The sequence below is a fragment of the Klebsiella sp. X1-16S-Nf21 genome (assembly GCF_002837615.1).
Classification (GTDB): domain Bacteria; phylum Pseudomonadota; class Gammaproteobacteria; order Enterobacterales; family Enterobacteriaceae; genus Klebsiella; species Klebsiella variicola.
This window is the reverse complement of sequence record NZ_PJDK01000017.1, coordinates 1-57,531: the sequence shown is the minus strand read 5'-3', so window position 1 is coordinate 57,531 and position 57,531 is coordinate 1. Positions and strand designations below refer to the sequence as shown.

The 57,531-nt window shown below is 57.7% G+C and carries 54 protein-coding genes and 4 tRNA genes (1 of these 58 only partly in view); 44 read left to right on the top strand and 14 right to left on the bottom strand.

The window, feature by feature from the left end; all coding sequences use genetic code 11:
* The 13 genes from rffG to CW267_RS10250 all read left to right on the top strand — a co-directional run.
* Positions 1-427: the end of a dTDP-glucose 4,6-dehydratase gene (gene rffG, locus CW267_RS10310; protein ID WP_023296867.1), read on the top strand. Its footprint begins 641 nt before the window's first position; only the last 427 of its 1,068 coding nucleotides appear in the window; its start codon lies beyond the left edge, outside the window; its stop codon occupies positions 425-427.
* An 18-nt stretch (positions 428-445) separates the two neighbouring features.
* Positions 446-1,327, top strand: coding sequence for a glucose-1-phosphate thymidylyltransferase RfbA (rfbA, locus tag CW267_RS10305; RefSeq protein WP_002883307.1), 882 nt, complete (start codon positions 446-448; stop codon positions 1,325-1,327).
* Positions 1,305-1,979 carry a dTDP-4-amino-4,6-dideoxy-D-galactose acyltransferase gene (gene rffC / locus CW267_RS10300; protein ID WP_008807963.1) on the top strand — a complete coding sequence of 225 codons (675 nt, stop codon included), beginning with the start codon at positions 1,305-1,307 and terminating at the stop codon, positions 1,977-1,979. Before rfbA ends, rffC begins: the two co-directional genes overlap by 23 nt.
* 4 nt (positions 1,980-1,983) lie before the next feature.
* Positions 1,984-3,114 carry a dTDP-4-amino-4,6-dideoxygalactose transaminase gene (rffA, locus tag CW267_RS10295; protein WP_012543244.1) on the top strand — a complete coding sequence of 377 codons (1,131 nt, stop codon included), beginning with the start codon at positions 1,984-1,986 and terminating at the stop codon, positions 3,112-3,114.
* 1 nt (position 3,115) lies between these two features.
* Positions 3,116-4,366: a lipid III flippase WzxE gene (gene wzxE, locus CW267_RS10290; RefSeq protein WP_008807961.1), complete on the top strand. Its 1,251-nt coding sequence runs from the start codon at positions 3,116-3,118 to the stop codon at positions 4,364-4,366.
* A complete protein-coding gene (locus tag CW267_RS10285; RefSeq protein ID WP_100781524.1) occupies positions 4,363-5,439 on the top strand; it encodes a TDP-N-acetylfucosamine:lipid II N-acetylfucosaminyltransferase in 1,077 nt (358 codons plus the stop codon). The genes wzxE and CW267_RS10285 overlap by 4 nt, the downstream gene beginning before the upstream one ends.
* Complete coding sequence (gene wzyE / locus CW267_RS10280; protein WP_004886822.1) at positions 5,436-6,782, top strand: ECA oligosaccharide polymerase; 1,347 nt, start codon at positions 5,436-5,438, stop codon at positions 6,780-6,782. Before CW267_RS10285 ends, wzyE begins: the two co-directional genes overlap by 4 nt.
* An 11-nt stretch (positions 6,783-6,793) precedes the next feature.
* A complete protein-coding gene (gene wecG, locus CW267_RS10275; RefSeq protein WP_012969197.1) occupies positions 6,794-7,534 on the top strand; it encodes a lipopolysaccharide N-acetylmannosaminouronosyltransferase in 741 nt (246 codons plus the stop codon).
* Between the two features lie 205 nt (positions 7,535-7,739).
* Entirely contained in the window at positions 7,740-9,125 is a 1,386-nt protein-coding gene (thrP, locus tag CW267_RS10270; protein ID WP_012969196.1) for a bifunctional threonine/serine APC transporter ThrP, read from the top strand.
* Positions 9,126-9,227: 102 nt separating this feature from the next.
* Positions 9,228-9,304: transfer RNA gene (locus CW267_RS10265), tRNA-Arg, on the top strand.
* 55 nt (positions 9,305-9,359) lie between these two features.
* Positions 9,360-9,435: transfer RNA gene (locus CW267_RS10260), tRNA-His, on the top strand.
* A 23-nt stretch (positions 9,436-9,458) separates the two neighbouring features.
* Positions 9,459-9,545, top strand: a tRNA-Leu gene (locus CW267_RS10255).
* A 42-nt stretch (positions 9,546-9,587) separates the two neighbouring features.
* Positions 9,588-9,664, top strand: a tRNA-Pro gene (locus tag CW267_RS10250).
* A gap of 461 nt (positions 9,665-10,125) precedes the next feature.
* Here the strand turns inward: CW267_RS10250 and hemY are convergent.
* From hemY to hemC, 4 genes are read right to left on the bottom strand one after another with little or no spacing between them, the layout of a single operon-like run.
* Positions 10,126-11,322, bottom strand: coding sequence for a protoheme IX biogenesis protein HemY (hemY, locus tag CW267_RS10245; protein ID WP_008807956.1), 1,197 nt, complete (start codon positions 11,320-11,322; stop codon positions 10,126-10,128).
* Between the two features lie 3 nt (positions 11,323-11,325).
* The gene (gene hemX / locus CW267_RS10240; RefSeq protein WP_008807955.1) at positions 11,326-12,507 is read right to left on the bottom strand and encodes a uroporphyrinogen-III C-methyltransferase; all 1,182 of its coding nucleotides are present in this window, start codon (positions 12,505-12,507) and stop codon (positions 11,326-11,328) included.
* A gap of 21 nt (positions 12,508-12,528) precedes the next feature.
* Positions 12,529-13,269, bottom strand: a complete 741-nt coding sequence (hemD, locus tag CW267_RS10235) for a uroporphyrinogen-III synthase (RefSeq protein ID WP_008807954.1) — start codon at positions 13,267-13,269, stop codon at positions 12,529-12,531.
* A complete protein-coding gene (gene hemC / locus CW267_RS10230; protein ID WP_100781523.1) occupies positions 13,266-14,207 on the bottom strand; it encodes a hydroxymethylbilane synthase in 942 nt (313 codons plus the stop codon). The genes hemD and hemC overlap by 4 nt, the downstream gene beginning before the upstream one ends.
* A 357-nt stretch (positions 14,208-14,564) precedes the next feature.
* Between hemC and cyaA the strand changes: the two genes are divergently transcribed.
* The gene (gene cyaA / locus CW267_RS10225) at positions 14,565-17,117 is read left to right on the top strand and encodes a class I adenylate cyclase (protein WP_002883383.1); all 2,553 of its coding nucleotides are present in this window, start codon (positions 14,565-14,567) and stop codon (positions 17,115-17,117) included.
* Positions 17,118-17,250: 133 nt separating this feature from the next.
* On the opposite strand, the gene cyaY is transcribed toward cyaA, so the two are convergent.
* Positions 17,251-17,571: an iron donor protein CyaY gene (cyaY, locus tag CW267_RS10220; protein ID WP_002883389.1), complete on the bottom strand. Its 321-nt coding sequence runs from the start codon at positions 17,569-17,571 to the stop codon at positions 17,251-17,253.
* Positions 17,572-17,709: 138 nt separating this feature from the next.
* On the opposite strand from cyaY, the gene lptM reads away from it, so the two are divergent.
* The 8 genes from lptM to corA all read left to right on the top strand — a co-directional run bounded on the left by lptM (position 17,710) and on the right by corA (position 24,624).
* On the top strand, positions 17,710-17,913 hold the full coding sequence (lptM, locus tag CW267_RS10215; RefSeq protein ID WP_004886794.1) for an LPS translocon maturation chaperone LptM: 204 nt from the start codon (positions 17,710-17,712) through the stop codon (positions 17,911-17,913).
* A 35-nt stretch (positions 17,914-17,948) separates the two neighbouring features.
* Entirely contained in the window at positions 17,949-18,773 is an 825-nt protein-coding gene (dapF, locus tag CW267_RS10210; protein ID WP_002883394.1) for a diaminopimelate epimerase, read from the top strand.
* Positions 18,770-19,477: a DUF484 domain-containing protein gene (locus CW267_RS10205; protein WP_100781522.1), complete on the top strand. Its 708-nt coding sequence runs from the start codon at positions 18,770-18,772 to the stop codon at positions 19,475-19,477. The genes dapF and CW267_RS10205 overlap by 4 nt, the downstream gene beginning before the upstream one ends.
* Complete coding sequence (gene xerC / locus CW267_RS10200; protein ID WP_023296872.1) at positions 19,474-20,376, top strand: tyrosine recombinase XerC; 903 nt, start codon at positions 19,474-19,476, stop codon at positions 20,374-20,376. Before CW267_RS10205 ends, xerC begins: the two co-directional genes overlap by 4 nt.
* Positions 20,376-21,092, top strand: coding sequence for a 5-amino-6-(5-phospho-D-ribitylamino)uracil phosphatase YigB (yigB, locus tag CW267_RS10195; RefSeq protein WP_032734014.1), 717 nt, complete (start codon positions 20,376-20,378; stop codon positions 21,090-21,092). Before xerC ends, yigB begins: the two co-directional genes overlap by 1 nt.
* A 63-nt stretch (positions 21,093-21,155) precedes the next feature.
* A complete protein-coding gene (gene uvrD, locus CW267_RS10190) occupies positions 21,156-23,318 on the top strand; it encodes a DNA helicase II (RefSeq protein ID WP_100781521.1) in 2,163 nt (720 codons plus the stop codon).
* A 148-nt stretch (positions 23,319-23,466) separates the two neighbouring features.
* Positions 23,467-23,523, top strand: a complete 57-nt coding sequence (gene ysgD / locus CW267_RS31680) for a YsgD/CorL family protein (protein WP_349815745.1) — start codon at positions 23,467-23,469, stop codon at positions 23,521-23,523.
* Between the two features lie 150 nt (positions 23,524-23,673).
* Complete coding sequence (gene corA / locus CW267_RS10185; RefSeq protein ID WP_100781520.1) at positions 23,674-24,624, top strand: magnesium/cobalt transporter CorA; 951 nt, start codon at positions 23,674-23,676, stop codon at positions 24,622-24,624.
* A 42-nt stretch (positions 24,625-24,666) separates the two neighbouring features.
* On the opposite strand, the gene rarD is transcribed toward corA, so the two are convergent.
* Positions 24,667-25,560: an EamA family transporter RarD gene (gene rarD / locus CW267_RS10180; protein ID WP_002883402.1), complete on the bottom strand. Its 894-nt coding sequence runs from the start codon at positions 25,558-25,560 to the stop codon at positions 24,667-24,669.
* Between the two features lie 48 nt (positions 25,561-25,608).
* Positions 25,609-26,073 (bottom strand): acyl-CoA thioesterase YigI, encoded by a 465-nt coding sequence (yigI, locus tag CW267_RS10175; protein WP_002883404.1) that lies wholly within the window; start codon positions 26,071-26,073, stop codon positions 25,609-25,611.
* A 152-nt stretch (positions 26,074-26,225) separates the two neighbouring features.
* Between yigI and pldA the strand changes: the two genes are divergently transcribed.
* From pldA to rhtC, 3 genes are all read left to right on the top strand, one after another.
* Positions 26,226-27,086: a phospholipase A gene (gene pldA, locus CW267_RS10170; protein ID WP_002883408.1), complete on the top strand. Its 861-nt coding sequence runs from the start codon at positions 26,226-26,228 to the stop codon at positions 27,084-27,086.
* A 67-nt stretch (positions 27,087-27,153) separates the two neighbouring features.
* Positions 27,154-28,980 carry an ATP-dependent DNA helicase RecQ gene (gene recQ, locus CW267_RS10165; protein ID WP_012543233.1) on the top strand — a complete coding sequence of 609 codons (1,827 nt, stop codon included), beginning with the start codon at positions 27,154-27,156 and terminating at the stop codon, positions 28,978-28,980.
* A 61-nt stretch (positions 28,981-29,041) separates the two neighbouring features.
* Positions 29,042-29,662 carry a threonine export protein RhtC gene (rhtC, locus tag CW267_RS10160; RefSeq protein WP_008807945.1) on the top strand — a complete coding sequence of 207 codons (621 nt, stop codon included), beginning with the start codon at positions 29,042-29,044 and terminating at the stop codon, positions 29,660-29,662.
* Between the two features lie 45 nt (positions 29,663-29,707).
* Here rhtC and CW267_RS10155 read toward each other — a convergent pair whose 3' ends face one another.
* Positions 29,708-30,628 (bottom strand): Rpn family recombination-promoting nuclease/putative transposase, encoded by a 921-nt coding sequence (locus tag CW267_RS10155; RefSeq protein WP_023296875.1) that lies wholly within the window; start codon positions 30,626-30,628, stop codon positions 29,708-29,710.
* A 162-nt stretch (positions 30,629-30,790) separates the two neighbouring features.
* Complete coding sequence (gene rhtB, locus CW267_RS10150; protein ID WP_008807943.1) at positions 30,791-31,411, bottom strand: homoserine/homoserine lactone efflux protein; 621 nt, start codon at positions 31,409-31,411, stop codon at positions 30,791-30,793.
* A gap of 109 nt (positions 31,412-31,520) precedes the next feature.
* On the opposite strand from rhtB, the gene pldB reads away from it, so the two are divergent.
* The 3 genes from pldB (at position 31,521) to CW267_RS10135 (ending at position 34,346) form a co-directional block, all read left to right on the top strand.
* A complete protein-coding gene (gene pldB, locus CW267_RS10145; protein WP_100781519.1) occupies positions 31,521-32,513 on the top strand; it encodes a lysophospholipase L2 in 993 nt (330 codons plus the stop codon).
* Positions 32,514-32,557: 44 nt separating this feature from the next.
* Positions 32,558-33,358 carry a sugar/pyridoxal phosphate phosphatase YigL gene (gene yigL / locus CW267_RS10140; protein WP_008807941.1) on the top strand — a complete coding sequence of 267 codons (801 nt, stop codon included), beginning with the start codon at positions 32,558-32,560 and terminating at the stop codon, positions 33,356-33,358.
* Positions 33,359-33,446: 88 nt separating this feature from the next.
* Complete coding sequence (locus tag CW267_RS10135) at positions 33,447-34,346, top strand: carboxylate/amino acid/amine transporter (RefSeq protein ID WP_008807940.1); 900 nt, start codon at positions 33,447-33,449, stop codon at positions 34,344-34,346.
* On the opposite strand, the gene metR is transcribed toward CW267_RS10135, so the two are convergent.
* Positions 34,234-35,187, bottom strand: coding sequence for an HTH-type transcriptional regulator MetR (metR, locus tag CW267_RS10130; protein WP_023296876.1), 954 nt, complete (start codon positions 35,185-35,187; stop codon positions 34,234-34,236). The genes CW267_RS10135 and metR overlap by 113 nt on opposite strands.
* 247 nt (positions 35,188-35,434) lie before the next feature.
* On the opposite strand from metR, the gene metE reads away from it, so the two are divergent.
* Positions 35,435-37,699: a 5-methyltetrahydropteroyltriglutamate--homocysteine S-methyltransferase gene (gene metE, locus CW267_RS10125; protein ID WP_049153180.1), complete on the top strand. Its 2,265-nt coding sequence runs from the start codon at positions 35,435-35,437 to the stop codon at positions 37,697-37,699.
* A gap of 58 nt (positions 37,700-37,757) precedes the next feature.
* On the opposite strand, the gene CW267_RS10120 is transcribed toward metE, so the two are convergent.
* Positions 37,758-38,570, bottom strand: a complete 813-nt coding sequence (locus CW267_RS10120; RefSeq protein WP_008807937.1) for a dienelactone hydrolase family protein — start codon at positions 38,568-38,570, stop codon at positions 37,758-37,760.
* A gap of 272 nt (positions 38,571-38,842) precedes the next feature.
* Here CW267_RS10120 and udp point away from each other — a divergent pair, with 272 nt between their 5' ends.
* From udp to tatD, 9 genes are all read left to right on the top strand, one after another.
* A complete protein-coding gene (gene udp / locus CW267_RS10115; protein WP_002883419.1) occupies positions 38,843-39,604 on the top strand; it encodes a uridine phosphorylase in 762 nt (253 codons plus the stop codon).
* A gap of 135 nt (positions 39,605-39,739) precedes the next feature.
* Complete coding sequence (rmuC, locus tag CW267_RS10110; protein WP_012969184.1) at positions 39,740-41,188, top strand: DNA recombination protein RmuC; 1,449 nt, start codon at positions 39,740-39,742, stop codon at positions 41,186-41,188.
* 70 nt (positions 41,189-41,258) lie between these two features.
* On the top strand, positions 41,259-42,014 hold the full coding sequence (gene ubiE / locus CW267_RS10105; protein WP_100781518.1) for a bifunctional demethylmenaquinone methyltransferase/2-methoxy-6-polyprenyl-1,4-benzoquinol methylase UbiE: 756 nt from the start codon (positions 41,259-41,261) through the stop codon (positions 42,012-42,014).
* A 13-nt stretch (positions 42,015-42,027) separates the two neighbouring features.
* Positions 42,028-42,633, top strand: a complete 606-nt coding sequence (ubiJ, locus tag CW267_RS10100) for a ubiquinone biosynthesis protein UbiJ (RefSeq protein WP_008807934.1) — start codon at positions 42,028-42,030, stop codon at positions 42,631-42,633.
* Positions 42,630-44,270, top strand: coding sequence for a ubiquinone biosynthesis regulatory protein kinase UbiB (ubiB, locus tag CW267_RS10095; protein WP_012543220.1), 1,641 nt, complete (start codon positions 42,630-42,632; stop codon positions 44,268-44,270). The genes ubiJ and ubiB overlap by 4 nt, the downstream gene beginning before the upstream one ends.
* Positions 44,271-44,399: 129 nt before the next feature.
* On the top strand, positions 44,400-44,651 hold the full coding sequence (gene tatA, locus CW267_RS10090; protein WP_002883425.1) for a Sec-independent protein translocase subunit TatA: 252 nt from the start codon (positions 44,400-44,402) through the stop codon (positions 44,649-44,651).
* A gap of 3 nt (positions 44,652-44,654) precedes the next feature.
* On the top strand, positions 44,655-45,191 hold the full coding sequence (tatB, locus tag CW267_RS10085; protein WP_008807932.1) for a Sec-independent protein translocase protein TatB: 537 nt from the start codon (positions 44,655-44,657) through the stop codon (positions 45,189-45,191).
* A gap of 2 nt (positions 45,192-45,193) precedes the next feature.
* Positions 45,194-45,973, top strand: a complete 780-nt coding sequence (gene tatC, locus CW267_RS10080) for a Sec-independent protein translocase subunit TatC (RefSeq protein WP_004886745.1) — start codon at positions 45,194-45,196, stop codon at positions 45,971-45,973.
* Between the two features lie 32 nt (positions 45,974-46,005).
* The gene (gene tatD, locus CW267_RS10075; protein ID WP_162493294.1) at positions 46,006-46,809 is read left to right on the top strand and encodes a 3'-5' ssDNA/RNA exonuclease TatD; all 804 of its coding nucleotides are present in this window, start codon (positions 46,006-46,008) and stop codon (positions 46,807-46,809) included.
* Here the strand turns inward: tatD and rfaH are convergent.
* On the bottom strand, positions 46,806-47,294 hold the full coding sequence (rfaH, locus tag CW267_RS10070) for a transcription/translation regulatory transformer protein RfaH (RefSeq protein WP_008807930.1): 489 nt from the start codon (positions 47,292-47,294) through the stop codon (positions 46,806-46,808). The two genes, tatD and rfaH, sit on opposite strands and share 4 nt — an antisense overlap.
* 178 nt (positions 47,295-47,472) lie before the next feature.
* Here rfaH and ubiD point away from each other — a divergent pair, with 178 nt between their 5' ends.
* Both ubiD and fre read left to right on the top strand, forming a co-directional pair.
* Positions 47,473-48,942 carry a 4-hydroxy-3-polyprenylbenzoate decarboxylase gene (gene ubiD, locus CW267_RS10065; protein ID WP_008807929.1) on the top strand — a complete coding sequence of 490 codons (1,470 nt, stop codon included), beginning with the start codon at positions 47,473-47,475 and terminating at the stop codon, positions 48,940-48,942.
* Positions 48,943-48,997: 55 nt separating this feature from the next.
* Positions 48,998-49,699 carry an NAD(P)H-flavin reductase gene (fre, locus tag CW267_RS10060; protein ID WP_008807928.1) on the top strand — a complete coding sequence of 234 codons (702 nt, stop codon included), beginning with the start codon at positions 48,998-49,000 and terminating at the stop codon, positions 49,697-49,699.
* A 106-nt stretch (positions 49,700-49,805) separates the two neighbouring features.
* On the opposite strand, the gene fadA is transcribed toward fre, so the two are convergent.
* Both fadA and fadB read right to left on the bottom strand, forming a co-directional pair.
* Entirely contained in the window at positions 49,806-50,969 is a 1,164-nt protein-coding gene (fadA, locus tag CW267_RS10055; protein ID WP_008807927.1) for an acetyl-CoA C-acyltransferase FadA, read from the bottom strand.
* Between the two features lie 9 nt (positions 50,970-50,978).
* On the bottom strand, positions 50,979-53,168 hold the full coding sequence (gene fadB, locus CW267_RS10050; RefSeq protein WP_047667244.1) for a fatty acid oxidation complex subunit alpha FadB: 2,190 nt from the start codon (positions 53,166-53,168) through the stop codon (positions 50,979-50,981).
* A gap of 191 nt (positions 53,169-53,359) precedes the next feature.
* Between fadB and pepQ the strand changes: the two genes are divergently transcribed.
* From pepQ to hemG, 4 genes are read left to right on the top strand one after another with little or no spacing between them, the layout of a single operon-like run.
* Positions 53,360-54,691, top strand: coding sequence for a Xaa-Pro dipeptidase (gene pepQ / locus CW267_RS10040; RefSeq protein WP_012969182.1), 1,332 nt, complete (start codon positions 53,360-53,362; stop codon positions 54,689-54,691).
* The gene (locus CW267_RS10035; RefSeq protein ID WP_064143002.1) at positions 54,691-55,305 is read left to right on the top strand and encodes an IMPACT family protein; all 615 of its coding nucleotides are present in this window, start codon (positions 54,691-54,693) and stop codon (positions 55,303-55,305) included. Before pepQ ends, CW267_RS10035 begins: the two co-directional genes overlap by 1 nt.
* 39 nt (positions 55,306-55,344) lie before the next feature.
* Positions 55,345-56,796 (top strand): Trk system potassium transporter TrkH, encoded by a 1,452-nt coding sequence (gene trkH, locus CW267_RS10030; RefSeq protein ID WP_008807923.1) that lies wholly within the window; start codon positions 55,345-55,347, stop codon positions 56,794-56,796.
* An 11-nt stretch (positions 56,797-56,807) separates the two neighbouring features.
* Positions 56,808-57,341, top strand: a complete 534-nt coding sequence (gene hemG / locus CW267_RS10025; RefSeq protein WP_012543216.1) for a menaquinone-dependent protoporphyrinogen IX dehydrogenase — start codon at positions 56,808-56,810, stop codon at positions 57,339-57,341.
* Positions 57,342-57,531 lie beyond the last annotated feature (190 nt).

Here is a 57,531-nt window from a genome sequence, read left to right as displayed (position 1 = left end):
GCCGGTGTATGGCAATGGGCAGCAGATCCGCGACTGGCTGTACGTGGAAGATCACGCCAGAGCGCTGTATCTGGTGGCGACCCGCGGCGAACCGGGCGAAACTTACAATATCGGCGGTCATAACGAACGTAAAAATATCGAGGTGGTGGAAACCATTTGTCAGCTGCTGGAAGAGCTGGCGCCGCATAAACCGCAAAGCGTGGCGCACTATCGCGATCTGATCACCTTCGTAGCCGATCGTCCGGGCCACGATCTGCGCTATGCCATTGATGCCTCGAAGATTGCCCGCGAGCTGGGCTGGACGCCGGCAGAGACCTTTACTTCCGGTATGCGTAAGACCGTGGCGTGGTATCTGGCGCACGAGAGCTGGTGGCGCCAGGTTCAGGATGGAAGCTATCAGGGCGAGCGTCTTGGGCTGCAAGGCTAATCATCTCTGGGGGGAATGATGAAAGGTATTATTCTGGCGGGCGGTTCCGGAACGCGACTGCATCCCATCACCCGCGGTGTATCGAAGCAGTTGTTGCCGATCTACGACAAGCCGATGATCTACTACCCGCTGTCGGTATTAATGCTGGCCGGGATACGTGAGATCCTGATCATCACCACGCCGGACGACCTACGTGATTTCCAGCGCCTGCTCGGCGATGGCTCAGAGTTTGGCATTGCGCTGCACTATGCCGTACAGCCGACGCCGGATGGTTTAGCCCAGGCGTTTATCATCGGCGAAGCCTTTCTTAACGGCGAACCGGCATGTCTGGTGCTAGGCGACAATATTTTCTTCGGCCAGAGCTTTAGCCCGAAGCTGCGCAGCGTGGCTGCCCGCACGGAAGGGGCGACGATTTTTGGCTATCAGGTGATGGATCCTGAGCGCTTTGGCGTGGTGGAGTTTGATGACAACTTCCGCGCGCTGTCGCTGGAAGAGAAGCCGAAGCAGCCGAAGTCGAACTGGGCGGTCACCGGTCTCTATTTCTACGATGGCAAGGTGACGGAGTATGCCAAACGGGTCAAGCCGTCCGAGCGCGGCGAGCTGGAAATCACCTCCATCAACCAGATGTACCTTGAGGATGGCGCATTGACCGTCGAGCTCCTCGGGCGCGGTTTTGCCTGGCTGGACACCGGCACGCACGATAGCCTGATCGAGGCCAGCATGTTCGTGCAGACCGTCGAGAAGCGCCAGGGCTTTAAAATCGCCTGTCTGGAAGAGATCGGCTGGCGTAACGGCTGGCTGGACGATGATGGCGTCAAACGCGCCGCGAAGCGGCTGGAAAAAACCGGCTACGGCCAATACCTGCTGGATCTGCTCCGTGCCCGTCCGCGCCAGTATTGATCCCCTGGAGTGGGAGAACCGCTTCTTTGCCGTTAACAGCGCCATCGTTCACTTTGATGAACGTGCGCCGCGGCTGACGCCTGAGGCGCTGGCGGGGTGGTCGCGGGTGCAGGCGAAGGTGGCCGCCAGCGACACCGTCCGGCTGGACGCGCTACAGCAGCTGGGTTTTCAGCTGGTGGAAGGCGAAGTCGATCTGGCGCTACCGGTGGGCAACCCTGCTGATGCGGGCGCCGACGTCGCCGTGGAAGCGGATATTGCGCCGCTGCGCGAGCTGGCGGCACAGGCCTTTGCCATGAGCCGCTTTCGCGCGCCCTGGTACGCCGCCGATGCCAGCGGCCGCTTCTATGCCCAGTGGATTGAAAATGCGGTGCGCGGCACCTTCGATCATCAGTGCCTGATTTACCGCCATCCTGAGGGCGATATTCGCGCCTTTGTCTCTCTGCGCCAGCTCAACGCGACCGAGGCGCGTATTGGCCTTCTGGCCGGGCGCGGCGCCGGGGCGCAACTGATGCAGGCGGCGCAGCACTGGGCTGCCTCGCGCGGACTTTCTACACTGCGGGTGGCGACCCAGATGGGCAACACCGCCGCGCTTAAACGTTATATTCTCAGCGGTGCTAACGTGGAAAGCACCGCCTACTGGCTATACAGGTGACCCCATGATCCCATTTAACGCGCCGCCGGTGGTTGGAACCGAGCTTGATTACATGCAGTCTGCGATGAACAGCGGCAAGCTGTGCGGCGACGGCGGTTTTACGCGCCGCTGCCAGCAGTGGATGGAGCAGCGATTTGGCACGGCAAAAGCGCTGCTGACGCCTTCCTGCACGGCTTCGCTGGAGATGGCCGCGCTGCTGCTGGATATCCAGCCGGGCGACGAAGTGATTATGCCCAGCTATACCTTTGTCTCTACCGCCAACGCCTTTGTGCTGCGTGGGGCGAAAATCGTCTTCGTTGATATCCGCCGCGATACGATGAATATCGATGAAACGCTTATCGAAGCCGCCATCACCGATAAAACCCGGGCGATTGTCCCGGTGCACTATGCCGGCGTAGCCTGCGAGATGGACACCATCATGGCCATTGCCGACAAATACAACCTGTTTGTGGTGGAAGACGCCGCGCAGGGGGTGATGTCTACCTATAAGGGGCGTGCGCTGGGCACCATCGGCCATATCGGCTGCTTCAGCTTCCATGAAACCAAAAACTACACCGCCGGCGGTGAGGGCGGGGCGACGCTTATCAACGATCGCACACTGGTGGAACGCGCGGAGATCATTCGTGAAAAAGGTACCAACCGCAGCCAGTTCTTTCGCGGTCTGGTGGATAAATATACCTGGCGCGATATTGGCTCCAGCTATCTGATGTCCGACCTGCAGGCCGCCTATCTGTGGGCGCAGCTGGAAGCGGCGGAGCGGATCAACCAGCAGCGCCTGGCGCTGTGGCAGAACTATCACGATGCGCTGCTGCCGCTGGCGCGTGCGGGGCGTATCGAACTGCCGACGGTTCCGGCCGACTGTGGGCAAAATGCGCACATGTTCTACATTAAGCTGCGTGATATCGAGGATCGCAGCAGGCTGATCGCCTGGCTGAAAGAGGCGGAGATCCTCGCGGTATTCCATTATATTCCGTTGCACAGCTGCCCGGCCGGAGAACACTTCGGCGAGTTCCACGGTGAAGACCGCTACACCACCCAGGAGAGCGAGCGCCTGGTGCGCCTGCCGCTGTTTTACAATCTCTCTCTGGTGAACCAGCGGACGGTGATTAACTCGCTGCTGAGCTATTTCTCCTGATATGTCGTTAGCAAAAGCCTCACTGTGGACGGCGGCATCGACGCTGGTCAAAATCGGCGCCGGTCTGCTGGTCGTCAAGCTGCTGGCCGTCTCGTTTGGGCCGGCGGGCGTTGGCCAGGCCGGTAACTTCCGGCAGCTGGTCACCGTGCTCGGCGTGCTGGCGGGTGCCGGGATATTTAACGGCGTCACGAAGCTGGTGGCTCAGCATCACGACGATCCCCCACGTCTGAAACAGGTGGTGGGTACCTCGTCGGCTATGGTGCTAGGCTTTTCCACGCTGCTGGCGCTGGTGTTTTTACTGGCGGCGGCGCCGATAAGCCAGGGGCTGTTCGGCCATACGCACTATCAGGGGCTGGTACGCCTGGTGGCGCTGGTGCAGATGGGGATCGCCTGGGCGAACTTCCTGCTGGCGCTGATGAAAGGCTTTCGCGATGCGGCGGGTAACGCTTTCTCGCTGATTGCCGGGAGCCTGATTGGCGTCGCGGCCTATTATGCCTGTTACTACTTCGGGGGTTACCAGGGGGCGCTGTTGGGGTTGGCGTTAGTGCCGGCGCTGGTGGTGATCCCGGCGGGCATCATGCTCTGGCGGCGGGGTAATATACCGCTGAGCGCCCTGCGCCCGCGCTGGGATAACAGTCTGGCGGGACAGCTATCGAAATTTACCCTGATGGCGCTCATAACCTCGGTGACGCTGCCGGTGGCCTATGTGATGATGCGTAATCTGCTGGCGGCGCATTACGGCTGGGAGGCGGTCGGGATTTGGCAGGGGGTGAGCAGCATTTCCGATGCTTACCTGCAGTTTATTACCGCCTCGTTTAGCGTCTATCTGCTGCCGACGCTGTCGCGGCTGAGCGCCAAAACGGATATCACCCGCGAGATTGCCAAATCGCTGAAATTCGTTCTGCCGGCGGTGGCGGCGGCAAGCCTGACGGTCTGGCTACTGCGCGATTTTGCCATCTGGCTGCTGTTTTCCGATCGCTTTACCGCGATGCGTGACCTGTTCGCCTGGCAGCTGGTGGGCGACGTCTTAAAAGTCGGCGCCTATGTCTACGGCTATCTGGTGATCGCCAAAGCGTCGCTACGTTTTTATATTCTGACGGAAATCAGCCAGTTCACGCTGCTGACCGCATTCTCACACTGGCTTATTCCGGCGCACGGCGCAATTGGCGCGGCGCAGGCGTATATGGCCACGTATATTGTTTATTTCGCCCTCTGTAGTGGCGTGTTTTTACTCTGGCGTAAACGGGCATGACAGCACTGATACATGTACTGGGATCGGATATCCCGCACCATAACCAGACCGTACTGCGGTTCTTTAACGACGAACTGGCCGCCGACCCGCAGGCGCGGAAGTTTTTGGTCGTCGGTGATGAGGCCAGCGTGCGTGATGGATATCCGGCACTGGACATCACCTGCTATCCAGGAAAGAAAGCGCTGGCGCAGGCAGTGATTGCCACCGCGAAAGCCAACCGCCAGCAGCGCTTTTTCTTCCACGGCCAGTTTAATACCGGGCTGTGGCTGGCGCTGTTGAGCGGCGGCATCCGCCCGTCACAGTTTAACTGGCATATCTGGGGGGCAGATCTGTATGAAAACTCTGCCAGCCTGAAGTTTCGCCTGTTCTATCCGCTACGCCGCATGGCGCAGGGGCGAGTAGGGCGCGTTTTCGCCACCCGCGGCGATCTCAGCTGGTTCGCTAACCGCCATCCGCGTGTGCCGGGTGAGCTGCTCTACTTCCCGACCCGTATGGATCCGGCGCTGAATACCCTGGCCGATAACGCCCCGCGCGGTGATACCCTGACTATTCTGGTCGGCAACTCCGGGGATCGCAGCAATGAACATATTGCCGCGCTGAAGGCTATCCATCAGCAGTTTGGCGATACGGTGAATGTCATCGTGCCGATGGGTTATCCGGCGAATAACGACGCCTATATCAACGAGGTTCGCGAGGCGGGGGCGGCGCTGTTTAGCCATGCGCATCTGCAGATCCTCAGCGAGAAGCTTGAATTTAATGATTATCTGGCGCTGCTGCGCCGCTGCGATCTGGGCTATTTTCTGTTTGCCCGCCAGCAGGGGATCGGCACCCTGTGCCTGCTGATTCAGGCGGGCATCCCCTGCGTGCTCAATCGGGAAAACCCGTTCTGGCAGGATATGACCGAGCAGCATGTGCCGGTGCTGTTCACCAGCGACGCGCTGGACGTCAGCGTGGTGCGTGAAGCGCAGCGTCAGCTGGCGAGCGTGGATAAATCTACTATCGCCTTCTTCCGGCCGAACTATCTGACGGGCTGGCAGCGGGCGCTACGGTTAGCGGCGGAGGGGCAGGCATGACGTTAATGCAATTTAGCGGGCTGCTGGTGGTCTGGCTGCTGTCGACCCTGTTTATCGCCACCGCCACCTGGTTTGAGTTCCGCCGGGTACGCTTCAACTTCAACGTCTTTTTCTCGTTGCTGTTTCTGCTGACCTTTTTCTTCGGCTTCCCGCTGACCAGTATTCTGGTGTTCCGCTTTGACGTCAGCGTAGCGCCGCCGGAGATTTTGCTGCAGACGCTGCTGATCGCGGTATGCTTCTACGCGATCTACTACGTGACCTATAAAACGCGGTTGCGCCCGGCCTCGCGCGAGGTTGCGCATCGCCCGCTGTTTACCATGAACCGGGTGGAAACCCATCTGGCGTGGGGCATACTGATGGGGCTGGCGCTGCTGTGCGTCGGCATCTTCTTCGCTCACAACGGCTTTCTGCTGTTTAAGCTCAACTCCTACAGCCAGATTTTTTCTGCTGAAGTGTCCGGCGTGGCGTTGAAGCGCTTCTTTTACTTCTTTATTCCGGCGATGCTGGTGGTTTATTTTCTGCGCCAGGATTATAAGGCGTGGATCTTCTTCCTCGTCAGCACCGTGGCCTTTGGTTTGCTGACCTACGCCATTGTCGGCGGGACCCGCGCCAATATCATCATCGCCTTCGCCATCTTTCTGTTCATCGGTATTATTCGCGGCTGGATCAGCTTGTGGATGCTGGCGGCGGCGGGCGTGCTGGGTATTGTCGGCATGTTCTGGCTGGCGCTGAAGCGCTACGGGATGAACGTCAGCGGCGATGAAGCGTTTTATACCTTCCTGTATCTCACGCGCGACACCTTCTCACCGTGGGAAAACCTGGCGCTGCTGCTGCAGAACTACGACAAGATCGATTTCCAGGGGCTGGCGCCGATGATCCGCGATTTCTACGTCTTCATCCCCAGCTGGATGTGGCACGGTCGTCCGACGATGGTGCTCAATACCGCCAACTACTTCACCTGGGAGGTGTTAAACAACCATTCGGGGCTGGCGATTTCGCCGACGCTGATTGGCTCGCTGGTGGTGATGGGCGGCGTCTGGTTTGTGCCGCTGGGCGCAGTGGCGGTAGGGTTGATTATTAAATGGTTCGACTGGCTGTATGAGCTGGGCAACCGGGAGAGCAATCGTTACAAAGCGGCTATCCTGCACAGTTTCTGTTTCGGCGCTATCTTCAACATGATAGTGCTGGCGCGCGAGGGTCTGGATTCGTTCGGCTCCCGCGTGGTGTTTTTCCTCGTGATCTTTGGTATCTGCTTGCTGGCGGCGAAATTGCTGTACTGGTTCCTGGATAGCGTGGGACTGATTCATAAGCGCGTAAAACCGCTTTCGCAACCGCAAGTCTGAGAAGGATAGACATGACTGGGACCATTTCCGCGCCGTTGTACCTGTTAAGAGGGCTGCAGCTCATAGGCTGGCGCGATATGCAGCACGCTCTGGATTATTTGTATGCCGACGGCGCGCTCCGGGAGGGGACGCTGGTGGCCATTAATGCTGAGAAAATGCTGGCCGTAGAAGATAACCCGGAGGTACGGGCGCTGATTGAGGCGGCAGAGTTTAAATATGCGGATGGCATCAGCGTGGTGCGTTCGCTGCGCAAAAAATACCCGCAGGCCCAGGTATCCCGCGTCGCCGGGGCCGATCTCTGGGAAGCGTTAATGCAGCGCGCTGGCGCTGAAGGGACACCGGTGTTTTTGGTTGGTGGTAAACCTGAGGTCCTGACGCAAACGGAGTCCAGGCTGCGTCAGCGCTGGCAGGTGAACATCGTCGGCAGCCAGGACGGTTATTTTACCCCTGAGCAGCGCCAGGCATTGTTCGAACGCATTCGCGACAGCGGGGCGAAAATCGTCACCGTCGCGATGGGGTCGCCGCGCCAGGAGATCTTCATGCGCGACTGCCGGCGCCTGTATCCGCACGCGCTGTATATGGGCGTCGGCGGCACTTACGATGTCTTCACTGGGCACGTCCATCGGGCGCCGAAGTTCTGGCAGGATCTGGGGCTGGAGTGGTTCTATCGCCTGCTTTTGCAGCCGAGCCGCATCAAGAGACAGTTCCGTCTGCTGCGCTATTTACGTTGGCATTATACCGGCAAGCTCTGATATTCCACTGCAACCAGGCGAGTTTGCATACATATTCTGTGTAATCTCTTCACTCGCCTGATACTTTATTTGCCATTTCCGCAAAATTAATTAACCATTCGCAGGCTTCATACGCGCGGGGGAGACCTGCGCGTCGGCAAGGCTATGGTTTCAGTTAATAACAATAACCGGGAGTACCCGGAATACGGCAAACACAAGAGGATATATGACTGAGAAAAAAGCGGAGCTCCAGCGTGGACTGGAGGCCCGGCATATTGAACTGATCGCCCTTGGCGGGACGATTGGCGTGGGGTTGTTTATGGGGGCGGCCAGTACGTTGAAATGGGCCGGGCCTTCCGTGCTGCTGGCGTACATTATCGCTGGCCTGTTCGTCTTTTTCATTATGCGCTCAATGGGCGAAATGCTGTTCCTTGAGCCTGTCACTGGCTCCTTCGCGGTGTATGCGCATCGCTATATGAGCCCCTTCTTCGGCTACCTGACCGCGTGGTCCTACTGGTTTATGTGGATGGCGGTGGGGATCTCGGAGATTACCGCCATCGGGGTCTATGTGCAGTTCTGGTTCCCGGAGATGGCGCAGTGGATCCCAGCGTTAATTGCCGTGGGGCTGGTGGCGCTGGCGAACCTGGCGGCGGTCCGGCTGTACGGTGAAATCGAGTTCTGGTTCGCCATGATTAAAGTCACCACCATTATCGTGATGATCGTCGTCGGGCTGGGCGTCATTTTCTTCGGCTTTGGCAACGGCGGCCACTCCATTGGTTTTGGTAATCTCACCGAACATGGCGGTTTCTTCGCCGGCGGCTGGAAGGGCTTCCTGACGGCGCTGTGTATCGTGGTCGCGTCCTATCAGGGGGTGGAGCTCATCGGCATTACCGCAGGTGAAGCGAAAAATCCGCAGGTGACCCTGCGCAGCGCGGTGGGCAAAGTGCTGTGGCGGATCCTGATTTTCTACGTGGGCGCGATTTTCGTTATCGTCACCATCTTCCCGTGGGATCAAATCGGCTCCAACGGCAGCCCGTTCGTACTGACGTTTGCCAAAATCGGGATTACCGCGGCGGCGGGAATTATCAACTTCGTGGTGCTGACGGCGGCGCTTTCCGGCTGCAACAGCGGAATGTACAGCTGTGGACGTATGCTGTACGCCCTGGCGAAGAACCGCCAACTGCCGGCGGCGATCGGTAAGGTATCGCGCAACGGCGTTCCGGCCGTCGGCGTGGCGCTGTCGATTCTGATCCTGCTGGTGGGCTCCTGCCTGAATTACATCATTCCTAATCCGCAGCGGGTGTTTGTCTATGTCTACAGCGCCAGCGTGTTGCCAGGGATGGTGCCATGGTTTGTGATCCTGATTAGCCAGCTGCGTTTCCGTCGCGTGCATCGGGCGGCAATCGCCAGCCATCCGTTCCGTTCGCTGCTGTTTCCGTGGGCCAACTATTTCACCATGGCCTTCCTGATCTGTGTGCTGGTAGGGATGGGTCTGAATGATGAAACCCGGATGTCGCTGTTTGTCGGCATTATTTTCCTGGCCGCCGTCACCCTGATTTATAAGGTGTTTGGCCTCGGAAGACAGGGGCAAGTCAATAATACGGCTGAATAACCGTCAAAACGAACAAAGCATGAGCAAACGATAATTTTCTTTTAAAAGGCACTAGACAGCGGGGTAGGAAGTCCGTATTATCCGACCCCGCAACGGCGCTAAGCGCCCGTAGCTCAGCTGGATAGAGCGCTGCCCTCCGGAGGCAGAGGTCTCAGGTTCGAATCCTGTCGGGCGCACCATTAACCCGGTGCTGGAGCTGCGGTGGTTTTAATACCGCGTAAAAGGTTTGCAGTGGTGGCTATAGCTCAGTTGGTAGAGCCCTGGATTGTGATTCCAGTTGTCGTGGGTTCGAATCCCATTAGCCACCCCATTATTTGATAGAGTTGTGAATTTGCGAAGGTGGCGGAATTGGTAGACGCGCTAGCTTCAGGTGTTAGTGTTCTTACGGACGTGGGGGTTCAAGTCCCCCCCCTCGCACCACGACTTTAACGAATTGAACTAAAAATTCAAAAAGCAGTATTTCGGCGAGTAGCGCAGCTTGGTAGCGCAACTGGTTTGGGACCAGTGGGTCGGAGGTTCGAATCCTCTCTCGCCGACCAATTTTGAACCCCGCTTCGGCGGGGTTTTTTGTTTTCTGTCGCTGCCCGCCATTATTTATTCCCCTGATCTTGCTGATAAAAAAACGCCTCTCTGCTTGAGAATACGCGTCAGGAAAACTCTCAATTCATCACTGTGGTAGATGCAATTTCCCCGGATCCTGTGCGATAATAACCGGGTAGATGCTCATTCCATCTCTTATGTTCGCCTTCGTGCCTCATAAACTCCGGAATGATGCAGAGCCGTTCTTACGGTGCTTATCGTCCACTGACAGATGTCGCATTTATGCCTCATCAAACACCATGGACATTACGTTGAGTGAAGCACCCAATTTGTTGTCAAACAGACCTGTTTTAACGCCTGCCCTGATTTCAGCGCAGGCGTTTTTTTCTTTCAGGGATCCGTCAACGCGAAGGCGGGGGAGAAGGGCTATCGCCCCGCAGGAGGCGATAGCCATGGCAGGTTACGGCTGAGGATTATTCTGCAGCGTCAGCAGCAGCCCATCGCGGCGCATAGCGGCGGCTTCTTCCGGCTGATGCAGGCGATCCAGGGCATCCGCCAGCCAGGCGTAATCAAAGGCATCCGGACGCTGCTTAAGCGCGGCGCGGAAGGCGATGCTGGCCTCCTGCCATTCGCCGTGCCGCATCAGCGACTGGCCCAGGGTACTCCACAGCAGCGGACGGTCGCCAACGGCTTTGATCTGCTGGCGCAGCACTTTCTCCAGCTGTTCCGGGTTATTGGTCTTCAGACGCGGGATCGGCATCACCAGACGGTCATCATACTGTTTCTTCAGACCATCAATGATAATTTGCTGCGCGGTATCGTGATCGTCGCTCTCGATGAGGCGCTCGGCCATTGCCACCTGCAGCGGCACCAGCGCCCGTGTTTTACGGCTCTGGTTGCGCCACCATTCGCGCAACCCTTCGCTGCCGCCGTCGGCCAGCGCTTTATCCATCAGGCCAACCCAGGCCAGCTGTTCCAGCGCAGCGCGGTGCTCTTCATCGCCGACGTTAGCTTTCGCCATCGACGGAATGATGTCCAGCAGCGACTGCCAGGCGCCGGTGCGGGTGTATGCCTGTTCGGCGAGGCGCAGCACTTCAGGATGACGCGGAGTAATTTCCAGCAGCTTATCGATGCCATGGCGCGCGGCGTGATTTTCATTACGTGCCAGCTGCAGGCGAACGCGGGTGATTTCCACCGGGATCAGGTCATCGCCCGCCAGCTCGGTGGCGCGCTCCAGATGCTGGTTGGCCCGCGCTTCATCGCCGCGCTGCTGGGCCGCTTCCGCCGCCAGCAGATAGTTCACCACCGGCTGTTCGGCGTGATCGGCGTTTTTCGCCATCAGCTTCTCAACCTGCTGGTAATCACCTTCCGCCAGCTTGAGTAGCGCCTGCTCGGTTTGCTTACGCGCGCGACGGCGTTTACGGCCGACAAACCAGCCGCGCGTATGCGCTCCGGTGCGGAAAATGCGGCGCAGCAGCCATTCGATGGCGAACAGCACCACCATGGCGAGGATCAGAATGATCACCAGCCCGGTGACGCTGGTCTCGATATTGTAATTATCGGTCTGGATCAGGACGTAGCCCTGATGCCCGGCGATCATCGGGCCAAGCACGATCCCGGCGATCAACAGCGCGAAGAGTAGAAGAATTTTCAGCATGCGTTACTCTCCTTGCGGCGCAGCAGGGGCGGCCGGTGCAGCAGGGGCTGGTGAGGGCGCGCCGCCCGCGGTAACGGCAGGCTGCGCCATCAGGTTGCGCACCCGGGTCTGCATCAGTTTTTCCAGCAACGCCTGGCTCTGCAGCGTTTCCGGCACCGTCATGGTAATGCTTTGCTGACTGAGCTTATCCACCTCGTCGAGGAAGGCTTTGGTGGTGGCGTCATCAGTATCGTAATAGGCGCGTACCCAGGTCGAGACGTTATCCAGCGACTGTTTCCAGGTCTCTTCCTGATGGCGCGGCACTGCCTGCGCGGCGACCAGCAGGCGAGAGCGAATATTTTCCCGCAGATAGATATCCTGATTCGGCGCCAGCAGCGGGACCGCGGTTTCATCGCGGCGGCGCACGGTGATAAAGCTGTCCATAAAGTTCTGCCAGCTTTTCTGCAGATTGACGCGCCATTCGCTGATAGAGCTGGAAAGCTCGTCGCTATCAGAGTCCATCGGCGAATCGTCATCGTTATTATCGGCCAGCCGCAGGTTGTCGATTTGGTTCGCCAACTGATTCACCTTGAGGATCATACCGTCGTAGTCCACCTGGCTTACCGCGGAGAGGGTGGCGATGTCGTCGGTGATGGCCCGGCGGGCGCCGATCAGGCTGGGGTCATTCATGTCGGCGAGGCTGGCGTCGGCGCTTTTTAGCAGCGCGGCGGCGGTGGTGACATCCTGATCGCTCCACAGCTTACGTCCCGCCAGCTTGACGAGGAAATCGGCCTGGGCCAGCAGCCAGGTTTTGGCATCGCTGCCCGAAATCACGGCGACTTTCTGCTGCAACTCATCAAGCTGTTTGGTCAGGGTTTCCTGCTCGTGTTTGGCCTGACTCAGCTGGTCGGCCTGCTGTTTGATAATGCCTTCCAGTTCGCTCTTTTGGCTCTCCTGCGCTTTTTGCAGTGCCGCAAGCTGGCCTGATAATTCAGAGGTGGTTGCGTTTTGCCGCGTGGCCTGCTGTTTGTTCAGGCCATACAGGCCGATGCCAGCGGCTATCGCAATGGCGATAGCGATCGCGCTGAGCGCCAGGCTGGTTTTGTTACCCGCCTTCTTCTTATCGTTGTTCTCTGGCTGTGGTGTGGTTTCCACGGCCTCCCTGGTCTCTTCAACCACGGCGGATTGATTTTGTTGTTCCGTCATTATGGCTTCCAATGTTGAGAGTTATTGTAATGCGCGTAGCAGCGCATCGTTGTCAGCGTTATCGGCAACCTGAATCTCCTGCCAGCCCAGTTCCCGGGCCTGAAGGGCCAGACGTTCGCTGACAACGACAAGGCGGCAGTGCAGGAGCCACTGTTCGCGATACCATTGCGGTATGAGCGACCACAGCTGCTGCAGCATCTCACCGCTGGTGACCACCAGCGTGGTGACCCCGCGAGACTGCCAGCGCATCGCTTCTTCTGCGCCATCGTAATGTTTTGCACTACGTTGATAACATTCACAAAATGTGACCCTGGCGCCGCGTTCAGCCAGCGTGGCGCCTAAGAGTTCCCGCCCACCATTGCCGCGTAGGATCAGCGCATTTTTCCCGGCAATGTTTTGTAATTCAGGTAATTGTAGCAAGACTTCGCTAATTTCCCGATCTAACGGGTAACGGATGTGCTGCCCGCTGACCGTATGCAGGGCCAGCGCCGTCGTTCGACCAATGGCAAAATAGTGCGGAGAAGTGGGCCAGGGCAGGCCTTGCTGCTGCAGACGGGCATGGGCGAATTCCACCGCATGCTGGGATAGCGCAAACAGCAGGTCGTCGGACCCCAGATGGGCAAGATGGTCGCCCAGCACGGGAAGCTCCCGGCCAGGCGTAAATTCTATCAGCGGAAAGCTCCAGGCCACGCGTCCCATGGCCCGCAGACGGCTGACCAGCGCTTCCCCTTGCGGGAGTGGACGAGTGACCAGGATGCTCATCGTGGGGCTTCTCCATCATAAACTGCCGCGAGAATGTCGCGGGCGCCGTTATCCAGGAGCTCTTCCGCCAGCGAGATGCCGAGCGCTTCGGCCTGCTCTGCTGGCCCGCGCCGTTCGCCGCGTACCATCTGCGAACCATCCGGGGCGCCAACCAGCGCCCGCAACCACAGTTCGCCGTTGACGAGTTCCGCATAGCTGCCAATTGGCACCTGACAACCGCCTTCGAGGCGGGTGTTCATCGCCCGTTCGGCGCGCACGCGTACTGCGGTTTCCGCATGGTTGAGGGGCGCTAACAGCGCCTGGGTCCATGCATCGTCAAGACGGCATTCGATACCCACCGCGCCCTGGCCGACGGCCGGCAGGGATTGCTCCGGCGACAGCGGCTGGCGAATACGCGCTTCCAGTTTCAGGCGCTTCAACCCGGCGGCGGCAAGGATAATGGCGTCATACTCACCGTTATCCAGTTTACTCAGCCGGGTACCGACGTTACCGCGCAGAGAGCGGATCACCAGGTCTGGACGGGTGGCGGCCAGCTGGCACTGACGGCGTAAACTTGACGTGCCAACGACGCTGCCGGCCAGCAGTTCGTCAATTGAGGCATAGTGATTGGAAACAAACGCGTCGCGCGGATCGTCGCGCTCGCAGATGGTGACCAACCCCAGGCCCTCCGGGAATTCCACCGGGACATCTTTCATCGAATGGACGGCGATATCGGCCCGCCCTTCGAGCATGGCGAGCTCTAACTCTTTCACAAATAAGCCCTTGCCGCCCACCTTTGCCAGGGGCGTATCAAGGATGACATCACCGCGCGTAACCATCGGCACCAGCTCGACGTTCAGTCCTGGATGCGCTTGTTCCAGGCGCGCTTTAACATACTGCGCCTGCCATAGCGCAAGCGGGCTTTGCCGTGTGGCAATTTTCAAAACTTTGTCTAACATGCTTGTTACCGTCATTGTCGACCACTATCCATCCTAACATTGTTGTCTTACGGATGTTAGTTTTCACGGTTTATGTGGGAGATGGCCCCGGCCTTCTCTTTTTTAACCTTTCATGCGCGTGGCGGTTGCCGGAGGCGTAGTGAGGAATTTACAGGTAATAAACGGTGCTACACTTGTATGTAGCGCATCTTTCTTTACGGTCAATGAGCAAGGTGTTAAATTGATCACGTTTTAAACCATTTGTCCGTCCGCTGCTCATCACAACCACACCGACGACGAATGGTGACGGTTTTTGTTGAAATACTGAAATCCTCCGTACTATTGTACTTCGGGTTTTTGAACATCAGGCGATATGTCTTGTACCTCTATATTGAGACACTGAAACAGAGACTGGATGCCATCAACCAATTGCGCGTGGATCGCGCGCTTGCTGCCATGGGACCCGCTTTCCAGCAGGTTTACAGTCTACTGCCAACGTTACTACATTATCATCACCCGCTGATGCCGGGTTACCTTGACGGTAACGTTCCCCGTGGCATTTGCCTCTACACGCCTGATGAAACCCAACGCCACTATCTTGAAGAACTAGAGCTGCATCGCGGCATGCAGACCCAGGAGCCGCCGAAAGGCGAGCTGCCGATCACCGGCGTCTACTCGATGGGCAGTACTTCCTCCGTTGGTCAAAGCTGTTCTTCCGATCTGGATATCTGGGTATGTCACCAGGCCTGGCTGGATAGCGAAGAGCGCCAGCTGCTGCAGCGAAAATGCAGCCTGCTTGAGAGCTGGGCGGCCTCGCTCGGCGTGGAAGTCAGCTTCTTCCTGATCGACGAAAACCGCTTCCGTCATAATGAAAGCGGCAGTCTCGGCGGCGAAGACTGCGGTTCGACTCAGCATATCCTGTTGCTCGATGAGTTCTATCGCACCGCGGTGCGTCTCGCCGGCAAGCGTATTCTGTGGAATATGGTGCCGTGCGATGAAGAAGAGCATTACGATGATTACGTCATGGGGCTGTATGCTCAGGGCGTACTGACGCCTAACGAATGGCTCGATCTCGGCGGCCTCAGTTCGCTGTCGGCGGAAGAGTACTTCGGCGCCAGCCTGTGGCAGCTGTATAAAAGTATCGACTCCCCCTATAAAGCGGTGCTGAAAACGCTGTTGCTGGAAGCCTACTCCTGGGAATACCCCAATAACCGCCTGTTAGCGAAAGATATCAAACAGCGTCTGCACGACGGCGAGATTGTCTCCTTCGGCCTCGACCCGTACTGCATGATGCTGGAGCGCGTGACTACCTATCTGCAGGCCATCGAAGATGAAACCCGCCTCGACCTGGTGCGCCGCTGCTTCTACCTGAAAGTCTGTGAAAAACTCAGCCGCGAACGCGCCTGCGTCGGCTGGCGTCGCGAAGTCGTCAGCCAGTTGGTGAATGCCTGGGGCTGGGACGAAAAGCGTCTGATGATGCTCGACAACCGCGCCAACTGGAAAATTGATGAAGTGCGCAAGGCGCACAACGAACTGCTCGACGCCATGATGCAGAGCTATCGTAATCTGATCCGCTTCGCGCGGCGCAATAACCTTAGCGTCTCCGCCAGCCCTCAGGATATTGGCGTGCTGACCCGTAAGCTGTATGCGGCCTTTGAAGCGCTGCCGGGGAAAGTCACGCTGGTGAACCCGCAAATTTCGCCGGATCTGTCGGAACCGAACCTGACCTTTATCCACGTGCCGCCGGGCCGTGCCAACCGTACCGGTTGGTATCTGTATAACCGCGCGCCGGATATGGAATCGATCATCAGCCATCAGCCGCTGGAATATAACCGTTATCTTAATAAGCTGGTGGCCTGGGCCTGGTTTAACGGCCTGCTGACCTCACGCACCCGCCTGTTTATTAAGGGCAACGGCATCGTCGATCTGGCGAAGCTGCAGGAGATGGTGGCCGACGTGTCGCACCACTTCCCGCTGCGCCTGCCGGCGCCGACGCCAAAAGCGCTGTACAGCCCGTGCGAAATCCGCCATCTGGCGATTATCGTCAACCTCGAATATGACCCGACCGCGGCCTTCCGCAATCAGGTGGTGCACTTCGACTTCCGTAAACTGGATGTTTTCAGCTTCGGTGAAGAGCAAAAATGTCTGATCGGCAGCGTCGACCTGCTGTATCGCAACTCGTGGAACGAAGTGCGTACGCTGCACTTTAACGGCGAGCAGGCGATGATCGAAGCGCTGAAGACGATCCTCGGCAAAATGCATCAGGACGCCGCGCCGCCGGACAGCGTGGAGGTGTTCTGCTATAGCCAGCACCTGCGCGGCCTGATCCGCACCCGCGTGCAGCAGATGATCTCCGAATGCATCGAACTGCGTCTCTCCAGTACCCGCCAGGATACCGGGCGCTTCAAAGCGCTGCGCGTCTCCGGCCAGACGTGGGGGCTGTTCTTCGAGCGTCTTAACGTTTCGGTGCAGAAGCTGGAAAACGCCATTGAGTTCTACGGCGCTATCTCGCACAACAAGCTTCACGGGTTGTCGGTGCAGGTGGAAACCAATCACGTTAAGCTGCCGGCGGTGGTGGATGGCTTCGCCAGCGAAGGGATTATTCAGTTCTTCTTTGAAGATGCGGATAACAACGACAGCGGCTTTAACATCTATATTCTTGATGAGAGCAACCGCGCCGAGGTCTATCATCACTGCGAGGGCAGTAAAGAGGAGCTGGTGCGCGACGTCAGCCGCTTCTATTCGTCATCGCACGATCGTTTCACCTACGGCTCCAGCTTTATCAACTTCAACCTGCCGCAGTTCTATCAGATTGTCGAGGTAGACGGGCGCACCCAGGTGATCCCCTTCCGCACCCAGGCGATTGCCGCCGCGATACCCACCAGCCAGGACGTTACCGCTTCGCCGGTGCTGCAGCAGCGCTACTCGTAGATTTGGCCCGGATAAGGCGTGAGCCGCTATCCGGAGATCTTCCCTGCTGGCGCTGCGCTTAGCAGGGCTACGGTTCTAAGTCGTCGGGTAGCCCGGATAAGGCGCGATGCGCCGCCATCTGGGAAACACGTCATTAACGGAATTTCACCGTCTCACCGGCCTGCTGGCTCGCCGCCTGCTCCAGCAAATCCCAGAAGGTCTCGCCGCTGCGATCGCAGATCCACTCGTCGCCTTTGAGATCAAAATGGTAGCCGCCCTGTTTGGTGGCCAGCCACACCTGGTGCAGCGGCTCCTGACGGTTAATAATGATTTTGCTGCCGTTTTCAAAGCTGATGGTCAGCACGCCGCCGTTGATTTCACAGTCGATGTCGCTATCGCCGTCCCAGTCGTCCAGGCGTTCTTCGATGGTCATCCACAGGCTATCCGCCAGGCGATGGAATTCACTGTCGTTCATGGTTCTATCCTGCTTTTTTGAAGATGGCGGCAGTATAGCGCGAAACAAAAGCGCGCGCAGTCGGATGCTAAAGGCTTGCTTTTACGTCTTCTCCTGCGATGATAGAAAGCAGAAAGAATGAATCACGGGCAACTATCAATGAAAAACGTTTTTCCTACGCTTGCCGTTTTGTTTGCGATCTTCAGCCTGACCGGCTGCGGTCTGAAAGGGCCTCTCTATTTCCCGCCGGCGGACAAAACCGCGCCGCCGCCGACCAAACCGGTTAACCCTGGCATTCAGAGCTCAACGCCGGATCGTAACGATCGTGGCGATACCGGTGGTCCGAGCCAGGTCAATTACTAACGATAACGTTCTGTTCCGCGCAACTGGAGTAGATGATGCAGTTCTCTAAAATGCATGGCCTTGGCAACGATTTTATGGTCGTTGACGCGGTAACGCAGAATGTTTTTTTCTCGCCGGAGTTGATTCGCCGCCTGGCAGATCGCCATCTTGGCGTCGGGTTCGATCAGCTGTTGGTCGTCGAGCCGCCCTACGATCCCGATCTGGATTTTCATTACCGGATCTTTAACGCCGACGGCAGCGAAGTGTCGCAGTGCGGCAACGGCGCGCGCTGTTTTGCCCGCTTTGTCCGGCTGAAAGGCCTGACCAATAAACGTGATATTCGCGTGAGTACGGCCAACGGGCGTATGGTATTAAGCGTAACGGAAGACGATCTGGTGCGGGTGAATATGGGCGAGCCTAACTTTGAGCCGTCCCAGGTGCCCTTCCGCGCCAACAAAGCGGAAAAGACCTATATCATGCGTGCCGCCGAGCAGACAGTATTGTGCGGCGTGGTGTCCATGGGGAATCCGCACTGCGTCATCCAGGTGGATGACGTGGATACGGCGGCCGTAGAAACCCTCGGCCCGGTGATGGAAAGCCACGAGCGTTTTCCGGAGCGCGCCAATATCGGCTTTATGCAGGTGGTCGGCCGGTCCCACATCCGTCTGCGCGTCTACGAACGCGGCGCGGGGGAAACCCAGGCCTGCGGCAGCGGCGCCTGCGCCGCGGTGGCGGTGGGGATCCAGCAGGGGCTGCTCGCTGAAACGGTACGCGTGGAATTGCCCGGCGGTCGTCTTGATATCGCCTGGAAAGGCCCGGGCCAGCCGCTGTTTATGACCGGCCCGGCGGCCCATGTCTATGATGGATTTATTCATTTATGAAACCAATCGGGGAAGAACAGCAGGAGGTTACCAGCGCGTTGAACGATCGGGCGGTGGTGGACTATCTGTTGCAACATCCTGAATTTTTTATTCGTAATGCCGCCCAGGTTGAACATATCCGTGTCCCGCATCCGGTCCGCGGTTCGATTTCGCTGGTGGAGTGGCACATGATGCGGGCGCGTAACCATATTCATATGCTGGAAGAGAATATGTCGCTGCTGATGGAGCAGGCGGTCGCTAATGAAAGCCTGTTCCAGCGCCTGCTGCAGCTGCAAACGCGGCTGGCGGCCGCGGAGAGCCTCGATGATATGCTCAACCGCCTTCATCGCTGGGCTCGCGAGCTGGGGTTAGCTGGCGCCACGGTGCGCCTGTTCCCTGACTGCTGGCGCCTCGGCGCGCCCTCGAAGTTTACCCATTTGGCGTTAAGCCGGCAGGCGTTTGAGCCGATCCGTATTCAACGTCTGGGCCAGGCGCGCCACTATCTTGGGCCGCTGAACGGTCCGGAGCTGCTGGTGGTGCTACCGGAAGCGAAGGCCATTGGATCCGTGGCGATGTCGATGCTGGGCGGCGATAACGCTCCGGGCGTGATGCTCTTTAGCAGCCGCGATGCGCAGCATTATCAGTCAGGGCAGGGGACGCAGTTGCTGCAGGAAATTGCGCAGATGCTCCCTGGCCTGCTGGAGCGCTGGATTGAACGCGCATGACCGACTCTCCGCTTTCCGCCTGCGTCGACCGCTTCCTGCGCTATCTCGGCGTTGAGCGTCAGCTTAGCCCGATTACGCTGACTAACTACCAGCGTCAGCTGGACGCGTTGATCGCCCTGGCGGATGAGGCTGGGCTGAAAAGCTGGCAGCAGTGCGATGCCGCTCAGGTGCGTAGCTTTGCGGTACGCAGCCGCCGTGCGGGTTTAGGCCCGGCGAGCCTGGCGCTGCGGCTTTCCGCGCTACGCAGCTTCTTTGACTGGATGGTCAGTCAGGGCGAACTGGCCGCTAACCCGGCGAAGGGGATTGCGGCGCCGAAAATTCCCCGCCACTTGCCGAAAAATATCGATGTCGATGATGTAAATCGGCTGCTGGATATCGACCTCAACGATCCGCTCGCGGTGCGCGACCGGGCGATGCTGGAAGTGATGTACGGTGCAGGTCTGCGTCTGTCTGAGCTGGTCAACCTTGATATTAAGCACCTCGACCTCGAAAGCGGTGAGGTTTGGGTGATGGGCAAAGGCAGCAAAGAACGCCGTTTGCCGATCGGTCGTAACGCGGTGGCGTGGATTGAGCACTGGCTGGATTTGCGCGGCCTGTTCGGTACTGATGACGACGCGCTGTTTTTGTCGAAGCTGGGTAAACGCATTTCGGCGCGCAACGTGCAGAAGCGATTTGCCGAGTGGGGGATTAAGCAGGGGCTGAACAGCCATGTGCACCCGCACAAGCTGCGCCACTCCTTTGCTACCCATATGCTGGAGTCCAGTGGCGATCTGCGCGGCGTGCAGGAGCTGTTGGGCCATGCTAACCTCTCCACCACTCAAATCTATACCCATCTTGACTTTCAACACCTTGCCTCGGTGTACGATGCCGCGCATCCGCGCGCTAAACGGGGGAAATAATGCGTTTTTACCGACCTCTGGGCCAGATTTCCGCACTGACGTTTGACCTGGACGACACCCTATATGATAACCGCCCGGTGATTGACCGGACGATGCACGAGTCGCTGGCCTTTGTGCGCAATTACCATCCGTCGCTCAGCCAGTTCGATGCCCATGAGCTTAACCAACTGCGTCAGACGCTGCTGGCATCTGAGCCGGAGATCTACCACGACGTGACCGTCTGGCGCCATCGTGCGCTGGAGCTCGGCATGCGTAACGCTGGGCTCTCCGCCGAAGCGGCAAAAGCCGGCGCCGATGCGGCGATGGAAAACTTCGCTCACTGGCGCAGCCGGGTCGATGTTCCGCAGGAGACCCACGATACGCTGGCGAAGCTGGCGGAGAAGTGGCCGCTGGTGGCCATTACCAATGGCAACGCCCGCCCCGAGCTGTTCGGCCTGAACGACTATTTCCGCTTCGTGCTGCGCGCGGGTCCGGATGGTCGTTCCAAGCCGTTTGCCGATATGTATCACCTGGCGGCGGCGCGTCTGAATTTACCGCTCGGGCACATTCTGCACGTCGGCGATGATCTGACGACCGACGTCGCCGGTTCGCTACGCTGCGGGATGCAGGCCTGCTGGATTAAACCGCAAGGCGCGGACCTGATGCACACCGCGGACAGCCGCCTGCTGCCGCATATTGAAATTTCACGGTTGGCATCTCTGACCTCGCTGATATAATCACCAGTCACTCTGTATATATTAACAGGGGTTCATGGAACCCCTTCTCTTCCGGCGGTGCCAATGGACGTTTCTTACCTGCTCGACAGCCTTAATGACAAACAGCGTGAAGCCGTAGCGGCCTCGCGCACCAATATGCTGGTTCTGGCAGGGGCGGGCAGTGGTAAGACGCGCGTTCTGGTGCACCGTATCGCCTGGCTGCTGAGCGTGGAGAACTGCTCGCCGTACTCGATTATGGCGGTGACCTTTACCAACAAAGCGGCGGCGGAGATGCGCCACCGTATCGGCCAGCTGATGGGCACTACCCAGGGCGGCATGTGGGTAGGCACCTTCCACGGCCTCGCGCACCGCCTGCTGCGTGCGCATCATCTGGACGCCAACCTGCCGCAGGATTTCCAAATCCTCGACAGCGAAGACCAGCTCCGTCTGCTGAAGCGTCTGATTAAGGCGATGAACCTCGATGAGAAGCAATGGCCGCCGCGTCAGGCGATGTGGTACATCAACAGCCAGAAAGATGAAGGGCTGCGCCCGCATCACATTCAGAGCTACGGCAACCCGGTCGAGCAGACCTGGCAGAAGGTCTATCAGGCCTACCAGGAGGCCTGCGACCGCGCCGGGCTGGTGGATTTCGCCGAGCTGCTGCTGCGCGCGCACGAGCTGTGGCTGAACAAGCCGCAGATCCTGCAGCACTATCGTGAGCGTTTCACCAATATCCTTGTCGATGAATTCCAGGACACCAACAACATCCAGTACGCCTGGATCCGCCTGCTGGCGGGCGATACCGGCAAGGTGATGATCGTCGGCGATGATGACCAGTCGATTTACGGCTGGCGCGGTGCGCAGGTTGAGAACATTCAGCGCTTCCTCAACGACTTCCCCGGCGCGGAAACTATTCGCCTGGAGCAGAACTATCGTTCAACCAGCAATATTCTTAGCGCTGCCAACGCCCTGATTGAAAACAACAACGGGCGCCTGGGCAAGAAGCTGTGGACCGACGGTGCCGACGGTGAGCCGATTTCGCTGTACTGCGCCTTCAACGATCTCGACGAAGCGCGCTTCGTGGTGAACCGCATTAAAACCTGGCAGGAGAACGGCGGCGCGCTGGAGCAATGTGCCATTCTCTATCGCAGTAACGCCCAGTCGCGCGTGCTGGAAGAGGCGCTCCTGCAGGCCAGCATGCCGTACCGTATCTACGGCGGTATGCGCTTCTTCGAACGTCAGGAAATCAAAGATGCGCTCTCTTACCTGCGCCTGATTGCCAACCGTAACGACGATGCCGCCTTTGAGCGGGTGGTCAATACGCCGACTCGCGGCATCGGCGATCGTACGCTGGACGTGGTGCGCCAGACCTCGCGCGATCGTCAACTGACGCTGTGGCAGGCCTGCCGCGAGCTGCTGAAAGAGAAAGTGCTGGCTGGCCGTGCCGCCAGCGCTCTGCAGCGCTTTATGGAGTTGATTGACGCGCTGGCGCAGGAAACCGCCGATATGCCGCTACATGTTCAGACCGATCGGGTGATTAAAGACTCCGGGCTGCGCGCGATGTACGAGCAGGAGAAAGGCGAGAAGGGCCAGACCCGTATTGAAAACTTAGAGGAACTGGTGACGGCGACGCGCCAGTTCAGCTACAACGAAGAAGATGAAGACCTGATGCCGCTGCAGGCGTTCCTCTCCCACGCCGCGCTGGAAGCGGGCGAGGGGCAGGCGGACACCTGGCAGGACGCGGTTCAACTGATGACCCTGCACTCGGCGAAAGGGCTGGAATTCCCGCAGGTGTTTATCGTCGGCGTCGAAGAAGGGATGTTCCCGAGCCAGATGGCGCTTGATGAAGGCGGCCGCCTGGAAGAGGAACGTCGTCTGGCCTACGTTGGCGTAACGCGCGCCATGCAGAAGCTGACGCTGACCTACGCCGAAACCCGCCGTCTGTACGGCAAAGAGGTTTACCATCGCCCGTCGCGCTTTATTGGAGAACTGCCGCAGGAGTGCGTAGAAGAAGTGCGTCTGCGGGCCACGGTGAGCCGTCCGGTAAACCACCAGCGACTGGGGGCGCCGATTGCCGAGAGCGATACCGGCTACAAGTTAGGTCAGCGGGTGCGCCATCCGAAGTTTGGCGAAGGTACTATCGTCAACCTCGAAGGCAGCGGCGAGCACAGCCGGCTGCAGGTGGCTTTTCAGGGCCAGGGAATCAAATGGCTGGTGGCGGCTTACGCGCGGCTTGAGACGGTGTAACTTTAAGAAAAATATCATTATTTTGTAATATTCTGCTACCTTTATACGTTAAGGCGCCTGATTTGCGCTTTCGCGTTCCGTTGCGTGTTGACGCCGATTTTGCGCTGGCGTAACATGCGCGCACGATTACGCTAAGAGGACATTCGCCTTGGACACACCCAGTAGATGCTGGCTCAACTTCCTGTCATTCAGGAACAACTCCTAAGGCTATCCTCTTATGCTGATAGCCTTAGCGGTTGTCAGCGACCTGCCCTATTCCCGTCGCGCTGAGTCAGGCTTAATGGTCTGAAACCCAATTTGTTTCTGTGTGCCCACCGAACTGTCCGATAATTTTTTTGCATTGGGAGTCCCGGTCATGCTGAGCGCATTTCAACTGGAAAACAATCGTTTAACGCGCCTGGAAGCCGATGATATCAAGCACCTCGCCAGCTCGGTGTGGGTCGATCTGGTCGAGCCTGACGACGATGAGCGAAGCCGCGTGCAGACGGAACTGGGTCAGAACCTGGCGACGCGCCCGGAACTGGAAGATATCGAAGCCTCCGCGCGTTTCTTTGAAGATGAAGACGGGTTACACATCCACTCCTTCTTCTTTTTTGAAGATGCGGAAGATCACGCCGGCAACTCTACCGTGGCGTTTACCATCCGCGAAGGCCGCCTGTTCACGCTGCGCGAGCGCGAACTGCCCGCTTTCCGCCTGTACCGTATGCGCGTGCGCAACCAGACGCTGGTCGACGGTAACGCCTACGAACTGCTGCTCGACCTGTTCGAAACCAAAATCGAGCAGCTGGCGGATGAAATTGAAAATATCTACAGCGACCTGGAAAAGCTGAGCCGCGTGATTATGGAAGGCCATCAGGGCGACGAGTACGATGAAGCGCTGTCGACGCTGGCGGAACTGGAAGATATCGGCTGGAAGGTCCGCCTCTGTCTGATGGATACCCAGCGCGCGCTGAACTTCCTGGTGCGTAAGGCGCGCCTGCCGGCGGGCCAGCTGGAACAGGCGCGGGAGATCCTGCGCGATATCGAATCCCTGCTGCCGCACAACGAATCGCTGTTCCAGAAGGTGAACTTCCTGATGCAGGCGGCGATGGGCTTCATCAACATCGAGCAGAACCGCATCATCAAGATCTTCTCGGTGGTGTCGGTGGTATTCCTGCCGCCAACCCTGGTGGCGTCCAGCTACGGGATGAACTTTGAATTTATGCCGGAGCTGCACTGGAGCTTCGGCTACCCGGGGGCGATCGTCTTTATGATGCTGGCCGGCCTGGCGCCATATCTCTACTTCAAGCGTAAAAACTGGCTGTAAAAAAGGGAGCGGCGGCTCCCTTTTTTACTGGCAGAGGCCGGCTTAGCCTCTGCGCAGCCGGCGCTGGGTATACAGCGCATCGACGATAAATACCGCCAGCGCGACCCAGATAAAGCCGAAGGTCACCATTTTATCCTTGCCCGGCACTTCGCCGTAGAACGTCACCGCCAGCAGGAACATCAGCGTTGGGCCGATGTACTGGAAAAAGCCCAGCGTGGAGAGCCGCAGGCGCGTTGCCGCGCCAGTGAAGCACAGCAGGGGAATGGTCGTGACCACGCCCGCGGCCATCAGCAGCAGATTGAGCGACCAGGGGTTCTCCCCCATATGGCTGGTCGGGCTATCAGTGATGCCAAACAGCCAGATTGCCGCCACCGGCAGTAGCCACAGCGTTTCCACCAGCATGCCGGTCTGCGCGTCGACAGCGATTTTCTTCCGCACCAGGCCGTAAAAGGCAAAACTGAAGGCCAGCCCAAGGCCGATTATCGGCAGCGAACCAAAGGTCCACAGCTGGACCAACACGCCGCAAAAGGCGAGGATCACCGCCAGCCACTGCAGGCGACGGAAGCGTTCGCCGAGGAAAATCATCCCCAACAGAATATTTACCAGCGGGTTGATAAAGTAGCCGAGGCTGGCTTCCAGCATATGGTGGTTATTCACCGCCCAGATGAACAACAGCCAGTTACCGCCGACCAGCACTGCCGAGAGCGCCAGCAGGAAGATCTTGCGCGGCGTCTTCAGCAGCTTTTTCACCTGCGGCCACTGGCGGCTGACGCTGATGAGCGCCACCATGAAGAAGAAGGACCAGATCACGCGATGGGTCAGAATTTCATCGGCGGGAACATAGTAGATAAGTTTGAAGTACGCTGGCGCGATACCCCAGATAAAGTAGGCGGCGAGGGCCAGAATGATCCCCAACCGCGTCTGTTTCGCATCCATCGGTAAAATCCATTGCCAAAGAGAGTGATGTTACTCGATTTTGGCCAATCAACCCACCATATAGGTGGCCGTTGCGCTGGCAATATAGACCTGAGCTTCGTTATGCAGTTCCACGCGGGCTACCGCCACTTTATTGCCGGCGCGCAGCAGAGTGCTGGTGGCGGTAAACCGTTCGCCACGGCCCGGACGCAGGTAGTCTACGCGCAGGTCGATGGTTCCCATGCGGGAGAGGCGCTGGCGCAGCTCTTCTTCGTTGATGGTGTCATGGCGGGTGAGGGTGCTGCCGACGCAGACCAGGCCAGCGGCGACGTCCAGCGCGGAGGCGATCACTCCGCCATGCAAAATACTCTGCGCCCAGTTGCCGACCATCATCGGCTGATTATTAAAGCTGAGCTGGGCAAACGCCTTTTCATAGCGCTCCAGTTCGAGACCGAGGGCACGGTTAAACGGCATGTGATAGACGAAAATCTCCCCCACCAGTTTCAGCGCTGCTTCGGCAGTAAGTTCAGACATAACACCGGTTCCATTCGTTAACAAAATGTTGATTTTATGCTTCTAAAATATTGATTTCCACTTTCGGAGCGGATTAGGGGGCAGGTGATTAATAAACAGGTAGAATGGCTTCAGGTTAAACAAAAATAAAAACTATTTATCAGGAGACCAGCATGCGTATCTCTTTGGCCTGCCTGGTGGCGCTGTGCGCGCTACCGGCCGGTGTTATGGCGCAGGATGCGTCGGTTCACGACAAACCGGCAGTGCGCGGCAGCATTATCGCCAACCTGCTCCAGGACCATGATAATCCTTTCCTGCTCTATCCTTATGAGAGCAACTATTTGCTCTACACATGGACCAGCGACCTCAATAAAGAGGCGATCCGCAGCTATGACTGGGCCGAAAATGCCCGTAAAGATGAAGTGAAATTTCAGCTGAGTCTGGCGTTCCCGCTGTGGCGCGGCATCCTGGGCGATAATTCGCTGCTCGGCGCATCGTACACCCAGAAATCCTGGTGGCAGCTCTCCAACAGCAAAGAGTCGGCGCCGTTTCGCGAAACCAATTACGAACCCCAGCTGTTTTTGGGCTTTGCGACCGACTACCAGTTTGCCGGCTGGACGCTGCGTGACATTGAGATGGGGTATAACCACGACTCGAATGGTCGTTCCGACCCCACCTCGCGCAGCTGGAACCGGCTTTACGCCCGCCTGATGGCGCAAAACGGCAACTGGCTGGTGGAAGTGAAGCCCTGGTATGTGGTGGGCAACACCGATGATAACCCGGATATCACCAAATATATGGGCTATTACCGGCTGAAGGTGGGCTACCAGCTGGGAGAGGCGATCCTCAGCGCGCAGGGGCAATATAACTGGAACACCGGCTATGGCGGGGCGGAGCTCGGCGTGAGCTATCCCATTACCAAACATGTTCGCGCCTATACGCAGATCTACAGCGGTTACGGCGAATCGCTTATCGACTACAACTTCAATCAAACGCGCGTCGGCGTCGGGCTAATGCTCAACGATCTGTTTTAATCGTTGCACTCTGGCTCGCAGGCGCTGAAAATAGCGCCTGTTTTCTTTTCAGGCAAATGGGGTCAACGTGGCACAGGCGGAAGTATTAAATCAGGAATCGCTGGCGAAGCAGGTTTTACAAGAGACCTTCGGCTACCAGCAGTTCCGTCCTGGCCAGGAAACGATTATCGAGACGGTGCTTGAGGGCCGGGACTGCCTGGTGGTCATGCCGACCGGTGGCGGTAAGTCGCTGTGCTATCAGGTGCCGGCGCTGGTCATGGGCGGTCTGACGGTCGTGGTCTCACCCCTGATCTCGCTGATGAAAGACCAGGTCGATCAACTGCTGGCCAACGGCGTGGCGGCGGCTTGTCTGAACTCGACGCAAAGCCGCGAGCAGCAGCAGGAAGTGATGGCCGGCTGTCGCAGCGGGCAGGTTCGTCTGCTGTATATCGCGCCGGAACGGTTGATGCTGGATAACTTTCTTGAGCATCTGGCGAACTGGAACCTGGCGATGCTGGCGGTAGACGAAGCGCACTGTATCTCCCAGTGGGGCCATGACTTCCGTCCGGAATATGCCGCGCTGGGCCAGCTGCGCCAGCGGATGCCGCAGATCCCGTTTATGGCGTTGACCGCCACCGCCGATGACACCACCCGCCGCGATATCGTCCGTCTGCTCGGGCTTAACGATCCGCTGATTCAGGTCAGCAGCTTCGACCGTCCAAACATCCGCTATATGCTGATGGAGAAATTCAAGCCGCTCGATCAGCTGATGCGCTACGTTCAGGATCAGCGCGGCAAATCGGGCATTATCTACTGCAACAGCCGTTCGAAAGTGGAAGATACCGCCGCGCGTCTGCAGAGCCGCGGCATCAGCGCGGCGGCTTACCATGCCGGTCTGGAAAACGCCGTTCGCGCCGACGTGCAGGAGAAATTCCAGCGCGACGATCTGCAGATCGTGGTGGCGACGGTGGCCTTCGGGATGGGCATTAACAAGCCGAACGTCCGCTTTGTGGTGCACTTCGATATCCCGCGCAATATTGAATCCTACTACCAGGAAACCGGCCGCGCCGGGCGTGATGGCCTGCCGGCGGAAGCGATGCTGTTTTACGATCCGGCGGATATGGCGTGGCTGCGCCGCTGTCTGGAAGAAAAGCCCGCCGGACCGCTACAGGATATCGAGCGGCATAAGCTGAATGCGATGGGGGCGTTTGCCGAAGCGCAAACCTGTCGTCGTCTGGTGCTGCTGAACTACTTTGGCGAAGGGCGCCAGGAGCCGTGCGGCAACTGCGATATCTGTCTTGATCCACCAAAGCAGTACGATGGCTTAATGGATGCGCGCAAGGCGCTTTCAACGATTTACCGGGTGAATCAACGTTTCGGGATGGGTTACGTGGTGGAGGTCCTGCGCGGGGCCAACAACCAGCGCATCCGTGACATGGGCCACGATAAGCTGCCGGTTTACGGTATCGGCCGGGAGCAGAGTCACGAGCACTGGGTGAGCGTGATCCGCCAACTGATTCACCTTGGGCTGGTGACGCAGAATATCGCCCAGCACTCCGCACTGCAGCTGACCGAAGCCGCACGACCGGTGCTGCGCGGCGAGGTGCCGCTGCAGCTCGCCGTACCGCGTATCGTGGCGCTGAAGCCGAAGGCGATGCAGAAATCCTTTGGCGGCAATTACGACCGCAAGCTGTTTGCCAAGCTGCGCAAATTGCGTAAAGCGATCGCCGACGAAGAGAATATCCCGCCATACGTGGTCTTCAACGACGCGACGCTGATCGAGATGGCGGAACAGTCGCCACTCACCGCCGGCGAGATGCTCAGCGTCAACGGCGTGGGGACGCGTAAACTTGAGCGCTTCGGTAAAGAATTCATGGCATTGATACGCGCTCATGTCGATGGTGATGATGAGTAGTCAGCCGCGGGAAAAGGTGCCAGAATAGTTTCCCTCTTCACTATTTTCCTGCGAGTTAACTATGCTGATGCTTTTCCTCACCGTGGCGCTGGTGCATATCATTGCGCTGATGAGCCCGGGGCCGGACTTTTTCTTTGTCTCACAAACGGCCATCAGCCGCTCGCGCAGAGAGGCGATGATGGGTGTGCTGGGGATCACCTGCGGCGTCATGATCTGGGCGGGGGTTGCCCTGCTCGGCCTGAACCTGATCCTCGCGCAGATGGCGTGGCTGCATAACATCATCATGGTCGGTGGCGGCCTGTATCTGTGCTGGATGGGCTACCAGATGCTGCGCGGCGCGCTGAAAAAAGAGGCGGTGGCCTCGGCGGAGCCGCAGGTGGAGCTGGCCCGCAGCGGACGCAGCTTCGTGAAGGGACTGCTGACCAATCTGGCGAATCCGAAAGCGATCATCTACTTCGGCTCGGTGTTCTCGCTGTTCGTGGGTGACAGCGTCGGCGCTGGTGCGCGCTGGGGTATTTTCCTGCTGATTATCGTCGAGACGCTGGCCTGGTTTATGGTGGTTGCCAGCCTGTTCGCCCTGCCGGGGATGCGCCGCGGCTATCAGCGGATGGCGAAGTGGATCGATGGTATCGCCGGTACGCTGTTTGCGGGCTTCGGCATCCACCTGATTATCTCGCGTTAACCGGTATGCTGTTTCCCACCCGGCTGTTTCCGGGTGGGGAAAGTGTCAGTGGCGAAGCCGCTGCAGCTCATCTTTAGCCAGACCGGTCATTTCCATAATAGCTGCGTCATCAATACCGCGTTTGCGCATCGCTTCGGCAACCTGCAGCAAGGCCTGGTGTTTACCTTCTTTTATGCCTTGCTGTACGCCTTCCTTGATGCCTTTCTCCATACCTTCTGCAAGCCATGTTTCCGCCAGCGTCATCAGTAATCCTCCATGCTGCGGCACGCGCTGTGCCAGTCCGTACAAGAGTGTCCGAGTATCCTCGGCATCTCCTGCCTGAGCCATATAGTTTACCAATACGGTGATTTGTTGTCCGCTCATCTGCTCCAGCAGTAAGAGATGGGTCAACTTATCCAGCAATTGCGCCATATCGCGCTGGCGGATGTGCTTTTGCACCAGCGTCAGGGCTGCCATGCTGCGGTGCAGCATGATGTCGTCGTCGGGGATCACCGTGATATCGACCAGCGGAAACGCCCCGCTATAGAGCTGGCGGGCGGTCTCAGGATCGGCAAAATTATCCAGCCAGCGCATCGACCAGGGATAGGGGCTGCGTCGTCCCTGATAAAAGAGAATAGGGATAACCAGAGGCAGCGTTTTATGGCCGCTCTCCAGGTGCCGCTGCATGGCGGCGACAGCATAGCGCATTAAGCGAAAGGCCATCAGCTTATCAGGTGCGCTCTGGTGCTCGATCAGAACATGGACATAGCCCGCACCGCGGGTGGTTTCCAGCGAATAAAGGATATCGCTGTAGTAAGGCCTGAGATCGTCTTCGAGAAAGCTGCCGGATTCCAGACGCAGGGTATCCAGTTTGCAGATCTGTGTTAACGACGGAGGCAGGTGGAGCTCGATAAAATCGCGCGCCGTCTCTACCCGCGAGAGAAAGGTTTTAAATACCGCATCATGAGGAGTCGCCGTTTCCGCCATTGCCGTTCATCCGTGAATCACGTATCTGGCGGCATCCTGACACGGTGGGTTCAACGCCGACAGCGGGTAAAAAAATTAATTACCCGCTTTGCGTGTCGGCTCGTGCAGGGAGAAAGCGTCGTTCACCTGGCGAACCTCTCTTTGCGAGCGAGATTCCATGATTCAGGCGTGACGGGCGGAGGCGAGCAGCGCCCCGACCAGCATAAACAGCGAACCAAAGACTTTGTTCAGCGCCTTCATCTGCTTTGGCCCTTTAATCCATGCTGAAATGCGCTGCGCCAGGGTCGCATAGCCAATCATCACAATGATATCGACGACAATGGTGGTGACGCCCAGAACAAGATACTGCATCACCTGCGGCTGGTGCGGCAGGATAAACTGCGGAAACAGGGCGGCCAGAAACACAATGCTTTTGGGGTTGGTGAGATTCACGAACACCGCGCGCTGGAACAGTTTGCCGCGCGTCTGCGCCTTCGCCAGCGTATTCAGGTCGATTGCCCCCGCCGCCCGCCATTGCTGGATCCCCAGCCAGATAAGATAAGCCGCGCCGGCCCATTTCAGCACTTCAAAGGCCAGCACCGAGCGGGAGAAAAGGGTGCCGAGACCAACACCAACCAGCACGATATGAATAACCAGCCCGGTCTGCAAACCGGCAATCGACGCCGCTGCGCCGCGGTAACCGTGGTTAATGGAGGTGGTCATGGTATTAATCGCTCCGGAACCTGGTGACAGGCTGAGAATGATTGATGTCAGCAGGTAGGCGAACCACCACTCAATGGTCATGAGAAACTCCCTGATTGTCTGTTTTTATGCCACAATACGCTATTGTGTCAGCATTGTGTGATACACGGCAAAAAAACGATTTTCAGCGGTTAACAGGGGTGTAAACCCGATGTTTGGGCAGAAAAAGGACTGGGAAACACGAGAAAACGCGTTTGCGGCCTTTAGTATGGGGCCGCTGACGGATTTCTGGCGACAGCGCGAAGAGGCTGAATTTAAAGGCGTCGTTGATGTACCGGTACGCTTTGTTCGCTTCTGCGCGCAAAATAACGATCGTCTGGTGCTGATTTGCCCCGGGCGCATTGAAAGCTACGTGAAGTATGCCGAAGTCGCCTACGATCTCTTTCACAGCGGCTTTGACGTGATGATCATCGATCATCGCGGCCAGGGACGCTCGGGCCGCCTGCTCTCTGATACCCACCGCGGACACGTCGTCAACTTCAGCGACTATGTCGATGACCTGGCGGCGCTCTGGCAGCAGCAGGTGGTCCCCGGACACTGGCGAAAACGGTTTATCCTCGCTCACTCTATGGGCGGGGCGATTGCCACGCTTTTTCTGCAACGTTACCAGGCGCATTGCGATGCGATTGCGCTCTGCGCGCCGATGTTCGGGATTATCATTCGATTGCCGGACTGGATGGTGCGCCATATTCTCGACTGGGCTGAGGGCCATCAGCGCATTCGCGAAGAGTATGCCATCGGCACCGGGCGCTGGCGGGCGCTGCCTTTTGCCGTTAACGTGCTGACGCACAGTCGACAACGCTATCGTCGCAACCTGCGCTTCTATGCCGATGAACCGCGACTGCAGGTTGGCGGCCCGACCTGGCACTGGGTGCGGGAGGGCATGCTGGCCGGCGACGAAGTGCTGGCGAATGTGGAAAAAGATACCGCCCCGACGCTGCTTTTACAGGCAGAGGAGGAGCGGGTGGTCGATAATCTGATGCACGACCGCTATTGTGAATTACGGGCCGCTGCCGGCCATCCCTGTGAGGGCGGTAAACCGCTCGTCATTGAAGGGGCATATCATGAGATCCTTTTTGAAAAGGACGCTATGCGCTCAGTCGCGCTCAATGCCATCGTCGAGTTTTTCAATCGACATACTTAATCCGACGATAACGCTCGTCGCCCTGCTTAGAGGTTAACTTTTTTATGTACCAGGTTGTTGCGTCTGATTTAGACGGCACGCTGCTTTCCCCCGATCATTTCCTGACCCCGTATGCCAAAGAGACGCTGAAATTGCTCACCGCCCGTGGGATCAATTTCGTCTTCGCCACCGGCCGTCACTACATCGACGTCGGGCAGATCCGCGATAATCTCGGCATCCGGTCGTACATGATCACCTCTAACGGCGCCCGGGTTCACGATAGCGATGGTCAGCAAATCTTTGCCCATAACCTCGATCGCGATATTGCCGCCGACCTGTTTGAGATCGTGCGTAACGACCCAAAAATCGTCACTAACGTCTATCGGGAAGACGAGTGGTATATGAACCGCCATCGTCCGGAAGAGATGCGCTTCTTCAAGGAGGCGGTGTTTAACTACAAGCTGTATGAGCCGGGCGAACTGGATCCGCAGGGGATCAGCAAAGTATTCTTTACCTGCGAGGATCACGAGCATCTGCTGCCGCTGGAGCAGGCGATGAACGCCCGCTGGGGCGATCGCGTGAACGTCAGCTTCTCCACCTTAACCTGCCTGGAAGTCATGGCGGGTGGGGTATCGAAGGGGCATGCGCTGGAGGCGGTAGCGAAAATGCTCGGTTACACTCTTGCCGATTGCATCGCCTTCGGCGACGGTATGAACGACGCTGAGATGCTGTCGATGGCCGGCAAGGGCTGCATCATGGCCAACGCCCATCAACGGCTGAAGGATCTGCATCCGGAACTGGAAGTGATCGGCAGCAACGCCGACGATGCGGTCCCGCACTACCTGCGTAAGCTATACCTCGACTGAAAAAGATTGACGACTGGCGAATAACTGTCCAGTCGTCAACCTGACTCTTCGCTACAATGCCTGTTCTTTATCCAACGAGACGACCATTGTGGCGCTGTTAATTATCACCACTATCCTGTGGGCCTTTTCTTTTAGCCTGATTGGCGAATACCTGGCCGGTAGCGTCGACAGCTATTTTTCGGTGCTGATGCGTGTGGGCCTGGCGGCGCTGGTGTTCCTGCCTTTCCTGCGCACGCGCGGCCAGTCTCCGCGCACGATCGTGCTCTATATGCTGGTGGGCGCGATGCAGCTTGGCATCATGTATCTGCTGGCTTTCCGCGCCTATCTCTATCTGACGGTTTCGGAATTTCTGTTGTTTACCGTATTTACCCCGCTGTATATCACGCTGATCTACGACCTGCTCAGCGGACGTAAGCTGCGCTGGGGCTATCTGCTGAGTGCTGCGCTGGCGGTGCTGGGGGCGGCGATTATCCGCTATGACAAAGTCAGCGATCATTTCTGGACCGGGCTGTTACTGGTGCAGTTGTCAAACCTCTGCTTCGCTATCGGCATGGTGGGTTACAAGCGCCTGATGGAGGTACGTCCGATGCCGCAGCACAATGCCTTTGCCTGGTTCTATGTCGGGGCCTTTATCGTGGCGGTGGCAGCGTGGTTTATGCTGGGCAACCCCCAGAAGCTGCCGACCACCACGCTGCAGTGGAGCGTGCTGGTGTGGCTTGGCGTGGTGGCTTCCGGGCTGGGTTACTTTATGTGGAACTATGGCGCCACGCAGGTGGATGCCGGCACGCTGGGGATCATGAACAACGTCCATGTCCCCGCTGGTCTACTGGTTAACCTTGCAATCTGGCAGGAGCAGCCGCACTGGCCGAGCTTTATTAGCGGAGCGTTGGTGATCCTGGCCTCGCTGTGGGTCCATCGCCGCTGGGTCGCTCCGCACTCCGGACAAACGGCAGGTGATCGCAGGCGTGGTTCCGCGCAGAGCGAATAAACGCTTCGGTGACCGGTTGACGCTGTTCGCCATCGCGGACGGCCGCGTACAACCGGCTCCATAATCCCTCACCCAGGGTTTTGGTGACCACCAGGCCCTGGCGTTCAAAGCTTTCCACCACCCAGTGCGGCAGCGCGGCGATGCCCATCCTTGCGGCCACCATCTGGATCAGCAACAGCGTGTTATCGACGCTTTTCAGCTGGGGACTGATGCCGGCCGGCTGCAGGAAATGGCGCCAGATGTCGAGGCGCCCGCGCTGCACGGGATAAATCAGCAGTGTTTCCGCGGCCAGGTCCTCTGGCGTAATCAGCGTCTTCATGGCTAACGGGTGCTCGGGCGCCAGCACCAGACGCACCTCATAATCAAACATCGGCGAGTAGTGCAGACCGCTGCGCGGCAGGATATCGGAGGTCATCACCAGATCCAGTTCGCCCTGCTGCAGCGCAGGCTGCGGGTCGAAGGTCACTCCGGAATGGAAGTCGACCTCCACGTGCGGCCAGCGGGCGCGGAAATTCTCCAGCGCCGGCGTCAGCCACTGAATACAGCTGTGACATTCGATAGCCAGCCGCAGCCGGGTCTGCTGTGGTTCGTTACAGTCCTGCAGGGCGCGAGCGATCTGCGGTAGCACCTGATTGGCCAACTGCAGCAGAATTTCCCCTTGCGGCGTGAAGCGTAGTGGCTGGCTTTTACGCACAAACAAACGGAAGCCAAGGCGCTGTTCCAGATCGCTGAACTGGTGAGACAAGGCGGACTGGGTCTGGTGCAAGGCCGCTGCCGCACCCGCCAGTGAACCGCTGTTCCGCAACGCTTGCAGCGTTTTCAGATGTTTAATTTCGATCATGAAAGTCCTTCACTTCGCCATGAGCAATTTGCGCTTGAGGAATATACAGTAACTGTCAATTATGGATGTGTAAACATCTGGACGTCTAAAACTCGTCATATTTCGACTTGCAGATGCGTTGGCTGCCTCGCTTACCCCAGTCACTTACTTCAGTAAGCTCCTGGGGATGCGCATCGTTGCCGCCTTCCTGCAAGCCGAACTATTTAGAGTTTTTCTTCAGATTCAATGAAATAAGAGAGGAACAAAAATGACAATTATTAACCACACCCTCGGTTTTCCTCGCGTTGGCCTGCGCCGCGAGCTGAAAAAAGCGCAAGAGAGCTACTGGGCGGGCAACGCCACTCGCGAGGAACTGCTGACAGTAGGCCGTGAGCTGCGTGCCCGCCACTGGGAGCAGCAGAAACAGGCGGGCGTTGATCTGCTGCCGGTGGGGGATTTCGCCTGGTACGACCATGTTCTGACTACCAGCCTGCTGCTTGGCAACGTGCCGGCTCGTCATCAGAACAAAGACGGATCCATCGATATCGATACCCTGTTCCGCATTGGCCGCGGCCGTGCGCCGACTGGCGAACCGGCCGCCGCTGCGGAAATGACCAAATGGTTTAACACCAACTATCACTACATGGTGCCGGAGTTCGTGAAGGGCCAGCAGTTCAAACTGACCTGGACCCAACTGCTGGATGAAGTAGACGAAGCGCTGGCGCTGGGCCACAAGATCAAGCCCGTGCTGCTGGGGCCGGTAACGTACCTGTGGCTGGGTAAAGTGAAAGGTGAACCGTTTGACCGTCTGAGCCTGCTGAATGACATCCTGCCGGTTTACCAGCAGGTGCTGGCAGAACTGGCGAAGCGCGGCATCGAGTGGGTGCAGATTGATGAACCGGCGCTGGTGCTGGAGCTGCCGCCAGCGTGGCTGGAGGCCTTTAAACCGGCTTATGACGCCCTGCAGGGCCAGGTGAAACTGCTGCTGACCACCTATTTTGAAGGCATTAGTGACAATCTCGCGACCATTGCTGCGCTACCGGTCCAGGGGCTGCACGTCGATCTGGTGCACGGCAAAGATGATGTTGCCGAGCTGCACAACCGCCTGCCGGCCGACTGGCTGCTGTCTGTGGGTCTGATCAATGGGCGCAACGTCTGGCGCGCCGATCTCACCGAAAAGTATGCGCAAATTAAAGACCTCGTCGGTAAACGCGACCTCTGGGTCGCGTCATCCTGTTCTCTGCTGCATAGCCCGATCGATCTGAGCGTGGAGACGCGCCTTGATGCGGAAGTGAAGAGCTGGTTTGCCTTCGCGCTGCAGAAATGCGGCGAGCTGGCGCTGCTGCGCGATGCGCTGAACAGTGGCGATACGGCGGCGATTACCGAGTGGAGCGCGCCAATCCAGGCCCGTCGCCATTCGACCCGCGTGCACAACGCGGAAGTGGAAAAACGGCTGGCGGCGATCACCGCTCAGGACAGCCAGCGTGCCAGCCCCTATGAGGTTCGCGCGCAGGCACAGCGCCAGCGCTTTAACCTGCCGAAATGGCCGACCACCACCATCGGGTCATTCCCGCAAACGACGGAGATCCGCGGTCTGCGCCTGGACTTCAAAAAGGGCAACCTTGACGCCAGTCATTATCGGACGGGGATTGCGGAACATATTAAGCAGGCGATCGTCGAGCAGGAGCGGTTAGGTTTAGACGTACTGGTGCACGGAGAAGCCGAGCGGAACGACATGGTGGAATACTTCGGTGAACATCTGGACGGTTTTATCTTCACGCAAAACGGCTGGGTGCAGAGCTATGGTTCCCGTTGCGTGAAGCCGCCGGTGGTGATCGGCGACGTCAGCCGTCCGCAGGCGATCACCGTCGACTGGGCGAAGTACGCGCAGTCGCTGACCGACAAGCCAGTGAAAGGGATGCTCACTGGACCGGTGACCATTCTGTGCTGGTCCTTCCCGCGGGAAGATGTCAGCCGTGAAACCATCGCGAAACAGATTGCGCTGGCCCTGCGTGATGAAGTGGCGGATCTGGAAGCGGCGGGGATCGGCATCATCCAGATTGATGAGCCGGCGCTGCGCGAAGGGTTACCGCTGAAGCGCAGCGACTGGGATGCCTATCTGCAGTGGGGTGTGGAAGCCTTCCGCCTTAATGCTGCGGTCGCCAAAGACGACACTCAGATCCACACCCACATGTGCTATTGCGAGTTCAACGACATCATGGACTCCATTGCCGCGCTGGATGCCGACGTGATCACCATTGAAACCTCGCGGTCCGATATGGAGCTGCTGGAGTCGTTCGAAGCGTTCGAGTATCCCAATGAGATCGGGCCGGGGGTATATGATATTCACTCGCCGAACGTGCCGAGTGTGGAGTGGATAGAAGCGCTGCTGGCAAAAGCCGCGCAGCGTATCCCGGCGGAGCGGCTGTGGGTTAACCCGGACTGCGGCCTGAAAACTCGCGGCTGGCCGGAAACCCGCGCCGCGCTGGCGAATATGGTGCAAGCGGCGCAGAACCTGCGCCAGTCCGCCTGATCGTTACGCAAAAAATCAAAAAGGAGGCATTTGCCTCCTTTTTTCATGCATTGGGTGATTATGCTTTTTTACCGCCATACTGAGCAAACCACGCGAGCATGCGCTGCCAGCCGTCTTTGGCTGACTCTTCATGATAGCTGGCGCGATAGTCGGCGTTAAAGGCATGATCGGCTTCGGGATAGACCACGATTTCCGCTGTGGCGTTGGCCGCCCGCAGCGCCTGACGCATGGTCTCGATGGTGTCCTGTGGAATACTGGCGTCTTTAGCGCCGTACAGACCAAGCACCGGGGCGTTGAGATCGACCGCGATATCTACCGGATGCTTCGGTGAATTCAGCGATTTTTCTCCCACCAGCTTGCCGTACCAGGCCACGCCTGCCTTCAGCTGCGGGTTATGCGCGGCATACAGCCAGGTAATGCGTCCGCCCCAGCAGAAGCCGGTGATTAGCAGACGATGGGCATCGCCGCCGTGGCGCGCCGCCCAGCTGGCGACATGGTCGAGATCCGCCAGCACCTGCGCGTCCGGCACCTTGGTAACCAGCTCTTTGAACAGGGTCGGGATATCGTGGTACTCATTCGGATCGCCCTGACGGAAGTACAATTCAGGCGCAATAGCCAGATAGCCTTCCTGCGCCAGGCGGCGACAAAGATCGCGAATATGCTCATGCACGCCGAAAATTTCCTGTACCACGATAACGATCGGCAGCGGACCGTCGGCATTTTTCGGGCGGGCGTGGTAGGCCGGCATGTTTTCACCCTGAGAGGGAATAGACGTCTCTCCGGCGATAATATGCTCTTCCGGCGTATGAACGGCGGTGGCGGCGTGTGGTGAAGCTGCAGGTGCGAATCCAGGTTGCTTGGTGGTGGTCATGGTATTCTCCGTACCCTTATTTATTAGCGCATCAATAACTATAGACCCTTTACCTTTAGTTCGGGCGGTAATAAAGCACAGTGCCTGAAAGCGGCTATCTTTTGTTCTGTGACGATGAATATAACTTGTTAATGTGATGTGTATCACTGTTTACTGAAAAACAACTGCAATCATTATTGGTCTTGGTGACTATCATCACAAAATGTTGCCAGGGGCTTCTGTACAGTACCGTTTTGCTTCTGCTGATAATTCGACCCACAGAGGAGTTTTTTATGTCCAAGTCTGATGTTTTTCATCTCGGCCTCACCAAGAACGATTTACAAGGGGCTACGCTGGCTATCGTCCCTGGCGATCCGGAGCGTGTGGAAAAGATCGCCGCGCTGATGGATAAGCCGGTCAAGCTGGCATCCCACCGCGAATTTACCTCCTGGCGCGCGGAGCTGGACGGCAAGCCGGTGATCGTCTGCTCTACCGGCATCGGCGGCCCGTCGACTTCTATCGCCGTGGAAGAGCTGGCGCAGCTGGGCGTGCGTACCTTCCTGCGTATCGGCACCACCGGCGCGATTCAACCGCACATTAACGTTGGCGATGTGCTGGTTACGACCGCTTCCGTTCGCCTGGACGGCGCCAGCCTGCACTTCGCGCCGATGGAGTTCCCGGCCGTCGCAGACTTCGCCTGCACCACCGCGCTGGTGGAAGCGGCGAAATCTATTGGTGCCACCACCCATATCGGCGTGACCGCCTCTTCGGATACCTTCTACCCAGGCCAGGAGCGTTACGACACCTTCTCCGGCCGCGTGGTGAGCCGCTTCAAGGGCTCAATGGAAGAGTGGCAGGCAATGGGCGTGATGAACTATGAAATGGAATCCGCCACGCTGCTGACCATGTGCGCCAGCCAGGGCCTGCGTGCCGGGATGGTCGCCGGGGTTATTGTGAACCGTACCCAGCAAGAGATCCCTAACGCCGAAACCATGAAGCAAACCGAAAGCCACGCGGTCAAAATCGTCGTGGAAGCGGCGCGTCGTCTGCTGTAATTCAACCCCTTCTCTGTCAGGCCGGGTCCTCCGGCCTTTCTTTTTTGCGTTGCTCCTCGCAGGAAATCCCTTTTAAACTGGACGTTTGTACAGCACAATTCTATTTTGTGCCATCAGGTTATCGCAGGGGGCGTCGTGGATCTCTCAATCATTATCAGCGCGGTTATCGCACTGGCTGCCGGGTTAATGGTCGGCTGGCTGGCAACCAAAGCGCGCGCCGACCAAATCCGGGCCGATCTCATTGAGGAGCGGCGAGAGCTGGATATTGAGCTGAGCGCCGCCCGTCAGCAGCTGGTGCAGGAGGCCCACTGGCGTGAGGAGTGTGAGCTGCTGAACAATGAGCTGCGCAGTCTGCGGGATATCAATACCTCGCTGGAGGCCGATCTGCGTGAGGTCACCACCCGGCTCGAATCCACCCAGCTGCATGCGGAAGATAAGATCCGTCAGATGGTTAACAGCGAGCAGCGCCTGAGCGAGCAGTTTGAAAACCTCGCCAACCGCATTTTCGAACACAGCAACCGGCGCGTCGATGAGCAAAACCGCCTGAGTCTGCATGGTCTGCTGACCCCGCTGCGCGAACAGCTCGACGGGTTCCGCCGCCAGGTGCAGGAGAGCTTTGGCCAGGAGGCGCGGGAAAGGCACACCCTGGCGCATGAGATCCGCAATCTTCAGCAGCTGAACGCGCAGATGGCGCAGGAGGCACTGAACCTGACGAAAGCGCTGAAAGGTGATAACAAAACCCAGGGCAACTGGGGGGAAGTGGTCTTAACCCGCGTGCTGGAGGCCTCCGGCCTGCGCGAAGGCTATGAGTACCAGACCCAGGTCAGTATCGAGACCGATAACCGCTCGCGGATGCAGCCTGACGTCATTGTCCGCCTGCCGCAGGGCAAGGACGTGGTGATAGACGCCAAAATGACCCTGGTCGCCTATGAGCGCTATTTCAACGCCGAAGACGACTACACCCGCGAAGTCGCGCTGCAGGAACATCTTGCCTCGGTGCGAAACCATATTCGCCTGCTGGGACGCAAGGATTATCAACAGCTGCCGGGGCTGCGCTCTCTCGACTACGTGCTGATGTTTATTCCCGTCGAGCCGGCGTTCCTGGTGGCCATCGACCGTCAGCCCGAGCTCATCAGCGAGGCGTTGCAAAATAATATCATGCTGGTCAGCCCGACGACGCTGCTGGTAGCCCTGCGTACTATCGCCAATCTGTGGCGCTATGAGCATCAGAGCCGCAACGCGCAGAAGATCGCCGAGCGGGCGGGGCGCCTTTACGACAAAATGCGCCTGTTTGTGGATGATATGTCCGCCATCGGCCAGAGTCTGGATAAGGCGCAAGAGAACTATCGCCAGGCGATGAAAAAGCTCGCTTCCGGGCGCGGGAATCTGCTGGCCCAGGCGGAAGCCTTTCGCGGCCTGGGGGTGGAGGTGAAGCGCGGGATAAATCCTGATTTAGTCGAACAAGCCTCTGCCCAGGACGATGAATATCGTCTCGAAGACGAGGATAACCTCCCGGAAAATGACGCATTTTCAGCCGACTCTGCCGAGGCGTTACATAATCGGGAGGCGGCTCCGCCACGTTGAAACGTATGGGAAATGCGCTGAATCTGATACACTCAGTGAACATTTTCTTGAAAAGCAAGCAGGCATAGAGATGGTTGAGGATTCACAAGAAACGACGCACTTTGGCTTTCAGACGGTCGCTAAAGAGCAGAAACAGGACATGGTGGCGCATGTATTCCATTCTGTCGCGGCAAAGTATGATGTGATGAACGACTTGATGTCGTTTGGTATCCATCGTTTGTGGAAGCGTTTCACCATCGACTGCAGCGGCGTACGTCGCGGGCAGACCGTGCTGGATCTGGCGGGGGGGACCGGCGATTTGACGGCCAAGTTCTCCCGTCTGGTAGGAGAAACCGGCCGCGTCATGCTTGCTGATATCAATGATTCCATGCTCAAAATGGGCCGCGAAAAGCTGCGTAATATCGGCATCGTGGGCAACGTTGAGTATGTTCAGGCCAACGCGGAAGCCCTGCCGTTTGCTGATAACACCTTTGACTGCATCACCATCTCTTTCGGTCTGCGTAACGTTACCGATAAAGAAAAAGCGCTGCGTTCGATTTACCGCGTGCTGAAGCCGGGCGGACGTCTGCTGGTGCTGGAGTTTTCTAAACCGATTATCGAACCGCTCAGCAAAGCCTACGACGCTTACTCCTTCCATATCCTGCCGAAGGTGGGGGAACTGGTGGCAAAAGACGGCGACAGCTATCGCTACCTGGCAGAATCTATCCGTATGCACCCGGATCAGGAAACCCTGAAAGGGATGATGCAGGATGCAGGTTTTGAAAGTGTCGACTACCACAACCTGACGGCGGGTATCGTTGCCTTGCATCGCGGTTACAAGTTCTGACAGGAGGGACGCTATGCCTTTCACACCCCTGGTGACCGCTAGCATTGAGACGGCGCTGAATACTTTTCTCTGGCGTGACAAGGCGCTAAAACCCGCTCGTCAGCGCCTGCTGGGTAAGGTATTGCGAGTTCAACTGCAGGACTTCTCCACCCCGATCGTACTGGCGTTCAGCGAACGCCAGGTTGATGTCCTGAGCGCCTGGGAGGGAGAGGCCGACTGCACTGTGATTACCCGGCTCAGCGTGCTGCCCAAACTGCGTAATCGTCAGCAGCTCACGGCGCTTATCCGTAGCGGAGATCTGGAAGTGCAGGGCGATCTGCAGGTGGTGCAGAATATGGTCTCCCTGTGCGATCTGGCGGAGTTCGATCCCGCTGAACTGCTGGCGCCTTATACTGGCGATATCGTGGCTGAAGGCGTTGGCAAAGTCCTCCGCGGCGGCGCTCAGTTTTTACTGAAAGGCGCGCAGCGCCAGCAGCGCTATGTCGCAGAAGCGATCACTGAAGAGTGGCGACTGGCACCGGGGCCGCTGGAGCTGGCATGGTTTGCGGAAGAAACGACGGCTATTGAACGCGCGCTGGCCGCACTGGAAAAACGGCTGGAAACGCTGGAGGGCAAATGACGCCAGGAGAATTACGGCGCCTGTATTTCATCATCCACACCTTTTTGAGCTACGGGCTCGATGAGCTCATCCCCAAAATTCGTCTCACGCTGCCGCTGCGTATCTGGCGGCGGATGCTGTTCTGGATGCCAAATCGTCATCAAGACCAACCCCTTGGCACTCGTCTGCGCCTGGCGCTTCAGGAGCTGGGGCCGGTGTGGATTAAATTTGGCCAGATGCTTTCCACCCGCCGGGATCTCTTCCCGCCGCATATTGCCGATCAGCTGGCGCTGTTGCAGGACCGCGTAGCGCCCTTTGAAGGAAAGCTCGCGCAGCAGCAGATAGAGAAAGCGATGGGGGGCCTGCCGGTGGACGCCTGGTTTGATGATTTCTCCGTAGAGCCGTTAGCCTCGGCGTCCATCGCCCAGGTGCATACCGCACGTCTGAAAGAGAATGGCAAAGAGGTGGTGATCAAGGTTATCCGCCCGGATATTTTGCCGATCATTAAAGCGGACATGAAGCTCATCTACCGCCTGGCGCGCTGGGTACCGCGTCTGCTGCCTGACGGCCGCCGTCTGCGCCCGCAGGAGGTGGTTCGCGAATATGAAAAAACGCTGCTGGACGAGCTGAACCTGTTGCGGGAATCCGCCAACGCCATTCAGCTGCGGCGTAATTTCGAAGATAGTCCGATGCTGTACGTGCCGGAGGTGTACCCCGACTACTGCAGCGAAAGCATGATGGTGATGGAGCGCATCTACGGTATCCCGGTGTCCGACGTGGAGGCGCTGGAGGCCCAGGGGACCAACATGCAGCTGCTGGCGGAGCGGGGCGTGCAGGTCTTCTTTACCCAGGTGTTCCGCGACAGCTTCTTTCATGCCGATATGCACCCTGGCAACATATTCGTCAGCTACGAGCACCCGGAAGATCCGCAGTATATCGGCATCGACTGCGGTATTGTCGGCTCGCTGAACAAAGAAGATAAGCGCTATCTGGCGGAAAACTTTATCGCCTTCTTTAACCGCGATTATCGTAAGGTGGCTGAGCTGCACGTCGATTCCGGTTGGGTACCGCCCGATACGAATGTCGAAGAGTTTGAGTTCGCGATCCGCACGGTCTGCGAGCCGATCTTTGAGAAGCCGCTGGCGGAGATCTCCTTCGGCCACGTGCTGCTTAATCTGTTCAATACCGCGCGGCGTTTCAATATGGAAGTCCAGCCGCAGCTCGTTTTACTACAGAAGACATTACTTTACGTAGAAGGGGTAGGCCGGCAGCTCTATCCTCAGTTAGACTTGTGGAAAACGGCGAAGCCTTTCCTCGAGTCGTGGATCAAAGATCAGGTCGGCATTCCGGCGCTGGTGCGCGCGTTTAAAGACAAAGCGCCGTTCTGGATCGAAAGAATGCCTGAAATACCTGAGCTGGTGTATCAGAGCCTGCAGCAGAGCAAACAGCTGCAGACCAGCGTCGATACCATCGTGCGGGATATGCATGTGCGTCATGTGCGCCAGGGCCAATCCCGTTATCTGTTTGGTATAGGCGCGGTTTTATTGCTCAGTGGTACGCTGCTCTTTATCCATCGCCCTGAGTGGGGAATGATGCCCGGCTGGTTGATGGCCGGCGGTGTGGTGACCTGGCTGATTGGCTGGCGGAAAACCCACTGATCGGTTCGCCTCTTCATGACGCAGGCTTATTTGCGCAAAATCATGCCAGTCGCCTGACGAAGAGGCGGCTCGCAGGATGGCGTGTATAATGCGTCCACATAATTCATCATCTGTCATAGGGGAACGTGTATGGGTGGTATCAGTATTTGGCAGTTATTAATTGTTGTCGTCATCGTAGTTCTGCTTTTTGGGACGAAGAAGCTGAGCTCACTGGGGTCAGACTTAGGGGCATCTATCAAAGGCTTTAAAAAAGCCATGAGTGATGATGATAAACCCGAAAAGTCGGCGCCAGACGCAGATTTCACGGCGAAAACCATCGCCGATAAACAGGATGATGCAAAAAAAGACGAGACAAAACGCCACGACAAAGAGCAGGTGTAACTCGTGTTCGATATTGGTTTTAGTGAACTACTGCTGGTGTTTGTGATTGGCCTCATTGTTCTGGGGCCACAGCGGCTTCCCGTCGCGGTTAAAACGGTGGTTGGCTGGATCCGTACGCTACGCTCGCTGGCGACCACGGTACAAAATGAGCTGGCCCAGGAGCTAAAACTGCAGGAGTTCCAGGAGAGCCTCAAGAAGGTGGAAAAGGCCAGCCTGAATAACCTGACGCCGGAGCTGAAAGCCTCCATGGATGAACTGCGCGAGGCCGCGGAGTCGATGAAGCGCTCCTATAGCGCCCACGATCCTGAAAAGGCCAGCGACGAAGCCAATACCATCCTTAATCCGGTGGTGAAAGGCAGTGAAGCGCAGCGCCAGGACGTCACGCCGGCGACGGCAGAACATCAGGCCAGCGCTCCGGCTCATGCGCCGGATCCTGTCGCCGATGAGCAACCCGCTTCACCGGCTGAACTTCCGGCAGAGAAAACATCCGCTACGGCGGCAGCCCCTCATTCTTCCCCCGCATCGAGTGATAAACCGTAAACATGGGCGTAGACGATACACAACCGCTAATTTCGCATCTGATTGAGCTGCGCAAGCGTCTGCTCAACAGCATCATTGCTATCCTGGTGATCTTCCTGGCGCTGGTCTATTTCGCCAATGATATCTACCAGCTGGTCTCGGCCCCGCTTATCAGCAAGATGCCGGTAGGCGCGACGATGATCGCCACTGATGTCGCTTCACCTTTCTTCACGCCGATAAAGCTGACCTTCATGGTGTCGGTGATCCTGTCAGTGCCGATTATTCTTTACCAGGTATGGGCCTTCGTCGCGCCGGCGCTGTATAAGCACGAGCGCCGGCTGGTGGTGCCTTTACTGGTATCCAGTACGCTGCTGTTCTATATCGGCATGGCTTTCGCTTATTTTGTCGTGTTTCCGCTGGCGTTCGGCTTCCTGACCCATGCTGCACCGGAGGGGGTGCTGGTCTCGACCGATATCCGCAGCTATCTCGACTTCGTGATGGCGCTGTTTATGGCTTTCGGTGTCTCTTTTGAGGTACCGGTCGCCATTGTGCTGCTCTGCTGGATGGGCGTTACCACGCCGGAAGAGCTGCGCAAAAAACGGCCGTATGTCCTGGTGGGCGCCTTCGTGGTGGGTATGCTGCTGACACCGCCGGACGTATTCTCGCAGACGCTGCTGGCCATTCCTATGTACTGTCTGTTTGAAGTCGGGGTGTTCTTCGCCCGCTTCTACACCGGGAAGCGCCTGACGCGTGATGACGACGCTGCGGCCGAAGCTGAAGCCGCGGAGCACAGAGAAGAGTAATACCGCCAACCGCCCGTCAGGGCGGTTGTCATATGGGAGCGATCATGTTTGATATCGGCGTTAATCTCACCAGTTCGCAGTTTTCCCGCGACCATGATGAGGTGGTGGCGCGCGCCCGGGCGGCGGGGGTTCACGGCATGCTGCTGACCGGCACAAATTTGCCGGAGAGCCAGCAGGCCCAGAGAATGGCGAGCCATTATTCCGGTTGCTGGTCCACGGCAGGGGTTCATCCCCATGACGGCAGCAGCTGGTCGCCAGCGGTCGCCGAGGCGATTTATACCCTCGCCCGCGAGCCACAGGTGGTGGCGATAGGTGAGTGCGGTCTGGATTTCAACCGTAATTTCTCCACGCCGCAGGAGCAGGAGGCAGCGTTCAGCGCCCAGCTGGCGCTGGCCGCTGAGCTGTCGATGCCGGTGTTTTTACACTGCCGCGACGCCCACGACCGGTTTCTGGCGTTGCTTAAACCCTGGCTTGAGAAGATCCCGGGCGCGGTGCTGCACTGCTTTACCGGCAGCCGCAGCGAGGTGCAGGAATGCCTGGATCTGGGCCTGTTTATCGGTATTACCGGTTGGGTATGCGATGAGCGGCGGGGACTGGAGCTGCGCGAGCTGCTGCCGGCGATCCCGGCGGAACGTCTGCTGCTGGAGACCGATGCGCCTTATCTGCTGCCTCGCGACCTCAAGCCGAGACCGGCCTCGCGGCGTAACGAGCCCGCGTATTTGCCGCATATCCTGGCCAGCGTCGCGAGCTGGCGGGGCGAAGAGACGCAATGGCTGGAGGCGCAAACGGACGCAAACGTCAGGACGCTGTTTGGCATCGACGTTAACGGCGTTTAGATTTTCTGGAAGTCGGTATTTTTAACGCTCTGCAGGACTTGCTTATTCAGCAGGTTTAACAGCAACATAGAACGGGCTTCGCCGTCCGGCTCGGTGAAGATAGCCTGTAAGCCTTCGAACGCGCCGTCGGTGATTAGCACGCTATCGCCCTCATGCGGCGTTTCCGGGTCGGTAATGCCTTCCGGTTTGTAGATAGAGAGCTGATGGATAACCGCCGAGGGAACGACAGCGGGCAGGGCGCCAAAGCGCACGAAGTTGTTAACCCCGCGGGTGGCGCTGATGGTAGTGGTATGAATCACCTCTGGATCGAACTCAATAAACAGGTAGTTCGGGAACAGCGGTTCGCTGACCATGGTGCGTTTACCGCGAATGATTTTTTCCAGCGCAATCGTCGGCATCAGGCAGTTAACTGACTGACGTTCCAGATGTTCCTGGGCTCGTTGTAGCTGCCCACGTTTGCAATACAGTAAGTACCAGGCTTGCATAATGACTCATTCCACTTCTAATAACGGCAAGCATAACAAATGGCTGGTGTAATCGCGAAAGCCATTATAATTGAAATCCAAATTTCAGCGTTCTTTCACGCTAATTTAACAAAATTACAGCATCGCGCCGTCGAACACCGTATAATTAGCCGCCTGTAGAGAGGTCAATAACACTTTCATGAAATACCACGATCTTCGCGACTTTCTGACACTCCTGGAACAACAGGGCGAACTAAAACGTATCACTCTGCCGGTCGATCCTCACCTGGAAATCACCGAAATTGCCGACCGGACCCTGCGTGCCGGTGGCCCGGCGCTGCTGTTTGAAAATCCGAAAGGCTACTCGATGCCGGTGCTGTGCAATCTGTTTGGCACGCCGCGTCGTGTGGCGCTAGGGATGGGCCAGGAAGACGTCAGTTCGCTACGGGAAGTCGGGAAGCTATTGGCCTTTCTGAAAGAGCCGGAGCCGCCAAAAGGCTTCCGCGATCTGTTTGATAAGCTGCCGCAGTTCAAGCAAGTGCTGAATATGCCGACCAAACGCCTGCGCGGTGCGCCCTGCCAACAAAAAATCATCCAGGGCGATGACGTCGACCTGAATAAAATCCCGATTATGACCTGCTGGCCGGAAGATGCCGCGCCGCTGATCACCTGGGGGCTAACGGTGACCCGTGGGCCGCACAAAGAGCGGCAGAACCTGGGAATTTATCGCCAGCAGCTGATCGGTAAAAACAAACTCATCATGCGTTGGTTATCCCACCGCGGCGGCGCGCTCGATTTCCAGGAGTGGTGCGCGGCGCATCCCGGCGAGCGCTTCCCGGTTTCCGTGGCGCTTGGCGCCGATCCGGCGACCATTCTTGGCGCGGTGACGCCGGTGCCCGATACCCTGTCGGAATATGCTTTCGCAGGCTTGCTGCGCGGCACCAAGACCGAAGTGGTGAAGTGCGTTTCCAATGACCTTGAAGTGCCGGCCAGCGCGGAAATTGTGCTCGAAGGTTACATTGAGGCCGGGGAGATGGCGCCGGAAGGCCCGTATGGCGATCATACTGGTTACTACAATGAAGTGGACAGCTTCCCGGTATTTACGGTGACCCATATTACCCAGCGCGAAGACGCGATTTATCATTCGACCTATACCGGCCGACCGCCCGATGAGCCCGCGGTGCTGGGCGTGGCGCTGAACGAAGTCTTTGTGCCGATTCTGCAAAAGCAGTTCCCGGAAATCGTCGACTTTTATCTGCCGCCGGAAGGGTGTTCCTATCGCCTGGCGGTGGTGACCATGAAAAAACAGTACGCGGGCCATGCCAAGCGCGTGATGATGGGCGTCTGGTCATTCCTGCGCCAGTTCATGTATACCAAATTCGTGATCGTATGCGATGACGACGTCAACGCACGCGACTGGAACGACGTGATTTGGGCGATTACTACCCGTATGGACCCGGCTCGTGATACGGTACTGGTAGAAAATACGCCAATAGATTATCTGGATTTTGCCTCGCCGGTTTCCGGTCTGGGTTCAAAAATGGGGCTGGATGCCACAAATAAATGGCCTGGCGAAACCCAGCGTGAATGGGGGCGTCCAATCAAAAAAGATCCTCAGGTGACGGCGCGCATCGACGCCATCTGGGATGAACTGGCCATCTTTAAATAACAGTAAGCGGGGCTAACGCCGCTGTTTTGCTCTATAGACCCGACAGAGGGGACGCATGACAACCTTAAGCTGTAAAGTGACCTCAGTGGAGGCGATTACCGATACCGTGTATCGCGTTCGATTAGTACCGGAAGCGGCATTCTCTTTCCGCGCTGGCCAGTATCTGATGGTGGTAATGGACGAGCGCGATAAGCGTCCGTTCTCTATGGCTTCCACGCCGTCAGAGCACGAGTTTATCGAGCTGCATATCGGTGCTTCTGAACTCAATCTGTATGCGATGGCGGTGATGGATCGCATTCTGAAAGAGCGTGAAATTGAGGTTGATATTCCGCATGGCGAAGCGTGGCTGCGCGATGACGAAGATCGCCCGCTGATTCTGATCGCCGGCGGCACCGGTTTCTCTTATGTGCGTTCTATTCTGTTAACCGCGCTGGCGCGTAACCCGGATCGCGATATCGCCATTTATTGGGGCGGCCGCGAGGCTAAGCATTTGTACGATCTGGCCGAGCTGGAAGCGTTAAGCATCAAGCATCCGAATCTGCGCATCGAGCCGGTGGTCGAGCAACCGGAAGAAGGGTGGCGCGGTCGTTCCGGTACGGTACTGACTGCCGTGCTGCAGGATTACGGCACGCTGGCCGAGCATGATATCTACATTGCCGGTCGTTTTGAGATGGCCAAGATTGCCCGCGACCTGTTCTGCAACGAACGCGGCGCGCGTGAAGATCGCCTGTTTGGCGATGCGTTTGCGTTTATCTGAAAATAAAAAACCCGCCCCTGACAGGCGGGAAGAACGGCAACTAAACCTGCTCTCTTCGCCATTGCTGCCTGCTTCTGGTCGCAATGGCGTTGAGATAACCCTTCGATTAAATCCGCTCAAACACAGTGGCAATACCCTGACCTAAACCGATACACATGGTCGCCAGACCGAACTGAGCGTCTTTGCGTTCCATCTGATTGATCAACGTGGTGCTAATGCGCGCCCCGGAGCAGCCCAGCGGATGTCCGAGCGCGATCGCGCCGCCGTTGAGGTTGATCTTCTCGTCAATCTGCTCCATTAAGCCCAGATCTTTAATACACGGCAGGATCTGCGCGGCAAACGCTTCATTCATTTCAAAGACGTCGATATCGCTGGTGGATAAGCCCGCTTTTTTCAGCGCCAGCTTTGAGGCCGGAACCGGGCCATAACCCATAATGGACGGGTCGCAGCCGACCACCGCCATCGAACGGACGCGGGCGCGTGGCTTCAGCCCCAGCTCGCGGGCGCGGCTTTCGCTCATCAGCAGCATTGCCGCCGCGCCGTCAGAAAGGGCGGAAGAGGTGCCTGCCGTTACCGTGCCGGTCACCGGATCAAATGCCGGTCTCAGCGCCGCCAGCGCTTCGACGGTGGTTTCCGGGCGGATCACTTCGTCATAGTTAAAAGACTTCAGTACGCCATCGGCATCGTGGCCACCGGTCGGGATAATCTCGGCTTTGAAGGCGCCTGATTGCGTCGCCGCCCAGGCGCGAGCGTGAGAGCGTGCGGCGAACTGATCCTGCATTTCGCGGCTGATGCCGTGCAGACGCGCCAGCATTTCCGCGGTCAGCCCCATCATGCCTGCGGCTTTCGCCACATTACGGCTGAGGCCCGGATGGAAATCGACACCGTGGCTCATTGGCACATGGCCCATGTGCTCAACGCCGCCAATCAGGCAGACGCTGGCATCGCCGGTCATGATCATACGGGCCGCATCGTGCAGCGCCTGCATGGAGGAACCGCACAGACGGTTAACCGTCGTCGCCGGTACCGAGTGCGGGATTTCTGCCAGCAGCGCGGCGTTACGCGCAATGTTGAAACCCTGCTCCAGTGTTTGTTGCACGCAGCCCCAGTAAATATCGTCAATCGCGCTCGCCTCAAGCGACGGGTTACGCGAAAGCAGGCTACGCATCAGGTGCGCGGAGAGGTCTTCCGCACGCACGTTGCGAAAGGCGCCGCCCTTCGAACGGCCCATCGGGGTGCGAATTGCATCGACAATGACAACCTGTTCCATTGTGACTCCTTAAGCCGTTTTCAGAGCGCCAACCGGACGGGCTGGCTCTACCTGGGGATAATACGCTTCGTTATGGCGCGCTTTGTCACGCAGACCGGCTGGCACTTCATACAGCGGGCCAAGGTGCTGGTATTGCTGCGCCATATCGAGATACTTCGCGCTGCCGATGGTGTCCAGCCAGCGGAATGCGCCGCCGTGGAACGGAGGGAAGCCCAGGCCGTATACCAGCGCCATATCCGCTTCCGCCGGGCTGGCGATAATGCCTTCTTCCAGGCAGCGGACGACTTCGTTAACCATCGGGATCATCATGCGGGCGATAATCTCTTCATCGCTGAAATCGCGCTTCGGCTGGCTGACGTCGGCCAGCAGGCTGTCGACGGCAGCGTCTTCTTCTTTCTTCGGCTTACCTTTGCTGTCTTCTTTATAACGCCAGAAACCGAGGCCGTTCTTCTGGCCGAAACGGTTGGCGTCAAACAGGGCGTCGATGGCGTCGCGATAATCTTTCTGCATCCGCTGCGGGAAGCCCGCCGCCATCACGGCCTGAGCATGGTGGGCGGTATCGATGCCGACCACGTCCAGCAGATAGGCCGGGCCCATTGGCCAGCCAAACTGTTTTTCCATCACTTTGTCGACTTTGCGGAAATCCGCCCCGTCGCGCAGCAGCTGGCTGAAGCCGGCGAAGTAGGGGAACAGCACGCGATTAACGAAGAAGCCGGGACAATCATTGACCACGATCGGCGTTTTGCCCATTTTGCTGGCCCAGGCCACAACTTTGGCAATGGTCTTATCCGAGGTTTTTTCGCCGCGGATCACTTCAACCAGCGGCATGCGATGCACCGGGTTAAAGAAGTGCATACCGCAGAAGTTTTCCGGGCGTTGCAGAACGCTGGCCAGTTCGCTGATGGGGATTGTTGAGGTGTTGGATGCCAGCACGGTATCCGGGCGCACTTTTGCCTCGGTTTCGGCCAGCACCGCTTTCTTCACTTTCGGGTTTTCGACCACCGCTTCAACAACCACGTCGACGCGATCAAAACCGCTGTATTCCAGGGTTGGCTGAATGGTGCTGATCACTCCGGCCAGCTTCAGACCGTCGATTTTGCCGCGTTCCAGCTGTTTATTCAGCAGTTTCGCCGCTTCGGTCATGCCCAGGGTCAGCGATTTGTCGCTAATGTCTTTCATCACCACCGGCACGCCTTTCCAGGCCGACTGGTATGCGATACCGCCGCCCATAATGCCAGCGCCCAGGACAGCAGCATGCTTCGGCGTCTCGACATCTTTGGTCAACTTTTTCGCTTTCGCTTTGACGTACTGGTCGTTCAGGAAGATACCAACCAGCGCGCGGGCCTCATTGGTATGGGCCAGCGGGACAAAGCTTTTATTTTCCAGCACCAGGGCTTCTTCACGACCAAGACGTGCGGCGGCTTCAATGGTTTTCACCGCGGTGATCGGCGCCGGGTAATGTTTCCCGGCCGTTTGCGCGACCATGCCTTTGGCAATCGTGAAGCTCATGGTAGCTTCAATTTTGCTGAGCTTCAGCGGCTCTAGTTTCGGCTGACGTTTTGCTTTCCAGTCCAGATCGCCATTAATCGCCTGACGCAGGACCGCCAGCGCGCCGTCACGCAGTTTTTCCGCTGCGACCACACCATCCACCAGGCCGATTTTCAGCGCCTGATCGGCGCCGACGTCTTTCCCGGCGGCAATAATTTCCAGCGCGCTATCGGCGCCGAGCAAGCGTGGCAGACGCACAGAACCGCCGAAGCCCGGCATAATGCCGAGCTTGGTTTCCGGCAGACCGATACGCAGATCCGGCGTCGCCAGGCGGTAATCGGTCGCCAGGACGCATTCACAACCGCCGCCCAGCGCGTAACCATTGACGGCAGAGATCGTCGGGACGGGAAGATCTTCCAGACGATTGAAAACGCTGTTAGCAAAATGCAACCACTGGCTTAACTGCTCCTCAGGGACCAGGAACAGCGAGAGGAATTCGGTGATATCCGCGCCGACGATAAACGCCGCTTTTTCAGAGCGCAGCAGCAGACCTTTGAGATCGTTTTGTTTTTCCAGTACGTCCAGCGCGTGACCGAGGCTGGCTACGGTTGCGGTATCAAGCTTGTTGACCGAACCTGGGGCATCGAACACCAGTTCGGCGATGCCATCTTCCAGCCAGTCGAGGTACAGGGTGTCGCCTTTGTAGAGCATGTCAGTCTCCTGAATCCAGCAATATGATCTGGTCATACCAGATGAAACGGAGTGTGGAATTTATGTTAAAGAATTGCAAATTACTCTTTAAATAATTGCTGGTCGGATCACATCCGGCGGAAATCACCCGCACGCAGGGTGATGTGCTAAGATGCGGAGTATCACGATCCCATAAAAGCAAAGGATGAAAGATGGAATCCCTGTCCGCGCTCTATAAAAATCATATTGTTACCCTACAAGAACGTACCCGCGACGTGCTGGCCCGTTTTCAGATGGATGCGCTACTGATTCACTCCGGTGAGCTGGTTAACGTCTTCCTTGACGACCACCCGTACCCGTTCAAGGTCAATCCGCAGTTCAAAGCCTGGGTGCCAGTGACGCAGGTGCCTAACTGCTGGCTGCTGGTGGATGGCGTTAACAAACCGAAGCTGTGGTTCTATCTGCCGGTCGATTACTGGCACAACGTCGAGCCGCTACCGACCGCATTCTGGACCGAAGAAGTTGACGTCATTGCTCTGCCGAAGGCCGATGGCATCGGCAGCCAGCTACCTGCCGCTCGCGGTAATATCGGTTATATTGGGCCGGTACCGGAGCGCGCGCTGGGGCTGGGTATCGCTGCGGATAAGATCAACCCGAAAGGGGTTATCGATTACCTGCACTACTATCGGGCTTACAAAACGGATTACGAGCTGGCCTGTATGCGTGAAGCGCAGAAATCGGCGGTCAATGGTCATCGCGCGGCCTATGAAGCTTTCCAGTCCGGGATGAGCGAATTCGATATCAACCAGGCCTATCTCACCGCCACCGGCCATCGTGATACCGACGTGCCTTACAGCAACATCGTGGCGCTGAATGAGCATGCTTCCGTCCTGCACTACACCAAACTGGATCATCGCGCCCCGGCGGAGATGCGCAGCTTCCTGCTCGACGCTGGCGCAGAATATAACGGCTATGCCGCGGATCTGACGCGAACCTGGGCGGCGCACGGCGACAACGACTTTGCCCATCTGATCAAAGACGTTAATGACGAGCAGCTGGCGCTGATTAGCACCATGAAGGCCGGGACTCGTTATGTTGATTACCATATCCAGTTCCATCAGCGCATCGCAAAGCTACTGCGTAAACACCAGTTGGTTACCGACATAAGCGAAGAGGCGATGGTGGAGAATGACCTGACCGGGCCGTTTATGCCGCACGGGATTGGCCATCCGCTGGGTCTGCAGGTGCATGATGTCGCTGGCTTTATGCAGGATGACACCGGTACGCATCTGGCGGCGCCGTCGAAATACCCGTATCTGCGCTGCACCCGTATTATCGAGCCGCGCATGGTGCTGACTATTGAACCCGGCATCTACTTCATCGAGTCGTTACTGGCGCCGTGGCGTGAAGGCCCGTTCAGCAAGCACTTCAACTGGCAGAAAATTGACGCCATGAAGCCGTTTGGCGGGATCCGTATCGAAGATAACGTGGTGGTTCACGAAAACAGCATTGAAAATATGACGCGCGATCTGAAGCTGGCGTAATGGAAAGCTGGTTAATCCCGGCGGCGCCGGTTACCGTCGTTGAGGAGATTAAAAAAAGCCGTTTTATCACGCTGTTGGCGCATACCGACGGCGTGGCGGCGGCAAAAGCGTTTGTCGAGTCCGTCAGAGCGGATCACCCTGATGCCCGCCACCACTGCGTGGCGTGGGTCGCCGGGCCGCCTGATGATTCGCAACAGCTGGGGTTTTCTGACGATGGCGAACCGGCGGGGACGGCGGGTAAACCGATGCTGGCGCAACTGATGGGGTGCGGCGTGGGTGAGATAACCGCTGTCGTCGTGCGCTACTACGGTGGTATCCTGCTGGGCACTGGCGGCCTGGTGAAAGCCTATGGCGGCGGTGTTCATCAGGCGCTGGCGCAGCTGACGACGCAGCGCAAGACGCCGTTAACAGCATATACTTTGCAATGTGAGTATGGGCAACTGGCCGGTATCGAAGCGCTGCTCGCCCAATTCTCCGGGAAGGTAGTCGAAAGCGAATATCTGGCGTCGGTTCGGCTGCGCGTGGCGCTTCCCCGGGCCGAAGTGGCGGCTTTTTCAGCAAAACTGGCTGATTTTAGTCGCGGTTCATTGCATTTACTGAAGATTGACGAATAATCCCCTCTGTTTTTTTGCCTATCAAAGGAAGCGCCAGAGATGCATTTTCGCGCCATAACCCGAATCGTTGGACTGTTGGTCATCTTATTTTCGGGGACGATGATCGTTCCGGGATTAGTGGCCCTGATATATCGCGATGGCGCGGGGCGGGCCTTCACGCAAACCTTTTTTGTTGCGCTGGCGATTGGCTCCATGCTGTGGTGGCCGAATCGTAAACAAAAAGGCGAACTGAAATCCCGCGAAGGGTTTCTGATTGTGGTGCTGTTCTGGACCGTGCTGGGGAGCGTGGGGGCCTTGCCCTTTATTTTCGCCGAGCAGCCGAACCTGACGGTGACCGATGCCTTCTTCGAGTCATTTTCCGGCCTGACGACGACCGGAGCGACCACCCTGGTGGGGCTGGATTCGTTACCTCATGCAATCCTCTTTTACCGGCAGATGCTGCAATGGTTCGGCGGCATGGGGATCATTGTGCTGGCGGTGGCGATTCTGCCTATCCTCGGCGTAGGGGGGATGCAGCTCTACCGCGCGGAAATGCCCGGTCCGTTGAAAGACAACAAGATGCGCCCGCGTATCGCCGAGACGGCGAAGACGCTGTGGCTTATCTATGTGTTATTGACGATAGCCTGCGCATTGGCGCTCTGGTTTGCCGGTATGCCGGCGTTCGATGCGATTGGGCACAGCTTTGCCACTATCGCCATCGGCGGTTTCTCGACTCACGATGCCAGCGTCGGCTATTTCAATAGCCCGATGATTAACTCTATCATCGCGATCTTTTTGCTGATCTCTGGCTGTAACTACGGTCTGCATTTTTCGTTATTGAGCGGACGCAGCCTGAAGGTGTACTGGCGCGACCCAGAATTTCGCATGTTCATTGGCGTCCAGTTGACGCTGGTCATTATCTGTACGCTGGTGCTATGGCTCCATAACGTGTATGGGTCGGTGCTGACGACGCTGAATCAGGCATTTTTCCAGGTGGTGTCGATGGCGACCACCGCGGGATTCACTACCGATAGCATTGCGCGCTGGCCGCTATTCCTGCCGGTGTTGCTGCTCTGCTCCGCATTTATCGGCGGCTGTGCCGGTTCCACGGGCGGTGGCTTAAAGGTGATCCGTATCCTGTTGCTGTTTAAGCAGGGCAACCGTGAGCTTAAGCGTCTGGTACACCCGAATGCGGTTTATAGCATCAAGTTAGGTAACCGCGCCTTGCCGGAACGTATTCTTGAAGCCGTGTGGGGGTTCTTCTCCGCCTATGCGCTGGTCTTTATCATTAGTATGTTGGCTATTATCGCCACCGGGGTGGATGATTTCTCTGCCTTCGCCTCCGTGGTGGCGACGTTGAACAACCTCGGGCCTGGGCTTGGCGTTGTCGCGGACAACTTTGCCACTATGAACCCGGTCGCGAAATGGATCCTGATTGCTAATATGCTGTTTGGTCGTCTGGAAGTGTTCACCTTACTGGTGCTCTTTACTCCCACTTTCTGGCGCGAATAACAGGAGTGCTCGTGAAAACTTTAATACTCTTCTCCACCCGCGACGGGCAGACCCGTGAAATCGCTTCGTTTCTGGCCTCCGAGCTGAAAGAGCTGGGCATCGACGCGGACACCTTGAACCTGAACCGTACCGATGTCGTCGAATGGCATCACTACGATCGGGTGGTCATCGGCGCGTCGATTCGCTACGGGCACTTTCATCCGGCGGTGGACCGCTTTGTGAAAAAGCATCTGGCATCATTGCAGGCGCTGCCGGGAGCATTCTTCTCTGTTAACCTGGTGGCGCGTAAACCCGAGAAGCGCACGCCGCAGACCAACAGCTATACGCGTAAGTTTCTGCTGAACTCGCCGTGGCAGCCGCAGAGCTGCGCGGTATTTGCCGGCGCGCTGCGCTACCCGCGCTACAGCTGGTACGATCGGTTTATGATCCGCCTGATTATGAAAATGACCGGGGGGGAAACGGATACCCGCAAAGAAGTGGTCTATACCGACTGGCAACAGGTATCCCGGTTTGCTCGGGAAATCGCACAAATGGCGCGCAAATAGCGCGTAAAACTCGCGTTGTGATGGAAAATCGAGCGAACGAAAAGTTTTTTTGAATTTCCCCTTGTCACCTCAGAATTACTCCCTATAATGCGCCTCCACTGACACGGAACAACGGCAAGCAAGCCGCCGGGTCAGCGGGGTTCCGGTGAGAACCTCGCAGAGAAAAGCAAAAATAAATGCTTGACTCTGA

Coding starts and splice junctions, on each gene's coding strand:
- rarD (WP_002883402.1), bottom strand. CDS start 25,560: ATGGATGCGAAACAGACGCGGTTGGGGATCATTCTGGCCCTCGCCGCC.
- ubiB (WP_012543220.1), top strand. CDS start 42,630: ATGACGCCAGGAGAATTACGGCGCCTGTATTTCATCATCCACACCTTT.
- metE (WP_049153180.1), top strand. CDS start 35,435: ATGACAATTATTAACCACACCCTCGGTTTTCCTCGCGTTGGCCTGCGC.
- hemX (WP_008807955.1), bottom strand. CDS start 12,507: ATGACGGAACAACAAAATCAATCCGCCGTGGTTGAAGAGACCAGGGAG.
- rfaH (WP_008807930.1), bottom strand. CDS start 47,294: ATGCAAGCCTGGTACTTACTGTATTGCAAACGTGGGCAGCTACAACGA.
- corA (WP_100781520.1), top strand. CDS start 23,674: ATGCTGAGCGCATTTCAACTGGAAAACAATCGTTTAACGCGCCTGGAA.
- CW267_RS10285 (WP_100781524.1), top strand. CDS start 4,363: ATGACAGCACTGATACATGTACTGGGATCGGATATCCCGCACCATAAC.
- yigI (WP_002883404.1), bottom strand. CDS start 26,073: ATGTCTGAACTTACTGCCGAAGCAGCGCTGAAACTGGTGGGGGAGATT.
- ubiE (WP_100781518.1), top strand. CDS start 41,259: ATGGTTGAGGATTCACAAGAAACGACGCACTTTGGCTTTCAGACGGTC.
- xerC (WP_023296872.1), top strand. CDS start 19,474: ATGACCGACTCTCCGCTTTCCGCCTGCGTCGACCGCTTCCTGCGCTAT.
- fre (WP_008807928.1), top strand. CDS start 48,998: ATGACAACCTTAAGCTGTAAAGTGACCTCAGTGGAGGCGATTACCGAT.
- metR (WP_023296876.1), bottom strand. CDS start 35,187: ATGATCGAAATTAAACATCTGAAAACGCTGCAAGCGTTGCGGAACAGC.
- CW267_RS10120 (WP_008807937.1), bottom strand. CDS start 38,570: ATGACCACCACCAAGCAACCTGGATTCGCACCTGCAGCTTCACCACAC.
- ubiJ (WP_008807934.1), top strand. CDS start 42,028: ATGCCTTTCACACCCCTGGTGACCGCTAGCATTGAGACGGCGCTGAAT.
- pepQ (WP_012969182.1), top strand. CDS start 53,360: ATGGAATCCCTGTCCGCGCTCTATAAAAATCATATTGTTACCCTACAA.
- pldA (WP_002883408.1), top strand. CDS start 26,226: ATGCGTATCTCTTTGGCCTGCCTGGTGGCGCTGTGCGCGCTACCGGCC.
- ubiD (WP_008807929.1), top strand. CDS start 47,473: ATGAAATACCACGATCTTCGCGACTTTCTGACACTCCTGGAACAACAG.
- tatD (WP_162493294.1), top strand. CDS start 46,006: ATGGGAGCGATCATGTTTGATATCGGCGTTAATCTCACCAGTTCGCAG.
- fadA (WP_008807927.1), bottom strand. CDS start 50,969: ATGGAACAGGTTGTCATTGTCGATGCAATTCGCACCCCGATGGGCCGT.
- hemD (WP_008807954.1), bottom strand. CDS start 13,269: ATGAGCATCCTGGTCACTCGTCCACTCCCGCAAGGGGAAGCGCTGGTC.
- CW267_RS10035 (WP_064143002.1), top strand. CDS start 54,691: ATGGAAAGCTGGTTAATCCCGGCGGCGCCGGTTACCGTCGTTGAGGAG.
- udp (WP_002883419.1), top strand. CDS start 38,843: ATGTCCAAGTCTGATGTTTTTCATCTCGGCCTCACCAAGAACGATTTA.
- rfbA (WP_002883307.1), top strand. CDS start 446: ATGAAAGGTATTATTCTGGCGGGCGGTTCCGGAACGCGACTGCATCCC.
- CW267_RS10205 (WP_100781522.1), top strand. CDS start 18,770: ATGAAACCAATCGGGGAAGAACAGCAGGAGGTTACCAGCGCGTTGAAC.
- hemY (WP_008807956.1), bottom strand. CDS start 11,322: ATGCTGAAAATTCTTCTACTCTTCGCGCTGTTGATCGCCGGGATCGTG.
- rhtB (WP_008807943.1), bottom strand. CDS start 31,411: ATGACCATTGAGTGGTGGTTCGCCTACCTGCTGACATCAATCATTCTC.
- hemC (WP_100781523.1), bottom strand. CDS start 14,207: ATGTTAGACAAAGTTTTGAAAATTGCCACACGGCAAAGCCCGCTTGCG.
- wzxE (WP_008807961.1), top strand. CDS start 3,116: ATGTCGTTAGCAAAAGCCTCACTGTGGACGGCGGCATCGACGCTGGTC.
- cyaY (WP_002883389.1), bottom strand. CDS start 17,571: ATGAACGACAGTGAATTCCATCGCCTGGCGGATAGCCTGTGGATGACC.
- pldB (WP_100781519.1), top strand. CDS start 31,521: ATGTTTGGGCAGAAAAAGGACTGGGAAACACGAGAAAACGCGTTTGCG.
- rffA (WP_012543244.1), top strand. CDS start 1,984: ATGATCCCATTTAACGCGCCGCCGGTGGTTGGAACCGAGCTTGATTAC.
- uvrD (WP_100781521.1), top strand. CDS start 21,156: ATGGACGTTTCTTACCTGCTCGACAGCCTTAATGACAAACAGCGTGAA.
- trkH (WP_008807923.1), top strand. CDS start 55,345: ATGCATTTTCGCGCCATAACCCGAATCGTTGGACTGTTGGTCATCTTA.
- yigB (WP_032734014.1), top strand. CDS start 20,376: ATGCGTTTTTACCGACCTCTGGGCCAGATTTCCGCACTGACGTTTGAC.
- tatA (WP_002883425.1), top strand. CDS start 44,400: ATGGGTGGTATCAGTATTTGGCAGTTATTAATTGTTGTCGTCATCGTA.
- fadB (WP_047667244.1), bottom strand. CDS start 53,168: ATGCTCTACAAAGGCGACACCCTGTACCTCGACTGGCTGGAAGATGGC.
- lptM (WP_004886794.1), top strand. CDS start 17,710: ATGAAAAACGTTTTTCCTACGCTTGCCGTTTTGTTTGCGATCTTCAGC.
- yigL (WP_008807941.1), top strand. CDS start 32,558: ATGTACCAGGTTGTTGCGTCTGATTTAGACGGCACGCTGCTTTCCCCC.
- thrP (WP_012969196.1), top strand. CDS start 7,740: ATGACTGAGAAAAAAGCGGAGCTCCAGCGTGGACTGGAGGCCCGGCAT.
- CW267_RS10155 (WP_023296875.1), bottom strand. CDS start 30,628: ATGGCGGAAACGGCGACTCCTCATGATGCGGTATTTAAAACCTTTCTC.
- wecG (WP_012969197.1), top strand. CDS start 6,794: ATGACTGGGACCATTTCCGCGCCGTTGTACCTGTTAAGAGGGCTGCAG.
- tatC (WP_004886745.1), top strand. CDS start 45,194: ATGGGCGTAGACGATACACAACCGCTAATTTCGCATCTGATTGAGCTG.
- wzyE (WP_004886822.1), top strand. CDS start 5,436: ATGACGTTAATGCAATTTAGCGGGCTGCTGGTGGTCTGGCTGCTGTCG.
- dapF (WP_002883394.1), top strand. CDS start 17,949: ATGCAGTTCTCTAAAATGCATGGCCTTGGCAACGATTTTATGGTCGTT.
- rhtC (WP_008807945.1), top strand. CDS start 29,042: ATGCTGATGCTTTTCCTCACCGTGGCGCTGGTGCATATCATTGCGCTG.